Annotated in this window: 54 protein-coding genes and 2 pseudogenes (1 of these 56 running past the window's edge); 51 read left to right on the plus strand and 5 right to left on the minus strand. The window is 49.1% G+C overall.

Annotated elements, in window-relative coordinates; translation table 11 throughout:
* Positions 1-402 precede the first annotated feature (402 nt).
* The 3 genes from AC50X8_RS23595 to AC50X8_RS23605 all read left to right on the plus strand — a co-directional run bounded on the left by AC50X8_RS23595 (position 403) and on the right by AC50X8_RS23605 (position 4184).
* A complete protein-coding gene (locus AC50X8_RS23595) occupies positions 403-651 on the plus strand; it encodes a hypothetical protein (RefSeq protein WP_494881862.1) in 249 nt (82 codons plus the stop codon).
* A 39-nt stretch (positions 652-690) separates the two neighbouring features.
* Positions 691-2100: an MDR family MFS transporter gene (locus tag AC50X8_RS23600; RefSeq protein ID WP_056037954.1), complete on the plus strand. Its 1410-nt coding sequence runs from the start codon at positions 691-693 to the stop codon at positions 2098-2100.
* A gap of 110 nt (positions 2101-2210) precedes the next feature.
* Complete coding sequence (locus tag AC50X8_RS23605; RefSeq protein ID WP_494881864.1) at positions 2211-4184, plus strand: copper amine oxidase N-terminal domain-containing protein; 1974 nt, start codon at positions 2211-2213, stop codon at positions 4182-4184.
* A 196-nt stretch (positions 4185-4380) separates the two neighbouring features.
* On the opposite strand, the gene AC50X8_RS23610 is transcribed toward AC50X8_RS23605, so the two are convergent.
* Positions 4381-5445: an NAD(P)/FAD-dependent oxidoreductase gene (locus AC50X8_RS23610; protein WP_494881866.1), complete on the minus strand. Its 1065-nt coding sequence runs from the start codon at positions 5443-5445 to the stop codon at positions 4381-4383.
* A gap of 380 nt (positions 5446-5825) precedes the next feature.
* Between AC50X8_RS23610 and AC50X8_RS23615 the strand changes: the two genes are divergently transcribed.
* From AC50X8_RS23615 to AC50X8_RS23710, 20 genes are all read left to right on the plus strand, one after another.
* Positions 5826-7151 (plus strand): 5'-deoxyadenosine deaminase, encoded by a 1326-nt coding sequence (locus AC50X8_RS23615; protein WP_494881868.1) that lies wholly within the window; start codon positions 5826-5828, stop codon positions 7149-7151.
* A gap of 71 nt (positions 7152-7222) precedes the next feature.
* A complete protein-coding gene (locus tag AC50X8_RS23620; RefSeq protein WP_494882014.1) occupies positions 7223-8344 on the plus strand; it encodes an XdhC family protein in 1122 nt (373 codons plus the stop codon).
* Positions 8265-8879, plus strand: a complete 615-nt coding sequence (locus AC50X8_RS23625) for a nucleotidyltransferase family protein (protein WP_494882016.1) — start codon at positions 8265-8267, stop codon at positions 8877-8879. Before AC50X8_RS23620 ends, AC50X8_RS23625 begins: the two co-directional genes overlap by 80 nt.
* On the plus strand, positions 8866-9783 hold the full coding sequence (locus AC50X8_RS23630; RefSeq protein ID WP_056037940.1) for an FAD binding domain-containing protein: 918 nt from the start codon (positions 8866-8868) through the stop codon (positions 9781-9783). Before AC50X8_RS23625 ends, AC50X8_RS23630 begins: the two co-directional genes overlap by 14 nt.
* A 50-nt stretch (positions 9784-9833) precedes the next feature.
* Positions 9834-12116, plus strand: a complete 2283-nt coding sequence (gene pucD / locus AC50X8_RS23635; protein ID WP_494881870.1) for a xanthine dehydrogenase subunit D — start codon at positions 9834-9836, stop codon at positions 12114-12116.
* Positions 12113-12631: a (2Fe-2S)-binding protein gene (locus AC50X8_RS23640; protein WP_081418917.1), complete on the plus strand. Its 519-nt coding sequence runs from the start codon at positions 12113-12115 to the stop codon at positions 12629-12631. The genes pucD and AC50X8_RS23640 overlap by 4 nt, the downstream gene beginning before the upstream one ends.
* Entirely contained in the window at positions 12628-13122 is a 495-nt protein-coding gene (uraD, locus tag AC50X8_RS23645; protein WP_494881873.1) for a 2-oxo-4-hydroxy-4-carboxy-5-ureidoimidazoline decarboxylase, read from the plus strand. Before AC50X8_RS23640 ends, uraD begins: the two co-directional genes overlap by 4 nt.
* Positions 13123-13173: 51 nt before the next feature.
* Positions 13174-14142 (plus strand): factor-independent urate hydroxylase, encoded by a 969-nt coding sequence (pucL, locus tag AC50X8_RS23650; protein ID WP_056037932.1) that lies wholly within the window; start codon positions 13174-13176, stop codon positions 14140-14142.
* The gene (gene uraH, locus AC50X8_RS23655) at positions 14139-14510 is read left to right on the plus strand and encodes a hydroxyisourate hydrolase (RefSeq protein WP_056037929.1); all 372 of its coding nucleotides are present in this window, start codon (positions 14139-14141) and stop codon (positions 14508-14510) included. Before pucL ends, uraH begins: the two co-directional genes overlap by 4 nt.
* 30 nt (positions 14511-14540) lie before the next feature.
* Complete coding sequence (locus tag AC50X8_RS23660) at positions 14541-15980, plus strand: allantoinase (RefSeq protein ID WP_494881875.1); 1440 nt, start codon at positions 14541-14543, stop codon at positions 15978-15980.
* Between the two features lies 1 nt (position 15981).
* Complete coding sequence (gene allC, locus AC50X8_RS23665) at positions 15982-17232, plus strand: allantoate deiminase (protein WP_494881877.1); 1251 nt, start codon at positions 15982-15984, stop codon at positions 17230-17232.
* 2 nt (positions 17233-17234) lie between these two features.
* Entirely contained in the window at positions 17235-18464 is a 1230-nt protein-coding gene (locus AC50X8_RS23670; RefSeq protein ID WP_494881879.1) for a pyridoxal-phosphate-dependent aminotransferase family protein, read from the plus strand.
* Between the two features lie 202 nt (positions 18465-18666).
* Positions 18667-19719: an adenosine deaminase gene (add, locus tag AC50X8_RS23675; protein ID WP_494881881.1), complete on the plus strand. Its 1053-nt coding sequence runs from the start codon at positions 18667-18669 to the stop codon at positions 19717-19719.
* 39 nt (positions 19720-19758) lie between these two features.
* Complete coding sequence (locus AC50X8_RS23680) at positions 19759-20433, plus strand: ThuA domain-containing protein (protein WP_494863899.1); 675 nt, start codon at positions 19759-19761, stop codon at positions 20431-20433.
* Between the two features lie 145 nt (positions 20434-20578).
* Positions 20579-20944 (plus strand): ArsR/SmtB family transcription factor, encoded by a 366-nt coding sequence (locus AC50X8_RS23685; protein ID WP_056037911.1) that lies wholly within the window; start codon positions 20579-20581, stop codon positions 20942-20944.
* Between the two features lie 33 nt (positions 20945-20977).
* Positions 20978-21487, plus strand: a complete 510-nt coding sequence (locus AC50X8_RS23690; RefSeq protein ID WP_056037910.1) for a GNAT family N-acetyltransferase — start codon at positions 20978-20980, stop codon at positions 21485-21487.
* 183 nt (positions 21488-21670) lie between these two features.
* A complete protein-coding gene (locus AC50X8_RS23695) occupies positions 21671-23893 on the plus strand; it encodes a heavy metal translocating P-type ATPase (protein ID WP_494881883.1) in 2223 nt (740 codons plus the stop codon).
* A gap of 86 nt (positions 23894-23979) precedes the next feature.
* A complete protein-coding gene (locus AC50X8_RS23700) occupies positions 23980-24402 on the plus strand; it encodes a VOC family protein (protein WP_494863897.1) in 423 nt (140 codons plus the stop codon).
* 251 nt (positions 24403-24653) lie between these two features.
* Entirely contained in the window at positions 24654-25424 is a 771-nt protein-coding gene (locus AC50X8_RS23705) for a metallophosphoesterase (RefSeq protein ID WP_494881885.1), read from the plus strand.
* A gap of 28 nt (positions 25425-25452) precedes the next feature.
* Positions 25453-25995, plus strand: coding sequence for a histidine phosphatase family protein (locus tag AC50X8_RS23710; RefSeq protein ID WP_494881887.1), 543 nt, complete (start codon positions 25453-25455; stop codon positions 25993-25995).
* A gap of 140 nt (positions 25996-26135) precedes the next feature.
* Here AC50X8_RS23710 and AC50X8_RS23715 read toward each other — a convergent pair whose 3' ends face one another.
* Both AC50X8_RS23715 and AC50X8_RS23720 read right to left on the minus strand, forming a co-directional pair.
* Complete coding sequence (locus AC50X8_RS23715) at positions 26136-26675, minus strand: GNAT family N-acetyltransferase (RefSeq protein WP_494863894.1); 540 nt, start codon at positions 26673-26675, stop codon at positions 26136-26138.
* 72 nt (positions 26676-26747) lie between these two features.
* Entirely contained in the window at positions 26748-27395 is a 648-nt protein-coding gene (locus AC50X8_RS23720) for a metal-dependent hydrolase (RefSeq protein WP_056037893.1), read from the minus strand.
* Positions 27396-27749: 354 nt separating this feature from the next.
* Here AC50X8_RS23720 and AC50X8_RS23725 point away from each other — a divergent pair.
* Positions 27750-27845: pseudogene (locus tag AC50X8_RS23725) on the plus strand (IS30 family transposase); the annotation flags it as partial.
* The gene (locus AC50X8_RS23730; protein WP_235533215.1) at positions 27812-28096 is read left to right on the plus strand and encodes a metal-sensing transcriptional repressor; all 285 of its coding nucleotides are present in this window, start codon (positions 27812-27814) and stop codon (positions 28094-28096) included. The pseudogene AC50X8_RS23725 and the gene AC50X8_RS23730, both read left to right, overlap by 34 nt.
* A 287-nt stretch (positions 28097-28383) precedes the next feature.
* Here the strand turns inward: AC50X8_RS23730 and AC50X8_RS23735 are convergent, their stop codons facing one another.
* A complete protein-coding gene (locus AC50X8_RS23735; protein ID WP_494881890.1) occupies positions 28384-29112 on the minus strand; it encodes an alpha/beta fold hydrolase in 729 nt (242 codons plus the stop codon).
* A 281-nt stretch (positions 29113-29393) separates the two neighbouring features.
* On the opposite strand from AC50X8_RS23735, the gene AC50X8_RS23740 reads away from it, so the two are divergent.
* From AC50X8_RS23740 to AC50X8_RS23835, 20 genes and pseudogenes are all read left to right on the plus strand, one after another.
* A complete protein-coding gene (locus tag AC50X8_RS23740; protein ID WP_056037887.1) occupies positions 29394-30173 on the plus strand; it encodes an IclR family transcriptional regulator in 780 nt (259 codons plus the stop codon).
* A gap of 170 nt (positions 30174-30343) precedes the next feature.
* On the plus strand, positions 30344-31333 hold the full coding sequence (locus AC50X8_RS23745) for a carbon-nitrogen hydrolase family protein (RefSeq protein WP_056037884.1): 990 nt from the start codon (positions 30344-30346) through the stop codon (positions 31331-31333).
* A gap of 31 nt (positions 31334-31364) precedes the next feature.
* Positions 31365-31691 carry a hypothetical protein gene (locus AC50X8_RS23750; protein ID WP_494863893.1) on the plus strand — a complete coding sequence of 109 codons (327 nt, stop codon included), beginning with the start codon at positions 31365-31367 and terminating at the stop codon, positions 31689-31691.
* Complete coding sequence (locus AC50X8_RS23755) at positions 31691-32050, plus strand: hypothetical protein (RefSeq protein WP_056037878.1); 360 nt, start codon at positions 31691-31693, stop codon at positions 32048-32050. Before AC50X8_RS23750 ends, AC50X8_RS23755 begins: the two co-directional genes overlap by 1 nt.
* 73 nt (positions 32051-32123) lie before the next feature.
* Complete coding sequence (locus AC50X8_RS23760; RefSeq protein WP_494881892.1) at positions 32124-32330, plus strand: hypothetical protein; 207 nt, start codon at positions 32124-32126, stop codon at positions 32328-32330.
* Between the two features lie 214 nt (positions 32331-32544).
* Positions 32545-32949: a RidA family protein gene (locus tag AC50X8_RS23765; RefSeq protein ID WP_056037876.1), complete on the plus strand. Its 405-nt coding sequence runs from the start codon at positions 32545-32547 to the stop codon at positions 32947-32949.
* 17 nt (positions 32950-32966) lie between these two features.
* Positions 32967-34466 carry a monooxygenase gene (locus AC50X8_RS23770; protein ID WP_056037873.1) on the plus strand — a complete coding sequence of 500 codons (1500 nt, stop codon included), beginning with the start codon at positions 32967-32969 and terminating at the stop codon, positions 34464-34466.
* Between the two features lie 101 nt (positions 34467-34567).
* Positions 34568-35482, plus strand: a complete 915-nt coding sequence (locus AC50X8_RS23775; RefSeq protein ID WP_056037869.1) for a DMT family transporter — start codon at positions 34568-34570, stop codon at positions 35480-35482.
* Positions 35483-35518: 36 nt separating this feature from the next.
* On the plus strand, positions 35519-36004 hold the full coding sequence (locus AC50X8_RS23780) for a MarR family transcriptional regulator (RefSeq protein WP_494881894.1): 486 nt from the start codon (positions 35519-35521) through the stop codon (positions 36002-36004).
* Between the two features lie 134 nt (positions 36005-36138).
* Positions 36139-36294 (plus strand): annotated as a pseudogene (locus AC50X8_RS23785) (IS110 family RNA-guided transposase); the annotation flags it as partial.
* A 36-nt stretch (positions 36295-36330) separates the two neighbouring features.
* Positions 36331-36735 carry a YdeI/OmpD-associated family protein gene (locus AC50X8_RS23790; protein ID WP_494882018.1) on the plus strand — a complete coding sequence of 135 codons (405 nt, stop codon included), beginning with the start codon at positions 36331-36333 and terminating at the stop codon, positions 36733-36735.
* Entirely contained in the window at positions 36632-37138 is a 507-nt protein-coding gene (locus AC50X8_RS23795; RefSeq protein WP_056037863.1) for a hypothetical protein, read from the plus strand. The genes AC50X8_RS23790 and AC50X8_RS23795 overlap by 104 nt, the downstream gene beginning before the upstream one ends.
* Positions 37139-37534: 396 nt before the next feature.
* On the plus strand, positions 37535-39136 hold the full coding sequence (nikA, locus tag AC50X8_RS23800; RefSeq protein WP_494863892.1) for a nickel ABC transporter substrate-binding protein: 1602 nt from the start codon (positions 37535-37537) through the stop codon (positions 39134-39136).
* Complete coding sequence (nikB, locus tag AC50X8_RS23805; RefSeq protein ID WP_494881898.1) at positions 39126-40082, plus strand: nickel ABC transporter permease; 957 nt, start codon at positions 39126-39128, stop codon at positions 40080-40082. Before nikA ends, nikB begins: the two co-directional genes overlap by 11 nt.
* Positions 40079-40948: a nickel transporter permease gene (nikC, locus tag AC50X8_RS23810; protein ID WP_056037855.1), complete on the plus strand. Its 870-nt coding sequence runs from the start codon at positions 40079-40081 to the stop codon at positions 40946-40948. Before nikB ends, nikC begins: the two co-directional genes overlap by 4 nt.
* A 54-nt stretch (positions 40949-41002) precedes the next feature.
* A complete protein-coding gene (locus tag AC50X8_RS23815) occupies positions 41003-41797 on the plus strand; it encodes an ATP-binding cassette domain-containing protein (RefSeq protein ID WP_494881902.1) in 795 nt (264 codons plus the stop codon).
* A gap of 38 nt (positions 41798-41835) precedes the next feature.
* Positions 41836-42615 (plus strand): ABC transporter ATP-binding protein, encoded by a 780-nt coding sequence (locus tag AC50X8_RS23820; protein WP_494863891.1) that lies wholly within the window; start codon positions 41836-41838, stop codon positions 42613-42615.
* 807 nt (positions 42616-43422) lie between these two features.
* Positions 43423-45153: a biosynthetic-type acetolactate synthase large subunit gene (gene ilvB, locus AC50X8_RS23825; RefSeq protein ID WP_056037849.1), complete on the plus strand. Its 1731-nt coding sequence runs from the start codon at positions 43423-43425 to the stop codon at positions 45151-45153.
* Between the two features lie 146 nt (positions 45154-45299).
* Entirely contained in the window at positions 45300-46280 is a 981-nt protein-coding gene (locus tag AC50X8_RS23830) for a nucleoside hydrolase (RefSeq protein WP_494881906.1), read from the plus strand.
* Positions 46281-46335: 55 nt separating this feature from the next.
* Entirely contained in the window at positions 46336-46848 is a 513-nt protein-coding gene (locus AC50X8_RS23835) for an acyl-CoA thioesterase (RefSeq protein ID WP_046233197.1), read from the plus strand.
* Between the two features lie 426 nt (positions 46849-47274).
* Here the strand turns inward: AC50X8_RS23835 and clpP are convergent, their stop codons facing one another.
* The gene (gene clpP / locus AC50X8_RS23840; protein WP_056037843.1) at positions 47275-47859 is read right to left on the minus strand and encodes an ATP-dependent Clp endopeptidase proteolytic subunit ClpP; all 585 of its coding nucleotides are present in this window, start codon (positions 47857-47859) and stop codon (positions 47275-47277) included.
* Positions 47860-48050: 191 nt separating this feature from the next.
* Between clpP and AC50X8_RS23845 the strand changes: the two genes are divergently transcribed.
* From AC50X8_RS23845 to AC50X8_RS23870, 6 genes are all read left to right on the plus strand, one after another.
* The gene (locus tag AC50X8_RS23845; protein ID WP_056037841.1) at positions 48051-48797 is read left to right on the plus strand and encodes an RNA polymerase sigma factor; all 747 of its coding nucleotides are present in this window, start codon (positions 48051-48053) and stop codon (positions 48795-48797) included.
* Positions 48798-48831: 34 nt separating this feature from the next.
* Positions 48832-49281 (plus strand): GNAT family N-acetyltransferase, encoded by a 450-nt coding sequence (locus AC50X8_RS23850; RefSeq protein ID WP_063892601.1) that lies wholly within the window; start codon positions 48832-48834, stop codon positions 49279-49281.
* Positions 49282-49418: 137 nt separating this feature from the next.
* Positions 49419-50666, plus strand: coding sequence for an MFS transporter (locus AC50X8_RS23855; RefSeq protein ID WP_056037838.1), 1248 nt, complete (start codon positions 49419-49421; stop codon positions 50664-50666).
* 273 nt (positions 50667-50939) lie between these two features.
* A complete protein-coding gene (locus tag AC50X8_RS23860) occupies positions 50940-51908 on the plus strand; it encodes an EamA family transporter (RefSeq protein WP_494881908.1) in 969 nt (322 codons plus the stop codon).
* Positions 51909-52026: 118 nt separating this feature from the next.
* Positions 52027-52611, plus strand: a complete 585-nt coding sequence (locus tag AC50X8_RS23865; protein WP_494881910.1) for a hypothetical protein — start codon at positions 52027-52029, stop codon at positions 52609-52611.
* A gap of 681 nt (positions 52612-53292) precedes the next feature.
* Positions 53293-57671 carry the 5' end (the start) of a non-ribosomal peptide synthase/polyketide synthase gene (locus AC50X8_RS23870; RefSeq protein WP_494881912.1) on the plus strand. The gene runs 37036 nt beyond the window's last position, so the window shows 4379 of its 41415 coding nt (coding positions 1-4379); its start codon is at positions 53293-53295; the stop codon falls past the right edge of the window.

Consider the following 57671-nt stretch of genomic DNA (forward strand, 5'->3'; position numbering starts at 1 on the left):
GCCGTTTACGCTTAAATATAGGAAAGCATATGATTTCCCGATCCTTTCTCTATATTTCTACGCGAAACGGAAGCTTTGCCTCCAGAGGACGGCGACAGCCGTTTACGCTTGAAATATAGGAAAGCATATGATTTTCCGATCCTTTCTCTATATTTCTACGCGAAACGGAAGCTTTGCCGCCAGAGGACGGTGACAGCCGTTTACGCTTAAATATAGGAAAGCATATGATTTCCCGATCCTTTCTCTATATTTCTACGCGAAACGGAAGCTTTGCCTCCAGAGGACGGCGACAGCCGTTTACGCTTGGCCATTTTAAACATTTCGTAACTTTTAAACGTATTGTTTCCGCTATCATAGTAACGATGAGTGACCTAAACATATGACCGGGGGATTCCAATTACTATGATGGATTTTCAATATAAAATAAATCGTTTAAGACAATGCGAGTCTATATGCTACACGATATGCCTAAAGCTATTACAGGACGAACAGCAGGCGGCGAAAGCGACGGAATGGCTGCTCATGCGCCTGTTTGCAGACGAGCAGTTTTGGAAAACGTCTGATTCAGCCAGGGATCGGTATATTTTTCGGATCGCAAGCAATGCTTATTTAAATCAATCACAGATGCGCTCCTTTATGAAAACTTCATAAGGGGCGTGTTTGTTGTTAAGGGAAGGAAGCAGAGCGACTATGATCAAAACAGGCAATACACGCAGCATTACTATCGCGCTGTTCGTTGCGACCTTTCTGGCAGCGATCGAAGGGACGATCGTCAGTACGGCTATGCCGAGCATAACGCGAGAGCTGCAAGGAACCCAGCAGTATAGCTGGGTTATTTCGATTTATTTGCTAGCTACGGTCGTCACGACGCCGATTTACGGCAAGCTGTCAGACTTATTCGGCCGCAAAAATATGTTTATGATCGGGGCTGCAATTTTTTTATGCGGCTCAATGCTGTCGGGCCTTGCGCAGACGATGACGCAGCTTATTATTTTTCGCGCGATTCAAGGGCTGGGGGCTGGTGCGCTCACGACGATTCCTTATACGATCATCGGTGATTTATATGCTTATGAGCAGCGAGCGAAGGTGCAGGGCTGGATGTCGAGCATTTGGGGAATAGCTGGTATATCGGGTCCTTTGCTGGGCGGGCTGCTAGTCGATTTTGTCTCGTGGCGGGCGATATTTTATATGAATTTGCCATTTGGCATTGTGGCGATGTTTCTGCTGGGCTCTACTTTGAAGGAAGCCTATGAGAAGCGGAAGCGATCGATTGATTATGGCGGAATTGGCACGTTTGCGGTAGGGATGTTCTGTTTTCTCTATGCCTTGACACTGCTGCGTTCAGAGACGGGCGAGCAGGGTGCCAGCTATACGGAGATCGGGCTGCTTTTTGCAGGGGCTGCGGTGCTGATGACGCTATTCTTCTACATTGAGAAGCGTGTGCAGGAGCCGCTGATACCGCTTGTTTTGTTCAAAAACCGCACCATCAGCATGGTGAATTTGCTCAGCTTTTTGCTGTGCGTCGTCAATGTCGTTATTATTTTTTATTTGCCGCTCTGGCTGCAAGGCGTATATGGAAAAAGCGCTACCTATTCCGGTTTGGCGATGATTCCGCTTTCGGTCAGCTGGCCGCTCGGCTCGATTCTCGCAGGCACATGGATTTCGCGAATTGGGCTTAGAAACATAACGCTAATCAGCGCATTTTCCCTCTTATTGGGAAGTTTGGGCTTTATGTTCCTGAATGCCACGACGCCGATTGCTTGGTTTATGCTGTATATGTTTTTAACGGGCTTAAGCTTTGGGCTTGCGCTAACCAGTTGTACGATATCCGTGTCATCCGCTGTAGAGCGGCAAATGCGCGGTGCCTCGGTTGCAACGAATAACTTTATACGCACGCTCGGCCAGACAATCGGAATCGCTTTATTCGGCCTGCTGCTGCACACTGGCAGCACGAATATTATTGATCCGCTATTGCTGGAGGAAAGCTTGCACCAGATCTTTACGATTGTGGTCGTTTTGTCCCTCGTCGTCGGTGCAGTATCGCTAGCATTACCACGTATTTCTTCTGCAGAACGACAGGAAACGAAGCACGCTTCTTAAAATATTTGTCATAAATAATAGGCGGAGTGCAACTTTTCAGATTATATTGCGTCCAAACTTTTGGCGGATATGTAGAGAAATCGCAATTTATTTTGGAAAAGGAGATTCACATGCTTAAAAAAGTCAGCTTATTTGCACTCGTATTCCTTTTTGTCTTTACCTTGGCTGTGCCGATTCAGGCGGAAGCAGCGCAAAATGTCCTAGGTCAAGAGCAGCTCGTTCTGCTTCAAAAGTCGAATAAAATGTATCACAATGGCACGCTGTATACAGCTACGCAGCCGGTAACCGAGCTGAAAGGCACGACGTACGTTTCGGCGCGCTCGCTCGCAGAGCGGCTCGGCGGCAAAATCGTATACGACAAGGTAGCCAAGGAGTATGTGCTGACGACAGAAAAAAACGTGCTTCGTTATGCCATTGGCAAATCCTCCTACAATGTGAATGGAGCGGTACAGCCGTTTACTGGAGCTCCTTATAACTTGAAGGGAACGCTGATGATTCCGCTTCGTACGCTGCTGCAGCCGCAGGGCATCACGATGAAGGTGAACAAGGCGGAGAAAAAAATTACGCTGGCTTGGACGTTCAAGATTGCGCCAGTCGCAACATTTACAGTAAGTCCTAAAGTCATTTATGCAAATGAAACACAGGTGATTTATACGAACCAGGCGAGCAGCAGCACTCCCATTGTGGACGAGCGCTGGGAAGGCAATTTGTCGATGTTTGACCAGCCGGGCATGTATACGGTAACTCATTGGGTTCAAGATTCGGATGGCGTCTGGAGTGAACCATATTCGGTAACGCTTGAAGTGCTTCAACCGAATTTGCCTCCAGTAGCGAAGTTCGTCACTAACAAAACGAGCTACTTGATGGGCGAGCCAATTGAATATACCGACCTCAGCAGCGACGAAGAAAATGCGATTACGAGCACCAGCTGGACGAATAAGGAGCAAGGCTTTTTCGAGCCGGGCCCGCAGACCATTTCCTTGAAAGTAACGGACAAGCATGGGGCAAGCAATGAATATTCGCTCTCCATTATGATTGAAGATCAGGAGCTATATTCCAAGCAGGATTTTGGCATGTTATTTACGCCGCCGGGAGAGCGCTTCTCGATTAATGGATCTTCCGTTCTGAATTATGATGTCATTCCTTATTCATTGACAGAGTATGGACAGCAGACTCTGCTTCGCAGCAACAGTCCAGAGCGAATTGTCAATGAAGGCGTGTATTATACGGATTCGGCTTCAGGCAACGTTCGCTTGATGTCACATAATGTAAACAACCGTTTAAACAATGTGCGCATGTACATCGTTGCTACGAACGAGACCAATCAGGAAGCGACGGTTCAGACACAGCGCGTCGGTATTGGCGGTCCTGCGCTGTATGTATCGGCAACAGGCAAATCTTCCATTAGCAAATATTTGACCTCGCGCATGAATCCGGTCATGAACGATATTACAACGATTCCAGCGGGCGAGAGCCGTCTTATTTTGAAGCAGCTCAGCGATTTGAAAATTTCGCCGGACCGCGTATTGACGATGATGGCGGATGTTTCGACCTCAGGTCCAATCAAATTCAGCTACGTCATTATTGATGACGGCAAGGATGTTCTGTCCGAGCTTCCACTGCTGCCATACTTGGAACCGGATGGCATTCACATTCGCGGCACATTCGAAAAGGCTGATCGTACGATCAACCTGACCCAGCCAGTAGGCGCACAGCCAGGCCGTATGGTATTTGGCGATAAAGTAGTGGATACACGCCTTACAACGATCGATAAGCTTACAGGTGCAACGATTTACAATGAAGGAAATTATGGCGTCGTATACGTCGTGAAGCTGTTCAATGTTCAGCCTAATACGCTCATTGCCTTGAACCCGCGTGGCGGACATTACGGCGGTGCCTTCCTCGTTAACAACAATGTTGTTCTGACGACGAATAATTCCTTCCTAGCGAACAATGGTGAGGCGGGTGTTCTGTACCGGACGGGCAGCTCATCAGAAGCGGTAACGATTGTATTCTCGCCGGCATCCGGCAGCAACTTGCCAATCAATTTGCTGTTTATGCCAATGCCAGAGAAGAAAAGCTAGCGAATGCAGCAAGCAAATTCAAGCAAAAGCATCTTTGTGTTCACAAATGTGAACACAAAGATGCTTTTTTTATTGCGATTAGGAATTTCCGAACATTAGGCAGCATCTGAACATTTATGATAGCTCGTCGATTTTGGGTAATGAGTCTTGATGTTGAATTCATAAATGAATATAAGTTGGCAATTTTACAACCCTACTACTTAAATCGGGAAATACGACAAGACTCTAGTTCGCATCTTGATTCTCGATTGATTATTTCAGTTGCAGCTAGACGCGCAATTAGCGGAGCCAGAGTAATGGCAGAATGCATCACCGTCACATAAAGTCCCTTCATCTGATTATGAAAGCCTACAATCGGATAGCCGTCCTCTGGCATTGGTCTCAACCCAACTTTGATGCTTTCCAGCTCCAATTGCTCCCCACCCTTCAGGCTGCGACGCAGCGTCTCGAAGGCACGTTTGCCCACGGCCTCGGGCCCATTTTCCTCCGAATCATCGATATAATCTTCCGCAGCTAGCAATGAATGATCGGTTAGCTGACGCGCTTCAAACTGCGCATTCGAGATTAGTGTGTGTATTAATCTACTCGAGGTCTTCATCCGAATCAGAATGGAAGGTGACGGCGTTACTGGTATGGGGAAACCTAACGGATTGCAAAGTTCGGATACGCCTGTACCCGCGGCCAATACCACAATATCAGACTCCATAAACCCCTTGGATGTATGTACGCCTATTAAGCGTGAATTTTCTTGCTGCAGTTGTGTAACGTTGGTATCAAACTGTACCTTTGCTCCGTATTCCTGTGCTTTTCTTAACAATAGTTCCGTTAATCCGATCGGATCTACTGCTCCTTCATCATTGGCAAACATCGCATCGTTCGGATACTCCTTCAGATTCGGTTCCAATGCCTCAATCTGCTCTCGGTTTAATTTTTGAAGGTGGATTTGTTCATTTAGGCTCGAATCGCCCCACGTTAATGCTCCATGCCATTGAATTTGTAATTCGGATAGCTCTTGCTGTAATGCAAGGTATTCTTCTGAAGCACTGTCATACAAATGTCTGTACTGCGGAGCCACCCTATGTGTTGTATGTATCCAGGCAAATGATTTTTCTGTAACTTCACGAGCTGCGGTAGTGTGTCGTTCAATAACGGTTACATCCTGATTTCGTTTTGCTAGTTGATAGGCCATACAGGCTCCGACTATTCCTGCTCCTATAATTACTACTTTTTGTTTTTCCAGCAGTGACGCTCCCTTTTTCATCCTATTTTAACATAAGCATTGTATTTCAGTTAATTATAGTAGACATAAAGAATCGAGAGAACTATGCGGCAGAACGTTACATAATAGGGGATCAATCTGTTTATTTCAATAGGCTCGCATGGAAGGCGATGGAGTGGCGATTGCTGATTATACTTGAAAAGGCGAACGATAGCGCGTGTTTTTCAGTTAATTGTAAGGGGAATTTGGAACGATAGAAGCTTGCTCATGTCACATTTTACTTTGAAAGCGGTGTATTTAGTGTATTTCAGGCATTCACCCACGACAACATGTTAAGTTTAATAACATATACTATTGATAAATCGAGTTCGGTGCTTTATTATGTTATAAAACATGACTCAAACTTGAAAGAGGGCAATTCAATGACAACTATACTTATTCGCAACGCAACGATAATGACGATGAATGAACGTGGCGATATTTTTACGGGTGATTTGCTCATTCGCGGCAAGCGTATTGCTCAGATTGGCGGGGAGATCGCGGCGGATGGAGTAGATCGGATCATTGAGGCTGATGGCAAAGTTGTGCTGCCGGGCTTCGTACAAACACATATACATCTATGCCAGACGTTATTTCGCGGGCGTGCAGATGATTTGGCTTTAATTGAATGGCTGCGTGAGCGGATTTGGCCGCTAGAGGCAGCTCACAGCCCCGATTCGGTTTATTATTCCGCGATGCTGGGCATAGGCGAGCTGATCCGCAGCGGGACGACGACGATTTTGGATATGGAGACGGTGCATCATACCGAGTCGGCTTTCCAGGCGATATTAGAGAGCGGCATTCGCGCCATTTCTGGCAAGGTGATGATGGACCATGGCACGGAAGTGCCGCTGGCGCTTCAGGAAAATACAGAGCAATCGCTGCAGCAAAGCGTCGACTTGCTTGAGAAATGGAATGGCGCTGGCGACGGCCGCATCCAATATGCTTTTTGCCCAAGGTTCGTTGTGTCTTGTACAGAGGAGCTGCTCATTGGGGTACGCGATTTATCCGAGCAATATAAGGTCAAGGTGCATACCCATGCTTCCGAAAATACGGGAGAAATCGCGATTGTAGAAGCGGAACGCGGCAAGCGCAACGTCGTTTATTTGGATCATATCGGGCTGGCAAGTCCGAATTTGATTTTGGCCCACAGTATTTGGCTCGATGAGGAAGAGAAGCGGATTATTAAGGAGCGAGGCGTTAAAGTTACCCATTGCCCCGGCTCCAACATGAAGCTGGCATCGGGCATTGCGGAAATTCCCGAGCTGCTGCGCGAAGGCATCGATATTGGCATCGGGGCAGATGGCGCAGCATGCAACAACAATTTGGATATGTATCAGGAAATGCGGCTGACCGCTTTTATTCAGAAGGTGAAGCATGGCCCAACGGTCATGGATGCGCGCACGGTGCTGCGGATGGCTACGATGGGCGGGGCAAAGGTGCTTGGCATGGAAGAGGATATTGGCAGCTTAGAGGAAGGCAAGCTAGCGGATTTGCAAATGCTTGATTTGGAAGACTTTCATGTGTATCCGTCCTATGATGCAGACTGGTTCTCGCGTGTTGTTTATGCGGCAACCCGCGGCGACGTGGATACCGTCATTATTGACGGACAAATCGTCATGGAGAAACGCATAATGAAGACGATTGACAAGCCGCTTGTGCTGCGGGAAGCAGACCGTTCGCTTAAGGGACTGCTGGCAAGGCTGTAGCATTTAGGCTGTAGGCCAGAACTTCATTTCATCATAACGTTTTAAAAAAGAGGCGGTGGCTGCTTGTGGATATGCACGAAGTGCTGGATTCAATTGTGAAGCTTGAGCAGCCGGCCGCGCTTGCAACGATTATACGAGTAGAGGGCCATGCTTACCGCAAGGAAGGGGCAGCCATGCTGCTGAGGCTGGATAGAACGAAGACGGGCAGTATCAGCCCAGGCTGCCTGGAGGCAGATCTACAGGAGCGGGTTAGCCGCGTGTGCTCTGCCGAAGCTTTTGAAATCATTATCTATAATATGCAGCCGGAAGAGGACATCACGTGGGGCGATACGATCGGATGTGGCGGCATTATCCATGTGCTGCTGGAGCCTGTAACGACAGCACTCAGAGATCAGCTGCTTCAAGCAAGAGAGAGGCTTCGGGCAGGAGAAGCGGTTGTTGTGAATAGAAGCTGGCCGAAGGCTGGCAATGGCAATTGCACGGGCATCGTTTATAGATTAGGGCCTGCCTCAGCGGCAAGCGAATCTCGCAATAGCTGGCAAGCTGGAGCTGATCTTATAGAAGAGGCGGGGACATTTTCGACGAAGCTGGAGCCGCGACCACGGGCGATTGTGTTTGGGGCAGGACCAGATGCGAAGGCGCTTTGCACGATGCTTCCAGGCTGCGGATTTCATGTGGTTGTGGCGGATTGGCGTACACAGATAAGCCCGGAAAGTGAGGATAATAGCTGGTTTAGCGTGGCGAGAGTAACTGGAAAGCCTGAGGAGCTTGCCTCCAAGCTGCAATTTAATAGAAATGACTTTTTCATCGTATGCAGCCATCAGCTCCACTACGATTATCAACTGATTCAGCTGGCATTGGAAGCACAGCCGATATACATCGGCGTTATGGGCTCGCGTAAGCGGATCAAGCAGTTATTTGGCGAAGGGACGCTTCCTGAAAATGTTTATGCACCGATCGGACTTTCGATACAGGCAGAGGGACCATACGAAATTGCCTTAAGCATCGTTTCCGAGCTTATACAGGTACGGGCAGCGTATCGTGCGAAAAGTAGGGAGGCGATTCGCGATGAAGGTGTCAGGCATTTATTTGGCGGCTGGCCTCAGCAGCCGGATGAAGCAGCCGAAGCTGAGGCTCCCTTTATCGCCGGGAGCAATGCTTGGCAGCCAGGCGCTTCATGCTCTATTAAATAGTGCCATTAAAAGCTGGATCGTCGTTCACCGAAGCAACGACGAACTGGAATGGCTGGACACTCCTGAACTGGAGCGGGCTTGCCGCGCAGCACAGCTGCACAAGCAAGAATGCCCGCTTTCGGCGCAGGGAATGTCCCGCTCGCTGCGCAGTGGTCTTGAAGCGCTGCTTACTCTATATCCACATACGGATGCCGTCCTGATTGCGTTAGCTGACCAGCCTTTTGTGACGGCAAGGATGGCAGTGCGCTTGGTTGAGGCGCTGGAGCACAATTCCACGCTTGATTATGCGGCATACAGCGATGGATCGGCAACGATGCCTCCGGCGCTGCTGCGAGCAACGATGTTTTCCGCTCTGGAGGAGCTTGAGGGTGACCAAGGCGCAAGACGGCTGTTTGCCTCCACAGGCAAGTATAAAGGGGCAGTACTAGATTTAAACGGGGAACAAGATTTTGCGCTTCATGATATAGATGATGAGGACAGCTTGCAGGCTGCTATTGGTTTTTGGAACAGGAGGGAGAGCGATGGCCATGGATAAACAAACGAAGCCGGAGTCTCCCGTCGTATGGCAGCCAAGTAATGCTGCGGAAGCTTGCACGCTTAAACAGCAGCTTGGCGCGGAAGGCGTTTTCGTTGCTGGCGGTACGCTGCTTCGTACGTGGTGGGAAGCGGGAACTGCCCGTATGCCTGGTCATTTGATCGATATTAGCGGTATTTCCAGCATGCAAAAGCCGATTACGCTTGCTTCCAGCAGTCATGATCGGCAAATTTGTCAGATCGGAGCGGCGGCGCTGCTGTCAGAGGTCAGAAATGACTCTCATATACGCACTCATTATTCACTGCTGGCAACTGCGATGAAAAATATCGCTGCCCCATCGATTCGGAACCTGGCTACGCTAGGCGGCAATGTGCTGTCCCGCGTAGGCGACGCACTTCCAGCGTTAATCGTATATGAGGCCATGCTCCTCTGGCACGATGGGCAAGGAGCGTTTGAGCAGCCGCTTGCAGAATGGCTGTTGGAAGCGCAGGCCAATCACGCATGGAAAAATCGTTTGCTGCTCGCCATTATTTTGCCGCCAGTCGATCTATCGGAACAGGAGGGGCAATACAGGCTGGATGTTTATCACAAGGTTGGCCGCCGCGAAGTATTCACGCCATCGATAGCAACTGTTGCGATAAGCGCCGTTGTAAGTGCCGAGCGACATATCGTTGATTTGCGCCTTGCGGTTGGGGGCGGGCAGACGATGCCAAAGCGGCTTGAGCATACAGAGCGATTGCTGAAGGGCGGCAAGCTTGACCATTCGCTGCTCCAGACTTGTTATACGTCGGTCTTGGAACATTTTCATCCGGTAGGCGATGTGTTCGCTTCGGCAAGCTATCGCCAGAAAACCGCTGCCAATCTGATTGTGTCAGAGCTGTGGAAAGCCATGCAGTTCAAATGATAATTAAATAAGCAAGCAAGCTTATCGTTCATAGGGGAGTGGTGATAGCGATGCTGTTGAACCGCGAGACAAGTGGCAATCGGTGGCGAATCAGGCCGGATGGGCTGGGGAAAGTAACAGGCCGCCTTGCGTATTTGACGGATATGTCGGCAGCGGGCATGCTCTATGGCCGGGTTCTGCGAAGTCCCCACCCTCATGCCCTTATCCTCAGCATTTGTACCGAGAAGGCGTTGCAGCTGGAAGGTGTCCATGCCGTGCTGACGCATCTCGATGTGCCCGGTTTGAATCGCTATGGCATTGCCCATCAGGATCAGCCTGTCTTTTGTGAAAATAAAGTTCGTTATGTCGGTGACGCGGTGGCAGCTGTAGCTGCAGAGACGGCTGAACTAGCCGAATATGCTCTTTCTCTTATTGAGGTCGATTATGAGCTGCTGCCGATTGTTGACGATGCCGAGCAGGCGCTTTTGCAGGATGCGCCGCTGCTTCATCCGCAGGGCAATGTGCTTCACCGCAGTCAGTTTAATAGAGGGCAGCTAGGCAGCGGGTTCGCCGCCTGTGCCCATATTGTAGAGGAAACTTATTTCACGCCGAGACAGATGCACACCTATATGGAAACCGAAGGCGGCTTGTTCGTGCCCGAGGAGGATGGGCGGTTGACGGTATATTCGCCTACTCAGCATGGATTTATGGATCGTCTGCAATTGTCGCGGATTGCCGCGATGAAGCAGGAGCGAATCCGCATCGTCTCAAGCCCGATTGGCGGCTCCTTCGGCGGCAAGGACGAATTGAATGTGCAGCCTTATGGCGCGCTGCTGGCGCTAAAAACAAACCGCCCCGTCAAGCTACATCATTCTAGATGGGAATCAGTCCGCGCCGGTCTGAAACGTCATCCGATGAAAATTTCGATGAAAACCGGTACAGACGCCAGTGGCCGCCTGCTTGCCCATCAAGTGCGGATCATCGCCGACACTGGCGCATACGCCACGCTGGGAGCAGAGGTGCTTAACTTTGCCGTTGAGCATGTACTTGGACCATACCGCTACGATCATGTGGAAGTAGACGGTTATTCCGTCTATACGAACAACGGAATGTCCGGTGAATTCCGCGGCTTTGGCGGAAATCAGGCGATTTTCGCACTGGAAGGGCAGCTTGATCGGCTGGCAGAAAAGCTTGGCATGGACCCTTGGAAGCTGCGGCGGATCAATATGCGTATGCCTGATGATCCAGGCCCGTTCGGCCAGCCGATCGTCGTAACCGAAGGCGCCATGCAGGTGTGGAATGCAGCTGAAGCGAGCGGCTTGTGGCAGGAAAGAGGGATGCCGGATAGGGCTGAGGAGCGCGAGCCGTGGATAAAGGTGGGCATTGGTTCAGCCTTTACCATGCACGGCGGCGGGCTTGGTGTAGGTATTCCTGATCCGGCAGGCGGCAGGCTCTCGCTGGCGGCCGATGGCCGAATTGAAGCCATATTCGGCTACGAGGAATTTGGGCAAGGCTTGCTTGCTACGCTGGAGCTGATGCTAATTGAACAGTTCGGCTTGGCTGAATCCGATATCCGAATGATTATCGGGGATACCGATCTTGTGCCCGACAGCGGCTCTACAACAGCTTCAAGAGCAACCAGCATGATGTGGAAGACGCTGCAAAATCTGAAAGCGCCGTTTACATCGCAAATGCTGGAGCGGGCGGCGAAGCTGCTGGGAAAAACAGCCGATGTGCTCGTTATGGGAGCAGGAGGCATTTATGAGGCAGAAGGCGTTTCCATGCTGCTGACGTATAAGGAACTGGCGGAGGCGGAAGGGGAGCCGATCAGCTGTTCGACTGCCTTTCAGTTCCCTACATCAGATACCCCGCGAACAGGAGCCCATTTTTTATATACGTATGCGGCCGTTGTTGTGAAGGTTGAGATCAATCAACTGACAGGACGAGTGAAGGTGCTTGACCAGTACCATGCGGTAGCGGCAGGGCCTGTCATGAATCCTCAGGGCTTTCTTGGGCAGATCGAAGGCGGCAGCAGCATGGCGCTTGGTTTTGCAGTAACGGAAGATGCGGTCATGCAGCAGGGGCAATATATGACGAAAAATTTAGATACTTATCTGGTGCCAACGATTGCAGAGCATCGCGGTACGGTCACCGTTGAGCCGATTGAGCATTTGCCGCAAGGAGATAGCTATGGTCCGCGCGGCATTGGCGAAGTAGGCTCGGTTACGCTGGCTCCGGCTATTGCAGCTGCCATTCATCAGGCGGTGGGTATCCGCGTGACGAAGCTGCCAATTGAGCCAGAGCTGCTTCAAATGGCTTTCGCTTTTGCAGGAGAGGCGGTGAGCGAAAGATGAGCAAGCATGAAATGCTGGGAGTGACGCGGGGCACTGGGCAGTCGGAGCTGGCCTGTACCATTAATGGCGAAGAAATGAAGCTTGAAGTTGCGGGCTCCAAACGGCTGCTGAATATGCTGCGCGACGACTTGGCCCTTACAGGGACGAAGCGGTCTTGTGAAATTGGCCGCTGCGGCGCCTGCATGGTGCTGGTGGATGGCAAGCCAATTAACGCTTGCTTGACGATGGCCTACCAATGCGCGGGCAAACAGATTACGACAATTGAAGGTATAGGGGCGGCTGATGGTGGAATTGACCCTGTGCAGCGCGCTTTTCTAGAAGAGGGAGGCTTTCAGTGTGGTTATTGCACGCCTGGCATGATTATTTCGGTCAAGGCGCTGCTGGATCGAAATGCTGACCCGAGTGAGGATGAAATTGAAGAAGCACTATCCGGCAATATTTGCCGCTGCACCGGCTACGGAGGCATTAAACGGGCTGTAGAGCGGGCGATAGAGTGGAGGAGGAACGCGCCATGAAATTGGACTTATTGAATACGATGAGCCGTGAGGCATTTACGGAAGCGCTTGGCGCTATTTTTGAACATTCGCCCTGGGTGGCGGAGCTGGCATGGGAGAATAAACCCTTCCGCTCAGTTGAGCAGCTGCATGAGAGCATGGTGAACACAGCTTTTACAGCGGGAGAAGAACGGGTGCTGGTGCTTATTCGCGAACATCCCGATCTGGCAACTCGAATCAGCATTGGCGAATATTCCACAAAAGAGCAGCAGGGCGCGGGACTAAGCCAATTGACGCCTGAGGAATTTGAGCAGTTTGCAGCGATGAACCGCCAGTATACGGAGAAGTTTGGTTTTCCATTTATTTTAGCGGTTCGTGGCAAAAGCAAAGCCGATATCAAGGAAGCGATGGCAGCGCGAATCGGCAACAGCCTTCAGGAGGAGCTGGAGGAGGCAAAATGGCAAATCGCCCGCATCACCTTTTTGCGCCTGAACGATTTAATAGAAGAGTGAGACTAAAAAAATCATACCAAATTTGATATAGAGCAAAGGGAGAGGGTATACATGTTGAAACTTGGCAGCGGACGTACACTTTATTATGGCAAAGGGGATGTATTGACTTATCGGACCTATGCAGCGCCACTGGCGGTGAAGTCCATCCCAGAATCGGCTTTTACCGGCGATACGAACGTTATTTTTGCCCATAACATTACATTTGCCGTAAGCGGCGAGACGCTGCTCACCTCCTTCACTAAAGGAGACAATACGCAGGTTGTGGCGACAGATTCGATGAAAAATTTTATTTTGCGGCAAACGGCCGACTTTGAGGGGAGCACGACAGAAGGGCTGCTTGCGTTCATCAGCAAGCAATTCCTTAGCCGCTATCCGCATATTGAAGCTATCGAGCTGAGTGCGGACCGCATCCCGTTCCATACGCTTGAAGTGGCAGATGGCAGCGATGGGCTGGTGGATAGCCCTCTTGTGTACCGCCGTTCCCATAATGATCATGCGAGCGCTTCGATGAAGCTTGTCCGCGACGGCGAAGAGGGCGCTCCGGTTATCGTCGAGCATGAGTGCGCTATTACTGATTTGCAGTTGATTAAAGTAAGCGGCAGCTCCTTCTATGGATTTGTCCGTGATGAATATACGACGCTGCCGGAAAGCTATGATCGGCCGCTCTTTATTTTTCTAAATATTTATTGGAGCTATGCAGACGTTGAACATGCGGTAGATACGGGCTTCGGACAATACGTTGCGGCTGAGCATATCCGGGATATTACCCATAATGTGTTCCACGAATATAAAACGCCATCGATTCAATATTTAATTTATCAAGTCGGCTTGCGTATTTTGACCCGTTTCCCGCAATTGGCGGAGGTGCGGTTTGAATCGAATAACCGGACATGGGAAACGGTGGTTGACCATACGGAAGAGGATGCAGCCGCTGTCTACACCGAGCCGCGTCCGCCATTCGGCTTCCAAGGCTTCACGCTTACCCGCGAGGATTTGGAAAACGAGGAAGCTTCGTCATGAGCGGCAAAATAACGACGCATGTGCTCGACATTTCTACGGGGAAGGCTGCGGCGGGGATGGGGCTAGAGCTGTGGCAGTTGAGCGAGGAGACTGGGGAACGGCGGCTGCTTCAGGCCGCTTCCACCAATGCGGATGGACGGCTCGATGCGCCCATGCTTGCTGGCGAGAATATGCAACCAGGCGTCTATGAGCTTGTGTTTAATGCCGGAAGCTTTTTGTCACGCGATAATGACGCTGCGCGGGAGTCGTCTATTGAATTTATTTTTCAGCAAATACCGATTCGATTTCGCGTTAAGGATGCACAGGCGCATTATCATATTCCGCTGCTGGTTGCGCCGGGGGGCTATAGCACTTATCGCGGTACTTAGAAGATCAGAGTAAACACGCAGGCTTATGTTATGGGGAAAAAGGGGTGGATGCGCATGGCTTCCTACTATGATTGTATCGTGATGAATGGTTTTGTTGTGCTGCCTGACCAAGTGAAAAAGCTGGATATTGGCATTCGCGATGGCCGCATTGCCGCCTTGGAGCCGTCTCTCGCAGGTGCCGAGGCTGGCTCTCGAATCGATGCGGAGGGGCAGTATGTGCTGCCCGGCATGGTCGATATTCACGTACATTTCAATGAGCCGAATTTGGGGCATTGGGAAGGGTTTGCGAGCGGCTCTGCCGCACTAGCTGCCGGAGGTGCAACCTGCTACGCTGATATGCCGCTCAATGGCAATCCGCCGACTGTTACGACCGAGGCGCTTGCGTTGAAAGCAGGCCAGGCAGAAGGCCATTCAGCTGTTGATTATACGTTCTGGGGCGGACTCGTCCCAGGGAAGCTGGATGAGCTTGCCCCTATGTTCGAAGCGGGCGTCGTCGGCTTTAAAGCATTTATGTCCAATCCCGGTGGCGAAGGGGAGGGGCGATTTCGCGAGGTTGATGACTGGACGCTGTATGAGGGGATGAAAAAAATCGCCGCGCTTGGCGGATTTGTCGCCCTTCATGCCGAGAGTGACGCCATTACGTCCCAACTGGCTGATGCGGCTCTAGCAGTCGGCTGCCATGATGCAGAGGCATTCGCAGCCTCGCGTCCGATTATTGCCGAGCTGGAGGCGGTGAATAAGGCGCTGTTGTTTGCGGAGCAGACGGGCTGCCAAGTTCATTTTGTCCATATAAGCAGCTTTGACGCGGTGGAGCTGATTGATCGGGCGAAGCGGCGCGGTTTGCCGGTGACGGTGGAAACCTGTCCGCATTATTTGCTGCTGACGCAGAAGGATATGACGGCGCTTGGAGCAGTTGCCAAATGCGCGCCTCCTCTGCGCAGCGAGGTGCAGCGGGAGGGGTTGTGGCGAATGATTGGCGAAGGCAAGATGGATGTCATCGCTTCCGATCATTCGCCATGTCCGACTTCGATGAAGGAGGATGCTTCCAAAACGTTTTTCGAGGCATGGGGAGGCATATCCGGGGCACAGAGCAGTATGGAGCTGGTGCTAGGTGAAGGATGGATCAAGCGTGGGCTGCCGCTGCCATTGTTATCCGCTTTGCTGTCTGCAGGACCTGCGCAGCGCTTCGGGCTGTATCCGCGCAAGGGAGCTATCGCAATCGGCTCTGACGCGGACCTGGCTATTATAGACGTTAATGCGGCCTATGAGCTGCGGGAGGAACATTTGTTTTATCGGCACAAGCATAGCCCTTATGTGGGGAAAGAAATGGCCTGCCGAGTCGTGGCGACACTCGTTCGAGGAACCGTTGTATATACAGTTGACGGCGGCCTTGCACAGCCAGCTTCGGGCAAGTTGCTGCTACCGTTTGAGGCGGGCTCGGAAAAGGGTATGATGAAGGGGTGTGTTTGATATGACAATGGCAAGCAAATCGCAGCTCGCCTCCTTCGTCCCTAAGCTGCTGGAGGAATTATCCCAGTTCGGCGCTGATCCGCGCGGTGGTGTGACTAGGCTGCTTTATACGGCAGAGTGGCTGGAGGCGCAGCAATATTTAGCCGAGCAGATGCAAGAGCTGGGCATGGACGTTTATTTTGACCGAGTAGGCAATTTATTCGGCAGGCTGCAAGGCAGTTCGGGAGAAGGTCCGGTTATTATGACGGGCTCCCATATCGATACGGTGCAATCGGGCGGCATTTATGACGGGGCTTATGGTGTCGCTGCCGGAATTGCCGCTTTGGCGCATTTGAAGGAAACGTATGGGCAGCCTGTAAAAACGCTTGAGGTAGTCTCGCTCTGCGAAGAGGAAGGCAGCCGTTTTCCGCTTACGTATTGGGGCTCGGGCAATATGGCCGGGCTATATGATTTAGAGCAAGGTGCGGAGCGCTATGATGCAGCCGGAACTAGCCTGCAAGAGGCGATGCTTCATTGCGGTTTCGGCAAAGCGGAGCAGCATGCTGCCCGCCGATCAGATATTGCAGCGTTTGTGGAGCTGCATATTGAGCAAGGGCCTGTTCTGGAACGGCAGCAGCTCAGCGTTGGCATTGTCGAGGCCATCGTCGGGCAGCATCGTTATACGGTAACGGTGGGCGGAACAGCCAATCATGCCGGGACGACGCCGATGCCGCTGCGCCGTGATGCACTGGCTGGAGCGGCTGCAATGATTGTGCAGCTGGAGACGGAAGCTATTTTATCGGGCTCGCCGCTCGTTGCTACGGTTGGGAAACTGACGGCAACGCCTAATACGCCGAATGTTATTGCCGGTTCCGTTAGCTTTACGGTCGATGTACGCCATATTGATGAGCCGGCCATTCGTGAATTTTGCCAAACGGTATTTCAGCAGTTTCAAGAAATCGCCGGCGAACGGGAGCTGCATGTGACGATTGAGCAATGGATGGAGGCCGCGCCTGCCCCGATGGACGGACAATTGCGTGTCCGGCTGGAACGTATTGCGAAGCAATTGTCATTGCCTTATACGGTCATGCCGAGCGGGGCGGGACATGACGCCCAGCTGCTGTCAGGCATATGTCCTACAGCGATGTTATTCGTCCCGAGCCGCGGCGGCATCAGCCATTCCCCAGAGGAATATACGTCGCCGGACCAATTGGCAGCAGGGGCGGAGATGTTGTCCGCTTTGTTATATGAACTTGCTTACGAGGAGAAATGATGATGAAGAGCTACCGAGAACTGTCGCCTTCCCCCCGCACGATTATGACACCTGGCCCCGTTGAGGTTGACCCGCGTGTGCTTCGTGCGTTATCTTATCCTATACTGGGTCAGTTTGACCCCGAGTTTACGGCACTTATGAATGATACGATGGAAATGCTGCGCAGCTTGTTCCAAACGGACAATCGCTGGGCTTATCCAATAGATGGAACGTCGCGTTCAGGCATTGAAGCGGTACTTAACAGCTTAATTGAGCCGGGTGACAAAGTGCTGGTTCCGATTTATGGCCGTTTCGGCAATCTGCTTTATGAAATTGCCGAGCGCTGCGGTGCGCAGGTTGTGGCGCTGGAGAAGGAATGGGGCGAAGTTTTTGAGCCGGATGAAGTCATCGCCGCTATTTCGCATGAGCGTCCGGCGCTTGTGCTAATGGTTCACGGGGAAACGTCCACAGGCCGGATTCAGCCTTTGGATGCGATTGGCAAAGCGTGCAGGGAGCAAGACATTCTGTTTGTCGTTGATGCGGTTGCGACCATCGGCGGCGTTCCCGTTGAGACGGACGCCTGGTGTATCGATGCGGTCATTGGCGGCACGCAAAAATGTTTATCCGTTCCTTCGGGCATGGCCCCTATTACGTACAACGACAGGGCAGAGCGGAAAATTGCCGCCCGCAAAAAGGTCGAACGGGGCTTGCTCGTTCCCGGCGATGCCGCAAGCAGCAACCGGCGTCCAGCAATCCAGAGCAACTATTTGGATTTGAGCCAGCTTCAGGATTATTGGGGGCCAGCAAGGCTCAATCATCATACGGAGATGACCTCGATGCTGTATGGCTTGCGCGAAGGTCTGCGTATTTTGCTCGCTGAAGGACTTGAGGAGCGATTCGCGAGACATCGCAGACATGAAGCGGCGCTAATGGCAGGACTTGCAGCGATGGGATTAACCTTGTATGGCAATCCGGCTTGCAAGCTTCCGGTTGTCACCTGCGTGACGATTCCTGAAGGCGTGGATGGAGAAGCTGTTCGCAGCATGCTGCTAAACAGCTTTGGCATCGAAATCGCCAGTTCGTTCGGTGTGCTAAAAGGGAAAATTTGGCGCATCGGCACGATGGGCTACAGCTGCAGTCAGAAAAATGTGCTGCATGTGCTTGGTGCGCTTGAAGCCGTACTGATTCGGCATGGCGCAATTGTGCCAGCTGGAAAAGGCTTGCAGGCGGCACTGGCTGTGTATGAGAACTAAGGCCGTTTAACTAATGCTATTTTATACCGCCGCCCGGGTTTTTCCTGGAAATATAGGAAAGTATACGATTTCGCCATCCTTTCTCTATATTTCTCGGACTGAAACGCGCCACGCCGCCAGAGGACGGCTTTCGGCCGTTTAACCTGGTTCGGCGGTTTGCTATAGCTTTTGCTTTTATTTTAAATTTAAAGGAGTGCTTACGATGAAAGATATAGTGGTGCGGGAGCAATTGAAAAAGCTTCCCAAAATCGATTTGCACTTGCATTTGGATGGCAGCGTCTTGCCAAATACGCTTCGCGAGCTGGCGAAGGAGCAAGGCAAGGAGCTGCCCGTTGAGGAAGGCAGCGACCTTACCCCGTGGATGCTTGCAGATGAGAGCTGCACTAGCCTAAAAGAATATTTGAGCAAGTTTGCGTTTGTGGAGCCCTATTTGCAAACGCCAGAGGCGCTGGATCGCGTAGCTTATGAAGTGGTTGAGCAATCGGCGGCACAAGGCTGCCGTTATATCGAGGTGCGATTTGCGCCGCTGCTGCATATTAAAGGAGGTTTGTCGCTGGAGGAGGCGATGCGCCATACCATTCGTGGCTTGCGGCGTGGAGAACGGGATTTCGGCGTGAAAGCGCGTGGTATCGCCATCTGCCTGCGCCATGATGCCTATGAGCGCAATGAACAGGTCATACTGGCCGCTGCCAAGCTGCATGGCGATGGAATCGCAGCGGTAGATTTGGCTGGTGATGAAGCTTCCTTCCCGCCAGAGCTGCATCGTTCCTTATTTAACCTCGCTGCTAGCAAGGGGCTGCCGATTACGATTCATGCTGGAGAAGCAGGCGGTGCGGAAAATGTGCAGGAGGCGATTGAAAGCCTGGGCGCCACACGTATCGGCCATGGCGTGCGCATTACGGAAAATCCTGCTATTATGGAAATGGTACGCCGTACAGGCACGCCTTTGGAGCTATGCCCGCTGAGCAACATCCAGACGAAGGCCGTTAGCGGCTGGGAGGCTTATCCGATTAAAGCCTTTCTGGCAGCAGGCATTCGGGCGACCATTAACACGGATAACCTGACGGTTTCAGGTACGACGATTGGTTTGGAATATGAGCTGTTGATGGAAAAATGCGGCGTAACGCTGGAGGAAATCGGCAGGCTGATTTTGAACAGCGCCCATGCGGCCTTTTTGGAGCAGGAAGAAAAACGGCAGCTGATTGCCGATATTGAACAGGGGCTCGCAGCTGCGGGAGTGAAGCCTGCCGTATAAGGAGAGTCCCTGATTCGGAAACAATGGAGGAAGTGACGTATGCGAACCATTTTAGCCGTAATTGGGGATTATTATCATCCTGCGGAGGCGATTGCCGAAGGCTTGCAGCAAAGCTTGGCGCCATTAATGGCGTCAGGGGACATCGAGCTCAGCTATACGACAGTCAAATATTTGGCCGAGGAACTGGCGGCGAAGCCGGATGCCGTCATTTTGTACAAAGATAATAATATCAATCCCGCTGATGAACAAGTGCAGCAATGGCTTGGCGACGAGACGGAGCAGGCGATTTTGCGGTATGTAAGGGCGGGCGGAGGCTGGCTCGCCTGGCATTCCGGGCTTGCTTCGTATCCAGCAGAAGGTGGCTATGTACAGATGACGCGGGGTTATTTTCAGCATCATCCGGAGCAGAAGCTCGTGCGTTCCATAACGGTTGAGCCTGCTGGGCGTTCAGGCGAGGAGCATGTGAATATAGCGGCAGACCAAGCATTCGAAACGGTAGATGAGCATTATTTTGTCGATTGTGATGAAGCGTCAACAACGGTATTTATGCGGACGTATTCCGAGGATGGGCAGTCGATTGGCGGATGGTCCCATGCTTATGGGGAAGGCCGCGTATGTTGTTTGACGCCTGCGCATAATCGCGAAAGCCTGCTGCATCCGGTGCTGGGCGAGCTGGTAAATGCCTGTGTGCAGTGGTGCGCCCGCATGGCGTAGCATTGGTATTTTTTATAAACGATCATTTAAGATTTAAGGCCTTATAACGCTTGAAACGCGCGGTTCCTGCAAATAATAGAGGAACTGCGCTTTTGTCTGCTATAATAAGATCATAAGCATTACGATTAGAGGGTGGTGTAGCCGAATGGACAAAGTAATAGATGAGCAATGTGACGACACATGTATGGGAACGAAGCAGGAGGGTGCAGATCTGCTGACCGCAAAGGTCGAGGAGCAGACGGCCATTGATCTGGCTGAAATGTTCAAGGCGCTAGGCGACCCGACGCGGGTTAAAATGATTTATGCGCTGCTGTCGCAAGAGCTGTGCGTGCATGATTTATGCGTCGTGCTGGATATGGCGCAGTCGGCTATTTCGCATCAATTGCGTTACTTGCGCAATGTGCGAATTGTTAAGCGCCGCAAGGTCGGGAAAACCGTCTATTATTCATTGGACGATGATCATGTAAAGGAAATTTTCATCCAGACGCTTCAGCATTTGCATCACAGCTAGGTGTTGCGTCCATATTAAGGAGAGGATCTAGAAGTGACAGTAGTGTCGCCAGTGATTATACAGGCTCGCGAGGAGCATATTGCGGATGCTGTCGCTTTTGCAGCTCAAGTGCGTGAAGAGGTTATGCCGATGTTTGCGGTAAATGGATTGTCGCCGGATCTCGTGAATTTCTCCGAGCATTATTTGCACCAGGAGGGAGCTGGTTTTTTCCTGGCACTTTCGGAGCGTGGAGAAATATGGGGGTGCATCGGTGTGCAGCCCTATGATAACCGAATTGAGACGGCTAAGTATGAAGCGAACCGGCCAGCCGCAGAAATAGTGAAATGTTATGTAGCTGCAAGCAGCCGCAGAAGCGGTGTAGGCTCGCTGCTTACAGCAGAGGCCAAACGTTTTATTGCAGAGCAGGGCTATAGCGTAGCGTATTTGCATACGCATCGTTTTCTTAAGGGAGCCGTCGATTTTTGGCAGCGGCAGGGCTTTGCTATTACGGCTGAAGATCAGGATGAATGGCAAACGGTACATATGGATGCGAGCGTTACATAAGCGTACTTATCGTATTATACGAACTTTAAATTGCAATTTGTAACCAGACCGATTCAGGCGCGCAGCGCTTGGGTCGTTTTTTTTGGCATAGATTGGGTCAACCCTTGACATACCCCCACGGGGTATTATATGATGAAAACAACAAGAGATACCCCCATAGGGTATGAAAAGGTGGTAGCTACAATGGAGAACAGGCAGACTACACTGGAAATTTCGGGTATGACATGTGCGGCATGCGCGAATCGTATAGAGAAAGGCTTAAATAAGCTGGAAGGCGTATCGCAAGCGACGGTCAACTTTACGATGGAGACGAGCCATGTCGAATATCGTGCGGATACGATCGATTTGGCTGCGGTCATCAAGCGGATAGAGCAGCTTGGCTTTACAGCTGAGGAGAAGGTAGAGCAGAAGCAAGGTGGGGATCGCCGGCGTGACGAGATCCGCAAGCAGCAGCTTAAGTTCATCTTATCGGCGATACTGTCGCTGCCGCTTCTGTGGGCAATGGCGGCACATTTTTCATTTACGTCGTTTATATGGGTGCCGGATTTATTGCTCAATCCGTGGTTTCAATTAGCGCTGGCAACTCCTGTGCAATTCATAATCGGCTGGCCCTTTTATAAAGGGGCATTTAATGCGCTGCGGAGTGGGGGCGCGAATATGGATGTCTTGGTAGCGCTTGGAACATCGGCCGCCTACTTTTACAGCCTGTATTTGACGTTGAAGCCTGAAGAGCATGTAGGGATGGCTAATATGCCCGTTATGCAGGAGCTGTATTATGAGACAAGCGCCTTGCTCATTACGTTGATTTTACTTGGAAAATGGTTCGAAGCGCTCGCTAAAGGGCGTTCATCGGAAGCGATTCGCTCGCTCATGGGACTGCAAGCGAAAACAGCGCTTGTCGTGCGTGACGGCTCCGAAATGAGCATCCCGGTCGAACAGGTGGTCATTGGCGATCAGCTTATTGTGAAGCCGGGCGGCAAAATTCCGGTCGACGGTATTGTCCTGGACGGCAGCTCGGCGATCGACGAATCGATGCTGACTGGAGAAAGCCTGCCTGTTGACAAGCAGTCAGGTGATCAAGTATTTGGAGCGACGATTAATAAAAATGGCGTCTTGCGCATTCAGGCTACGAAGGTTGGCAAAAATACGACGCTTGCGCAAATTATTCACATTGTCGAGCAGGCGCAGGGCTCCAAAGCGCCGATTCAGCGAATAGCAGACCGTATTTCCGGCATATTCGTTCCCATCGTTGTAGGAATTGCCCTACTCGCTTTTGCTTTGTGGTACTTCTGGCTCGAGCCAGGCATGTTTGCTGAAGGGCTGGAGAAAGCTATCGCAGTGCTCGTTATCGCTTGCCCATGCGCGCTAGGACTTGCGACACCGACCTCTATTATGGCGGGATCGGGCCGGGCGGCAGAAGTCGGCGTTTTGTTCAAGGGCGGAGAGCATTTAGAATCAACCCATCGCGTTACAGCGGTGCTGCTCGATAAAACAGGAACGGTGACGGAAGGTAAACCTTCACTGACCGATGTTATTGTCGAAGGGAATATACCGGAGCAGGAACTGCTGGCCCTCGTTGGCGGAGCCGAGAAACGCTCGGAGCATCCGCTCGCCGAAGCTATTGTAGCCGCAATTGAAGCGCGGAACATTGCACTTCCCGAAGCGACTGAATTTTCAGCTATTCCGGGCTTTGGCATTCGGGCAACTGTAGCGGGCCGCGATGTTGTTGTCGGAACCCGTGCTTTAATGGAGCGTTACGATGTTGCACACAACAGCGAAGCGCCAATGGCTAAGCTGGAGGAAGTTGGGAAGACGGTTATGCTGACGGCTGTTGATGGCCAATATACAGGCATGATTGCGGTTGCCGATACGATTAAACCTTCATCCAAGCAAGCGATTGACCGGCTCAAGGAGCTTGGCATTAAGGTCATGATGATTACAGGAGATAATCCGCGTACAGCGGCGGCTATTGCGAGCGAAGCGGGTATCGAGCATGTCATTGCTGGCGTGCTGCCGGAAGGAAAAGCCGAGGAGGTTAAGAAGCTTCAGGCGGCTGGCATGAAAGTAGCAATGGCTGGTGATGGCATTAATGATGCTCCGGCGCTGGCGGCAGCAGACATCGGCATGGCGATGGGGACAGGAACGGATGTTGCCATGGAGACGGCAGATGTCACACTTATGCGCGGCGATCTTAACAGCATTGTCGATGCCATAACGATGAGCAAAAAAACGATGCGCAACATTAAGCAAAACCTGTTCTGGGCGCTGGCCTACAACGTCATCGGCATTCCGATAGCGGCAGCGGGCCTGCTTGCTCCTTGGCTGGCGGGGGCGGCGATGGCGCTTAGCTCCGTATCGGTCGTACTCAATGCGCTGCGCTTGCAGCGGATGAAAATCAAAGGCTGATGCTAATGGCAGGGTTGCCCGTCCGCCTATGAATCGGGTATTCTAAAAGGGTACTTCATTTCGTTTCTGGGAGAGGACAGCATCCAATGAATAAAAATGCAAAAATTGGCGGCGGCGGCCTTCATCATATTGCGCTGCGCGCATTTGACTTTGAAGCAACCGTGAAATTTTATACAGAAGGACTCGGCTTTACGCCAAGACATAGCTGGGGTGAAGGAGATGGCCGCGTTATTATGCTCGATAGCGGCGATGGCAACTATCTCGAAGTATTCGCTGGCGGCAAAGCGCTGGTGGCGGACGAAGGCTCCTATTTCCATTTAGCTTACCGCTCCGAAAATATAGAGCTGGCGGTTCAGTCAGCAGTAGCAGCTGGCGCAGTAGTAACGGTAGAGACGAAGGAAGTTGTACTCGGCGACAATCCGCCAACTCCAGTGAAAATCGCTTTCGTTAAAGGCTTGAACGGCGAAATCATTGAGTTTTTCCAAAGCACAGGTGAAAATCAGCTGTAAGCAATCGGCAGGCTATAAGCAAGAATCATCATCTTATGTCAAAAATGCTGCGACGGCCGAAGGCGATGCCTTCGGTTGTTCCGGCTTATGGCCTCCCATTATGAAGGCGGGCCGCTATTTTTAAAATATAGGAAAGGATATGATGTCGCCATCCTTTCTCTACATTTCTCGGACTGAAACGCGCTGCGCCGCTAATGGACGTAGTCAGCCGTTTCACCTTGTTAGCGGTTTTAGTAGTAAGGAGGGGTTGCATGGTCGTTGTTATTGGCATTGCAGCGCTTGCGCTGCTGTTTTATTTATTTTTGATATTGCCTACGCAGTGGTTTAAAGTGGAGCGTTTCCATTATCAAGCGGGACTAGGGCTGAAGGTGCTGCAAATTAGTGATCTGCATGTTGAAAATATTCGCATCAGCCCAAGGCGAATCCAGAAGCTGATTGCAAGGGAGCAGCCGGCATACATATTTCTCACCGGAGACTTTACCCAGAAGCTGCGTTATTTACCGAAGGTCAGGCAGTATGTGAAGGCGATTTGCGCGGGCGGCATTCCGGTTTATGCGGTGTATGGCAATCACGACCATCGAATAAAGCCTTCCGGAGTGCGCGAGCTGAAGAAGCTTCTGGAGCGGGAAGGCGTTACCGTTCTCATTAATGAGAGCATCGATTTAGGCGCATTTCAACTGGTTGGCATTGACGATTGGAGCAGCAAAAAGAGCAAGCCGGGACGAGCTTTTCTCCACGTTGACCCGTCAAAGCCTATTATTGTGCTCGCACACGATCCGAATACGGTGCTGCATATTAAGCATTCCTATGATTATCTCATGGCGGGCCATTTTCATGGCATGCAGTTTAATGTTCCGTTCCTGTTCCGGTTTATTAACAAGGGCAAGCTTGCTGCTTCCGGCATTTATAAAGGCCAGCATAAATGGAGCAACGGCACCTTCTATATTTCCAAAGGCATTAGCCAGACCGAGCCCAATGCGAGATTCCTCATTCGCAGTGAAGTGACGGTGCATCAGTTGTAGGCGGCTATAACAAAGGGGGAGCTTACCGATGATTTATGTAGTGAGACATGGGCAAACCGATTTTAACAAGGAACAAAGAATGCAAGGAAGGTCGGGACTGCCATTAAATGTGCAGGGGATAAAACTAGCGGAGCAGCTAAGAGAGAGACTGCGGGATGTCACCTTCCATTTTGTATTTTCCTCACCACAGGAAAGGGCTGTACAAACAGCTGAAATAGCAACCGGCGCTACTGCCATTATTGATGCAAGGCTCGATGCTTTCGATTTAGGGGAAGCGGATAAATTAAAAGCAAGCGAAGTGAAAATGAAAGGTTTTACTCCTGATTCAAGCGTCTATAAAGGAGTGGAAGAAACCGATCATTTTGCCGAGCGAATTTTTAGTTTTATGAGTGAGCTCGAAGCGAAGAATGAAGGCAAAGAGGTTAATATTTTAATATCCGGACATGCTTGTACAACAGGCTGTATCGGTGCTTACTTCAATGGCATACCGGATGATGGAAATATTACGAGGTACTCATCAACTAATGGGGACTACAAGACATTTGAATTCAAAACATTGATGGCCGATTAGCAAAATAAAAGATACCGTAAGCAGCTTATCCTTATGAGGAAAATGAGCTGCTTTTTTCTATTGCAAAAAACGCATCGTCTACTCGCTAAAAGAAGCTGAGTATGCGATGCGTCTCGCTTGGCTGAGAATGGTCATGACTTTCAGGACTTATATTCCTCAGCAGTCAAGGCGAAGAGGAGGTGATCCTCCCAAACCCCATTAATTTGTAAATAGCGAAGGGCTAGGCCCTCGCGGCGAAAGCCGGCATGCTCCAGAACACGAATGGAAGGGGTGTTTCTCGGCATTACCCCGGCTTGCAAGCGATGCAGACCGAGCTGCTCGAAAGCATAAGCGGTGACCAAGCGAACAGCCTCCGATACATAACCGTTGCCTTGATGAGCGCGATCGAGAAAATAACCGACATTCGCATTTTGCAGTGGTCCCCTTATTACATTAGACAACTCAATTCGGCCAATTAATTGCTGCTCCAGCATAATGCCGAAAGGATAAGAAGCAGCTTCAGCCTGTTTCTGTATGCCAAGACTAATATGCTCCTGCTGGCCTTCCAAGGTGAGGAAGTTATCGGGGCGAACGGGATCTACAGGCTGGAGAAAGGCTTGGTTGCTTAATCTAAGTACAAGCATGGCCTCAGCATCAGCAAGCTCGAGGGGCTTCAAATAAATACTCTGCTTTATTGTCATCTATCGGTACTCCTTTCTAAAATAGCCGCACCTGAAATCGAAGGTGCGGCCAACGGGGATAGAGGCGGGCAATTAAAAAATGCTAAGCTTAAAAGGCTTCTTGTATAGCGGATAAAGCCATTTGACCCCGCTCGGCGTCAACGTATCTGCGAATAAATGGGATAAGTATCCGATAATGGCAACTCGCATAATGCCTTCAAGATGAAGCTGCTGCTCCAGTCCCCAGGCGATTGCGCCCCATGCCGCGGTAGCCCATACCGTGTGGGTCATGCCGCGATGCTTGAGCCAAGGCGCCACAGCCACGAATGCACCTAGCCCGATAAGCCAGTTCATGCCGAACCAGAAGCCCCCGTACACAAAGGCTCCGCCGATAGCGCTGACAAGTGCATTGCGGATGACGCCGCGTTTCGCAACGAGCCCCAGCAGCACGACGCCAACGGAAGCAACAAGCAGCTTCCAGCCAACGGTATGATTGACCACATACAAATAGCTGACAATCGCAATCATAATAACGCCGCCCCAAATGAGCAAATCATGAATGAGCTTGGACACTTTGCCGAGCTTGCTGCTCAAAATACTGGGGCCATCCAGATCCGCGCTTAAGGCGGAGATCGCGGCAACGGCTACATAAGCAGCCGCATTCGCAGGGGTAAAGGAATAATAAGCTGCTGCACCGGCTCCAATAGCCATGCCAATCGTAAGATGTGTCGTGCCTTTCATTGTTCCTCCTAATGCCTGGCTATTATCCAGTTGTGTATTCAAACGTATGTTCGCTATGTTATTATACTAGAAACAGCCGAAGGGAACAAGAGTACGCATCTGTGTGACGTCATAATTTTTGAGAAAAGTTTCAGAAAATATGAGAATAATCTTTCATAATTGCTGAAAAATGAATATTTATACAACTGTATACGTAAAATAAGGCTCATCCTTATGAAATGATCCGTCAGATGATAAAAAGGGAGAATATAGGTTAGCTTGACTGGACTAGCGTACAGAATCAATCCTCTTGCCATTGCCAAGTAAATGGGTTTGAATTAAAAATAACTGTGATATTTTACAGGAGAATCCAACATGAGCTACTCCCATCTCAGCATAATTGAACGTGGGCAACTAGAGACGCTGCATCGACTGGGGTGGTTGACGAGAGTCATTGCGAATTACGCGGGGTCCTTCAATTAATGGAGGAAGGCAAGAACTGCAAAGACGTGGTGAGACAGCTTTTGGCAGTACGCAACGCTGCGGATAAAGCCATTGCGCAGATCGTGGCGGAAAACCGAGAGCGATGTATTCTGGAAGAACAGGCATCAGGAAGAGATACTAGTAAAGTCGTGAAGGAAGCAATCGAGCTACTTGTAAGGAGTCGTTCATATAGTCGGAACAATACGGAGCCTCGAAAACGGGGCTCTTATTGTTGTTAGTTAACTTGGGCCAATTAGTGAGAATGAATCAGGGGGAATTATATTACATCCTCACCCGGGGTAACAGTTTAATACATTCATTAGGATATGCGCGCTGCGCGGTTTTTTCATTTTAACGATGCAAGATCTTGTCCTGTAATTAGGACAAGATCTTGCATCGTTATCCGATTGAGGACAACAACTTGCATAGTTTACTGTGGTCCTCGATTGACGACAATGTCCTCTTGACAAGCGTCAGACGTAAAGCTAAACGTGCTTTATGTGATTCTTATCCAAGGAAATTAATGTTATGGTTGGATTGAAGCAATGATTAAATCAGCAATTTGTTTCGGATGAGTAATTGGAGCCAGATGACCTGCGCTAATTTCAAAACTGCGCCAACCTTGTTTGGCTGCCTCAGAAGCCGTTTGATGAAACATGGGGAATTCCATGCAACAAATATAAGAACGGGACATTTGTGCTTGTTTTTCCAAGGAGTAGTTGAGTTTCTCCATATGTGTCGATAGCGGCATTCTGGTTAAAAAGGGAGTAATGGCTGCAGAGATTTTGGTATCGTTTAATCCAAATGTCTCTACAGGCGGCGGTTCGACTAAGGAGGGGTTCGATGACAAGAAATGCTGCATGAGGGAATATACTTCTGGATAATGGTCCACGACAGACTCGCCTGATTCGGTAATAAAACCGTCTACAATTACGATATCGCAACTGACTCGACCGAACAAACGATCTGCGGCTCCCGCAGCAACCATTGCTCCATAGCTGTGACCGACCAGCACAACGTTCGTCATGTTCTCGAACAATATAAGATTTACAATATCCTCGATATGCACGGATAAATTAATGTCCTCAGTCAGCAGATGTTTGCGTTCGCCAAGCCCAGTTAAAGTCGGAGCCAGAACACGATACCCTTTGGCAGCCAGTTGATTGGCGACTTCTCTCCAACTCCATCCCCCTAACCAAGAACCATGAATGAGGACAACTGATGGATTCTCTGAAATCTCTGCATCGTAAAACATAGTACGCTCACCCTCCCATTATTGTTCACTATTAGTGTATATGTTCACTATGTGTGAATGTTTTAAACATCATTATAACGATGTTTATCAATTTTGCAACTATTTTCAGAACAGATGTCAACTTAATTTACAAAGAAAGGAGAGGGGGTGAAAAACATACCGCGCGTGGCCTAGATAAACATCCTTGTCCCTTCCTTGCGAAAAAATATCAAATCTATTACTATTTAGATAACATCAACAAATGTATGGGCTAGAACACTACTTTAAGGCAGGGTGAATGCATGAAAGAGATGGAAGCTCCAACTCGATTAATTTCCTCCTCTCAGGGAATCCAATCTCTAGAGATCGCTTTTTCCATACTGAAATGTTTTAAAGAGGCGAAAGCTCCCTTGTCCGTATCGGAACTGTCCAAAAGAATGGATATGCCGAAGAATAAAATTCATAAATACCTGGTTAGTTTTACAAGAGTCGGCGCTCTTATTCAGAATAAAAAAGACTCGTCTTACGCCATGGGGCCATCCCTAATCGAGTTAGGCTTGGTCGCGCTCCAACAATTCGATGTTGCTAAAATCGCCAAACCTCATATCCGCGAATTCAGCAAACAAATCAATCACTCCGTAGCGCTTGCCATCTGGAGCGAGGAAGGGCCGATAATTGCTGAATACGAACGAAGCGACAAACCGATACAGGTCGAAATTCAAGCCGGCTATCGCTTTCCACTGTTGATGACGGCCCTTGGTAAGTGTTTTGCCGCTTTTCTTCCGTTCTCCCAGGTTCAACCATTAATACAACGGGAGATCGACAACTATCAACTTGACGAGCAGATGGTGAAGCAGGAATTGCAGACGATTCGAGAGGAACGAGTTTCCTTTCGAAATACGCTGTTTGGCGGAATACCCGGGAGCATGTCAGTAGCAAGTCCGATTTTTGACTATACGGGAAACATGGTTGCCGCACTTTGTCTCATCGGATTTACAGGCGAAATCGACACTAGTCCATCCTCAATAGATGTACTCAAGCTCAAGGAGAAAGCTAATCAAATAACCAATCAACTGACATAGGGAAAAAAGACACTGCGCTCATCGACATCGACCGCAGTGTCTTTTTTTTTATGTAACTTTTCCTTGCATAAGAAACAAAGTTAAATTATAATGGGCTAAAATCACTAATGGTGTACACTGTACACTAATAGTGAACTAATTAAAAACTAAAGAATAGGAGTTGTTCAAAAGTGAATCAAACTTTCAAAGCAGCTGCCGTTCAAGCTGCAGCCGTCTATTTGGATCTGGATGCAACAATCGACAAAACGTGCAGGCTCGTGGATGAGGCCGCAGCTAACGGTGCTAAGGTTATTGCTTTTCCGGAAGCATTCGTACCGGGATACCCTTGGTGGATATGGCTTGGCAATGCCGACTATGGAATGAAGCACTACATTAGGCTGTTCGAGAACTCCGTTGAAATCCCAAGCAAATCCATTCGGAAGTTATCTGAAGCCGCCAAACGCAACAAGGTTTATTTCTGCGTATCGGTCACCGAGAAAGATCGCGGTTCCTTATATCTGACGCAGTTATGGTTTAATCCTAAAGGCGACTTAATCGGCAAACACCGTAAATTAAAAGCAACGAATGCGGAGAAGATGATCTGGGGCGACGGCGATGGAAGCATGATGTCCGTGTTCGAGACGGAGTATGGCAATCTCGGCGGGTTGCAATGTTGGGAGCACCTCATCCCACTAAATCTCTCGGCAATGGCATCCATGAATGAACAATTGCATGTTGCCTCCTGGCCAACAGGATTGCCATATGATGGTCATTTGTTCAGCATCGAGGTGTGCGAAATTGCAACGAAGTACTACGCGATATCTAATCAAACCTTCTGTCTGTTGGCTTCCCAGATTTGGACAGAAGAAATGAGAGATATGCTCGGAGAAACCGAGTACCAAAGAAATTATATGAAGATTGGATACGGCTTCGCGAAGATCATCGCGCCGAACGGTCATGTGATCAGCAATACGCTAGAGCATGATGAGGAAGGTATCGTGTATGCGGACATCGACCTCAAACAAATCATTCCCGGTAAATTCCTGATCGATCATGCGGGACATTATTCCACTCCCGGCTTCTTAAGCTTAACTTTCGATAAATCCGTTCATGAGCCCGTAAAGGTGATCGGCGAATCGAAGCCAAATGTTATCGGTTACGAAGCTATTCAAAATAGCTAACAACAATTGTCGGAGAGGACTAATTAAAACCATGAATAGCAGTCTTGAACGGAAAATTACCGAACTCGCATGGAGAGACCCTTTGTTTGCTGAAATGATTGAAACGGATCCGCATCGAGCGCTGGCGCAAATAGGGGTAGAAGTGCCCGAAAATGTTAATCTTGACATTCGGAGGCAAAGGAGAGACACCCTATACTACGTTATTCCGCCTTATTCAGAGGAACCGGAAAAGGCCGATACGGTCATTAATCAAATGGATCTGTGGCAGAGTGCCGAGTTGTTCGTCTGGATCATGCCTCAGAAGCTGAAAGTACAACTCTTGGCGATGCGACAAAGTTACAGGAGGAATAACCCCTAATGGATCAACATGATATTTTTACCGGTCATTACCGATTGCTTCAACGAGATCAAGCTGCCCGCCAGCGCTTAATGACCGGTCCAAAAGCAGGATTGGATGAGTATTTTGGATCAGGCACGGTACCTGAAGGGGAATTTCGAATTGAAATTATCTCCCAAGAACCGGATACCATTACGATTCTCCTTCCATCGCCGGTAGAGGAAGATACGAGCAATGAGGCATTGGATGCTGCTTGCCGCCGTATCTATGACATCTTGTTTACAGACGGAGTGGGGGGATACCTGATCCCCGATAATTCCTTAACCTGGGTGCTTCGAGATATGCGCTCTAAAGTACTCGATCGCTCTCTGGGAGAATAAATGATAAACAAGAATGTTACGGATAGGATGAAGGATTATTTTACTGCGAGCATTCAACTCGACGTACGAATGTTTGAAAGAACAGAAGTTGTCACTTCCCGGTCTGAATAAAATCGAATTATTAGGCATATCCGAATATGGAGACATTTGTTCGCTCTTATATCGGATGGTTAAGGGAGAGGAGCAAGCCATTCATCATTACGTCTGGCAACAGATGGATAATCAGTATTTTATGGTTAGGCAGTTTACGGTGGAACAGGATTTAACTTATTTGCTATAACGATAAATTGGAGATTTGAACTTTGGATAGACAAAAGGATTGAAAATAACGATGAGTTTCATTCCTTTCAGAGAAATATTATTTTGTAATAAACTATTATTATAATTGTTATTGCAATGTATAGGACGTGTTGTTCATATTTAATTGTTTCCCACGAAACTAAATTTCATGAAAAAAATTTTGTTTTGCACAAAATAAAATTGGAGGATTTCATATGAAGAAAATAAATCCCGACACCCTTACGAGTATAGTGACGAGTCTGATATCTCAAATCGTCGTTGCTCCCGTTTCTCAGCTAGCCTTTATTTCCGGGCAAGTCGCGTTAAATGAAAAGGGAGAGCTTATCGGAGAGGGGGACTACGGGCTGCAGGCAAAGCAAGTGTTTACTAACGTAAAGCTCGCATTGGAAGCAATTGCGACCGGGCCGGAGAATATCGTACAAATGAAAATTCATGTCGTGAACCATAAGCCCGAGTTGGTTGATTCGATCTTTAGAGCAGGCTTTGAAGTATTCGGCGACCAGTGGCCGCTTACGGCAAGCACCTTTATAGGCGTTCAGGCGCTTGGCTTTGAGGAATGGTTAGTTGAAGTCGATGCTATCGTAGCCATTTCACACTAAGAGAGGAGCAAATAAGAATGAATTATGACGTTATTGTAATTGGTGGAGGACCTGTTGGAATGATGTTGGCTGAGGAACTGGCATTGGCTGATGTTAAGGTTTGCGTATTGGAAAAATTAGAAGCCACTACGCCTTACTCGCGGGCTCTTAGCATCCATCCCCGTACATTAGAGATGTTGGACTTGCGGGGATTGAAATCGGAATTGTTGAAGATTGGAAAACCTCTCCCTACTGGCCATTTTGCAGGCTTGGAAACTCGGTTGGACTTTACAGTCATCGACTCTTCCTCTAATTATTCCATGTTTATCGCCCAGTCGGAAACGGAAAAGGTGCTAGAACAAAGAGCGAAGGAACTTGGCGCTGATATTCGCCGCGGAATGGAAGTATTATCGGTAACTCAGAGCTCTGATTCTGTCGAGGTTATTGCTTCCGGAGCTAGCGGTCAAATTACATTAACGGCAGCTTATGCGGTTGGCGCCGACGGAGCAGGCAGTATTGTACGAAAGCAGGCCAAGATTGCCTTTAACGGAACGGATGCAACACTTACTGCGGTTCAAGGAGATGTCGTTTTTAAAAATCCGCCGAAAACGAGCGTCGTTTCCAGCTTTAATGAAAATGGAATGATCATGATTGTACCCGTCTCGAAGGAGTTGCACCGTGTCGTCTTTATCGATCCGGAAAGAAAATCAATACCTAAGGACGAGCCCGTTACTTTGGAAGAACTGCGCTCGGGTATGATCCGCATGTTAGGGGATGACTACGGGATTTCTGATCCTTACTGGATGACTCGTTTCGGCAATGCAACCCGTCAAGCGGAGCGCTATAGGGAAGGAAGACTGTTCCTTGCGGGGGACGCCGCACATATTCATTTCCCAGCCGGCGGACAAGGAATGAATGTGGGTTTGCAAGAAGCCATGAATCTTGGATGGAAACTAGCTGCCGAAGTGAAGGGATGGGCTCCCGAGGTGTTGCTGGACAGTTACCATGCGGAACGGTTCCCCGTTAATACGGCATTACTTTGGAATACAAAAGTACAAACCCTATTGTTCGGCACCGATTTTTCACCTACAACGATTCACCTTCGCAGAATGATTTCGGATTTGTTACAAAGTCCGGATGCAAACTATCGCTTAGCCTGTCAAATTGCGGCCATGGATGTTCATTACAACGAACAAGAGAATGTATCGTCACATCTTCTAAATGGCAGCCGACTTGCAGAGATTAAATTACTTTCACAGAATGGCGATGTCTTCAGCAGTTATGAGCTGTTCCGTGATGGTAAATATATATTATTGAATCTAGCTTCGGATAAAATTACAGAAGACATCGTTAGTAATCTGCAGCACCAACATTTCAAATTCGTAAGTGCAACTTTGGCTGAACAAGCCAAAGGCTGGGAAAATGTGCACACTGCATTGATTCGACCGGACGGATATATTGCATGGGCAATCTCTGCAGCCGAAGCCGATTTAATTAACCGAATGGAGCTAGGAATTAAGCAAATCAGCAGAGGTTAAACCTTTCTTTGCCTATATTGTTTTTGGAAAAACAATATTCTGCCCGGAAGCATTTTAACCAAAGCTTTCCGGGCAGAAGCTTTTTATTTGGGGGAGTCCTTATGAAGAAAGTTCCAGTTGTTTACATTACGCTCACATTATCGGCCATTTTTTGGGGAGCAAACTTTAACGCCGGAAAGATTGCTGTAGAAGTGATGAGTCCGACACAAGTGGCAGCTTGGCGATTTATTATAGCTGGTGTGGTCATTCTTGCTTTGTACTGGGTAAAGGAGCGACCCACCTGGTCATTGATCAAACCCTATGCTCTGATTTATCTCCTAATGGGGATCGTCGGGATCTTTTTAATGAATATTTTCTTGTTTAAAGGATTAGAGGTTACAAGCCCCATCAACACATCATTAATAACGGCTACCAATCCGATGCTTACGATTTGCCTGTCTGTTTTCTTATTAAAGGAGAAAATTAACTTTCGCCAAATTGGAGGAATCGTGATCTCTTTCTTGGGAGTGTTATTAGTTCTTACGAATGGTTTGCTGACTGAACTGGGATTGATCTCGAAAGGTGACTTATACGTATTGCTTGCCACTACACTCTGGTCTTTGTATGGAATCCTCGGCAAAAAATATGTCGGCAACGGCTCGCCTCTTGCAACAACCGCCATAACAATGGCAGTAGGTGCATTGTTCTTTCTGCCTTACTCTTCTATTACTACGGGGGAAGCGACTTCAGCTAAGGTCATGGAAGCATGGCTAGCCGTGATCTTTATGGCTTTATTCTGTTCTGTACTAGCTTATTTATGGTGGAATCAAGGTATATCACGTATCGGCGCTAATAAAACGTCGTTGTTCTTTAATATCGTTCCCATCTCAACGATGGCCATATCTGCCTTATCGGGCGAAAGAATAGGTACGGCTCAGCTAATTGGCGCCCTTGTCACCATTTGCGGGATTATCTTGTCGACGAGGACTCCGAAATCAAGCCGCCCCGAATGTTTTACGCAAAACAATCATGTATAATGGAGAGGAGAGTCATGCATAGAGGAGACGAAACGGATGCAGCCAACGGATCTATCTAAACAGTGGATATTCAAAAACTTTATAAATCTTGTTAGCCAACAGGAGATGAGGGATAGCAAGTTCGCAGTCCGAATGCGCGAAGAATTGCAAAATTTCGAAAAGAAATTTGGCGAAAAGAGCAATCTGACTCTGTCGGATATTCACCTAATCGCATGTATCGGAGATTTCTCCCCGATCAATGTAACCTCCATTTCCGAAAAAACCGGATTAACGAAAGGCTCCATCACAAGAATTAGTAAAAAGCTATTGAAGCTTGAACTGGTAAAAAGACAGCAGATTAACGATAATAAAAAAGAAGTTTATTATAGATTGACTCCAAAAGGCAAAAAAGTTCATCTTATTCACAATCGAATCCATCATGAAATTGAAGAGCGCTTTATGAAGCTTTTGGATAAATACACAGATGAACAGCTCAATTTTGCGAGAAACCTAATGCAAGACTTGACGGAATGGGATTATTAAGCAATTTGTACGGTGTAGGAACAAAAACGGCAGCTTAAAACAAGATGCCGTTTTTTTGTCTGAGGACAATAAGTAAGCGTCAAGTCCTCCCCATCTTCGTCCCCTTCACTGCCTATAAGATAATCCTCCTCAGAATGAATACCGAGGGGGATTTACAAAAACAACGAATTGAACGAATTAGCACATCTCATCTTGTTGTAGGTATCGATATGGCTAAAGAAACTCATGTGGTGCAAGCTACGAATTTTCGGGAAATCGTGCTCTCGAATCGACATCTCTCATTTAGTAACGTATATGCGTATGAGCAGTAGCCGGAGCATATTGTACTGGCACCAGAGGAGGAAGCGGCTTTCAGGGAGCAGGAAGCGGCATGGAGCTATTTTCAGGAGCAGCGTGCAACGTATCAGAAAACGGCCCTATGGTGGGTGATCAGCGCCAAGAAGGAGGAGACGCGCAGCAAGCGGCTTCGCACCTTGATTGAAGACTCCGCCAGCGGACGTACCCTACAGCAATTTACGCCAATCGTCAAAAAAGAAAAAATTAATTTTGTTTCTTTTTTGCAACACTTTTCGCCGCATCTGCGTTGTATAGTTATAAGCATAGAAACGAGTAAGGGAGCGGTACAAAATGAAAAAAGCAATTCTCAGCGCAGCACTCGCCATCGCTTGTTTATTAACACTTGGTTTGGCCGTAGACAATGGCAAAGGCAATGCATCCACCAGCCCGATTAATCAGACAACCGTCTATATGGATCATATAATCAAACAAAATAATGCCTTCGTTGTTACATATGATGAAATTCAGTGGTACGAAGGAGAGGCGGCTAGCGTCCAGTTCCGCCAGCATGAACAAGATGCTGAAATGACGGATGCCCCAGACGGCTACTACATTGTTAATGACGATCCTCAGCTTCACGACTTGCCGATTGCAGCAGATGCTGAAGTATTCATGCAAATTTACAATCGCACGGGCAACGCAGCAGAAGCGGACATTCAATGGAATGAGCCAATCACTGTAGACAAATTTGTCTCGATTATGAATTCCGATGATCCTTTTCAATTGAAAAATTTCCCTTATCACGTTACGATTAAAGACGGGGAAATTGTGAAAATTGTTCAGCAATATATCCCGTAAACCAGAGTGTGAATCCAGGGCTTTCGAGCCAAGGAACACATAACCCTAACTCTGGACTTGATGAATAGCTGCAAGCGAAGCTGTTATGCAATTATGCATAGCAGCTTTTTTAAATATAAGCATTTATAAGCTACCCCCTATAATCGGCTTATCCTTCAACCTCGAAACGGAAGCTTTGCCGCCAGAGGATGGAGACAGCCGTTTACGCTTGTTTTTCAGCAAAAAAGTTAATTGCAATCGATTGACACATTAATGAAGGCCATGGTATCATTCCTGATAGTAAATATTACGAATAGATAACGAGCTACAGTGCTCGTTTTTTCTTTGGATGCTAATCGTAATGATTACATATATTTATAGCGAAAGACATGCCCGAAAGGGAGAGGGAGCTTGGTTATGCTGTTATGGAAAGAGAATAAAAGGAATAAACGATTTTTTATGACCATCCTGCTGCTCATTCTGTCCATGGTCATTGCAGGCTGCGGAAAAGCTGCAAATCCATCTTCGGAGACTGGAAATGCTGGTCAAAACACTGCTACTGCGGAAAATAAAGCGGGAAAAAAGCTGACGCTGCTCTACCATTTTAAGAGCGGAAGTTTGGATCCGCATAATGATTATATTGTTTTGAAAGCGGGCGTTGTTGAAACGCTTGTACGCATGGATGATAAGCTGGAGCTTCAGCCGTGGCTAGCATCCAAATGGGAGTCGATAGATGCCTCAACGTGGCGTTTTACAATCCGTGAAGGTGTTACCTTTCATAATGGCGCCAAGCTTGATGCGGCCGCTGTTAAAGCTTCGCTTGAACGCGGCATAGGCGTGAACAAGGCGCTGGACACGACACTTAAGATCGCTTCTATGAAGGCGGAAGGCCAAGAGCTTACCGTTACGACTACGGAGCCTCTGCCAGCTTTTCCATCCGAGCTTGTAAATCCATATAGCGGAATTATCGATGTGGCGGCTGAGCAAGCAATGGGCACCGAAGCGTTCAATAAAGCGCCAGTCGGTACAGGCCCTTTTCAAGTAAAAGGCTTCACGCCGAATATGGAAATAAATCTGGCCCGTTATGACAGCTATTGGGATGGTGCCGCACAGCTTGAAGAAATTACGTTCAAATTTAATGAGGACGGCAATGTACGGGCTCTGGCGCTTCAGGCGAAGGAGGCCGATCTGGCTTTTCAGCTTCCAGCCGAAATGGTCGACGTCATTAAGCAGAATCAGGAGTTGAAAATAGAGTCGCTTGCTGGCTTGCGTGCGCATTTCCTGCTTTTCAATCAACAGCAGCCTGCTTTAAAAGACGTACTGGTCAGACAGGCGCTGGACTTGCTCATTGACCGTGAAAGCATGGCGAAGGACGTCATGCTGGGCAATGCTTCTCCTGCCAATGGTCCATTTAACGCGAGTTTGCCTTTTGGCAGCAAGGAGGCGGTCCAACCGCTCGATACGGAAAAGGCGAAGCAACTACTCGAACAAGCTGGCTATGCACCAGGCAGCAGCGGCAAGCTGGAAAAGGATGGGAACCCACTGACCCTTGAGCTCGTTACTTATAAAGGCCGGCCTGAGCTTCCGCTCATTGCTCAGCTCCTGCAATCCGATGCCGCTAAAATTGGCGTAACGTTAACGATAAAGAACGTTGAAAATGTAGATACGTATTTGCGCGAAAATAACGATTGGGATTTGGCCACCTACAGCAATTTGACAGCACCGCGCGGGGACGGAGGCTTTTTCCTAAACTCGGCGTTTATAGTGGGCGGTTCGCTTAATCCGGCTAATATTAACAGCGACGAACTGAGCGCAATCATTGCACAGCTGAATGCAACGGGTGAGGCAGCGCAGCGCGTAAAGCTTACCCAAGCTGCCGTACAGGTAATTAAAGCGCAGGCTCTGCATTCCTATGCGGTCTATCCAAACGTAATTGTAGGCATGAACAAGAAGGTGACGGGTTGGACGGCAGGACCTGAAGAATATTACTTAGTTACAAACAAGATGGATGTGTCTTAACGTGCTGCAGCTCATAAAAAAACGTTTGATTCAACTGGTATTTGTACTCTTTATTTTATCCTTAGTTATTTTTATTCTGATGAAGCTCGCTCCTGGCGACCCGGTGCTTACATTGCTGCATGCCGATGAAATGTCGATTATACAGTCCGATGAAGCTGCGCTCCGCGAGGAGCTTGGCTTCGACCAGCCCGTGCTTGTGCAATACGGAAAATGGATGCTCGGGCTAATCCAGCTTGATCTTGGCACTTCATATTTAAAAGGCCGTCCGGTGCTGGATGAACTGCTGGATAAGCTGCCGGCGACGATTCAGCTGACAGCTAGCGGCCTTGCAGTCATGGTAGCCATAGCACTCCCGCTCGGCCTAATCGCTTCGCGCTATCCTAACCGCTGGCCGGATCACGTGTCCCGCATACTCGCACTTGTTGGTGCGTCGATTCCGAGCTTTTGGATGGGACTGCTGCTCATTTACTTATTTTCCTTAAAGCTAGGTTGGCTGCCGACAAGCGGCAAGGGCAGCTTCGCACATATGATTTTGCCATCCATTACGCTCGGCTTTGCAATGGCTGCTGTCTATGCAAGGCTGCTGCGCTCTGGGCTGTTGGAAAGCCTGTCCCAGGATTATATTAAAGCAGCAAGGGCACGTGGGCTAGCTGAACGGCGCATATTGATGGGACATGCGCTGCGTGCCGCGCTGCTTCCGGTTATTACGGTGTTCGGCGTCAGCTTCGGAAATTTGCTCGCAGGTTCTGTCGTCATTGAAACGCTATTTGCTTGGCCAGGCCTTGGCAGCTTGGCGCTTGAAGCGATTTTTGAACGGGATTATCCGATTATTCAAGGGTATGTGCTGGCGACGGGGCTATTCGTTGTCATCGTCAATCTGCTAGTTGATCTTAGCTACAGCTTGCTTGATCCGCGAATTCGCTTAGGGAAGGGAGCCGCCTCATGAATGGGAAAATAACCGCTGAGCTTTCACTGCCGCTAAGACGGAGCCAAACAGGCCGGCAAATGCTGCATAACCGTACGATGATGCTGGGCATGGGCTTGCTTGGAATTATCGTGCTGCTTGCGCTGTTCGGACCGATTATTGTGCCGAATGATCCTTTAACTGTGCAAATGGGAGAACGGCTGCTCTCCCCAAGCTGGCAATACCCGCTCGGAACGGATCATCTCGGAAGATGCATCTTCACAAGGCTTGTTATAGGTGCGCAGCTCACATTAGGCATCTCAGCCATTGTCATTGTCACGGTAATCGCGCTTGGTGTACCGCTGGGGCTTATTTCGGGCTATATCGGCGGACGCTTCGATTCGATTATTATGCGGCTTGTAGATGGCATGGGGGCGCTGCCGGAATTTATTTTTGCTATCGCGTTTGCCGGCTTTCTCGGGCCAAGCTTGCCTAATTTGATTTTTGCCATTGTGCTGGTGAAATGGATCGGCTACGCCAGGGTTGTGCGCAGCGTCGCCTTATCTGAGCGCGAGAAGGAATATGTGCTGGCGGCAAAGGTTGCGGGCTGCAGCACGTGGACGATTTTGCGCCGCCACTTGCTGCCGCAAATAATCTCTCCTGTTATCGTGTTGGCGGCACTGGATATTGGGAAAATCATTATGATCATCTCGATGCTCTCCTATCTGGGACTTGGCGCACAGCCGCCAACGCCGGAATGGGGCGCCATGCTCAATGATGGCCGACCTTATTTTCAATCTGCGCCGCAGCTCATGATTTATCCGGGACTTGCCATTATGGCGATCGTCATTGCCTGCAATCTGCTCGGTGAAGGGCTGCGCGAAGCGCTGGATGTCCGCAGTCGCTAATATTGATTCAACGATAGCTAGGGAAAGGAGGCGTATGACCTGATACCGCAATTAATGGAAAAGGAAATGCCAGTGCTGGAGGTTTCACAGCTGCAAATTTTCACACGCCAGGGGAAGCAGCAGCGCCCGCTCGTTCATGGTGTTAGCTTCGTCATCCCTAGAGGCGAGACACTTGCACTCGTAGGGGAAAGCGGCAGCGGCAAAAGTGTAACCGCAAGCGCTGTACTTGGCTTGATGTCTAGCTCACTTGGCATAAGCAGTGGGGAAATTCGGTTTCGCGGCGACAATGTTCTAGAGTGGGCGGATAAGAAGCGGCGAGGTTTGCGTGGACGCGAAATTGGATTTATTTTTCAAAATTATCAGGAGAGCTTTACGCCATTTATTACGGTTGGCAAGCAGATGAATGAAACGCTGCGTTCTCATGAGAAGCTGACAAGGCGGCAGGCGAAGGTGCATGCGCTGGAATGGTTGGAGCAGGTAGGGCTGCCCGCGGAGCGTGTCTACAGCAGCTATCCGTTCCAACTGAGCGGCGGGCAGCTTCAACGGGCTGCCATCGCTGCGGCGATGATGCTTCAGCCTTCGCTGCTTATAGCAGATGAGCCGACAACGGCGCTGGATGTGCTTTCGGGCGAAAAGGTGCTGGATGTGCTGGCCAGTCTTCAGAAGCGGACGGGCTGCGCGGTACTGCTCATTTCACATGATCTGCGGCATGTGGTGAAGCGAGCTTCGACGATAGCCGTCATGAAGGACGGGCATATTGTTGAGCTGGATACAGCAGAGCATATTTTGTATCACTGCCACCACGAGTATACGCAGCAGCTATTGAATGCAAGGCCTTATATAACATAAATGACTTAACGTACGGGAAATCAGGAGGTGAACAGCAGGTGCAGCCTTTGTTGCGTGTAGAGCGTTTATGTAAAACCTTTATGAAATCGAAGGAGCAGGTTTATGCGCTGAAAGAAATTTCGCTGCAAATTGCCAGGGGAGAATGTCTTGGCGTTGTTGGCGAAAGCGGCAGCGGAAAAAGCACATTAGGCAAAGTGATTTTGGCGCTGGAGCGACCGGATAGCGGTGAAGTATGGCTGGATGATGTACCCCTGCTTCAGCTAAAGGGGGCAGCGCTTAGAGAGCAGCGGCAGCATGTGCAGGTCGTATTTCAGGACCCGAACGCCGCGCTTAACAGCAAAATGCCCATTTGGCGTTCGATCATGGAGCCGCTTGATAATTTTCCAAAGGTAATGCCGCCTTTTCTGACGGGAGATCGCTCAGATAGGCTCGGTTTGGCGGCGCAGCTGTTAGAGCTGGTCGGCCTGCCTATGGATCATTTGGCCCGTTATCCGCATGAGCTCAGCGGCGGGCAGCGGCAGCGGGTTGCCATTGCGCGGGGGATCAGCTTGAACCCGAAGCTGCTCGTCTGTGACGAACCAACCTCAAGCCTCGACGTATCCGTTCAGGCGCAAATTTTGCAGCTGCTCAAAAGCTTGAAGCAAACGCTGGGTATGTCCTATTTGTTTATTTCCCATGACATAGCTTCTGTCCAATATATGAGCGATAGAATGATTGTCATGAAGGATGGAGAAATGATTGACGAGTTTGCGAGCTCCGAGTTGACACACCAAGAGCGGCATCTCTACACCAAGCTGTTGGTGGAGGCGGCGAGCTAGCCGTCTTGTCTGAAACAGCATAGAAAACGGGGTAGAGCTACGGAACAAAAATAGGCTTTTTTGCTGGTTATCAAATTTGTCAGAAAATTATAATTTGAAACATTTTAGAAACTGTGCTATTATCAAAACCATCTTAAAAAGCTAGGAAGAGAAAACATACGAAAGCGATTATGTTCAGAGAGCAGAGGGAGTGCTGAGACCTTTGCCGTAATCCTTGTATGCCGTCGTCTCGGAGCTTTTGATGGAAAGCGGAGCTTGTGTTCACAAGGGCTACCGTGAGTAGACTCAAACGGAATGGCACTCGTTATCGTGCTGCAGGTAAGGCATTGCCTTATCTCATGAGGCTGAAATCGCAAGATTCCAGTGAATCAGGGTGGCACCACGAAAACTTTCCCCTTTCGTCCCTAAGCATGGCAGAAGTTTGCTATCGCTTGCGGATGAGAGGGGTTTTTCTATTTCCGAAAATAGGAAAAGCGAGGAAGAGAAAACATGCATTAGCGATTATGTTCAGAGAGCAGGGGGAGTGCTGAGACCTTTGCCATAATTCTTGTATGTCGTCATCTCGGAGCTTTTGATGGAAAGCGGAGCCTGTGTGCGCTGGGCCCCGTAAGTAGACTCAAACGGAATGGCACACGTTACTGTGCGGCAGGTAGGGCATGGCCCTATCTCATGAGACTGAAATCGCAGGATTTCAGTGAATCAGGGTGGTACCACGAAATGATTGCCCCTTTCGTCCCTTAAGCATGGCAGAAGTTTGCCGTCGCTTGCGGATGAGAGGGGCTATTTATATTTTAAGGAGGCAGTCACATGGTTAAATCAACTATACTTACGAGCGAATTACAGCAGCAGGATCAGAGATGGGTAACCGGATCGGAAATGCTATTAAGCGGCTTGCTGATGGAAGGGGTAGATTGTGTATTTGGCTACCCGGGCGGAAATGTCCTGTATATTTATGATGCAATGGTTCATAATCGGGCTTTCAAGCATATTTTGACCCGGCACGAGCAAGGGGCTATTCATGCGGCTGACGGCTATGCGAGGTCAACTGGGAAAGTGGGCGTTTGCATCGCAACCTCTGGTCCAGGCGCGACGAATCTAGTGACCGGCATTGCGACTGCTTATTATGATTCTGTGCCATTAGTTATTATTACGGGCAATGTCTCAACAGCGGTTATGGGTACGGACGCCTTTCAGGAAGCCGATATCGTTAGCATGACGATGTCAATAACGAAGCATAGTTATCTGGTTCGTGACGCACAGGAGCTTCCGCGCATTATCCATGAAGCGTTTCATATCGCAAGCACGGGGCGGAAAGGTCCGGTTTTAATCGACATCCCAAAAGATGTATCAAATCAGAAAATGCCGGCTAAGCCTGCTAGCCCTATTCATATACGCGGTTATCACGGCAATCCGATTCCGAATCATGCGGAGATAGATCGATTAATCGAGGCGATTGCCCAAGCTCAAAAACCCGTTATTATAGCGGGTGGTGGCGTCGTTTATTCAAATGCTTCCGATGAGCTTATCGCATTTGCGAACAAAACCAATATTCCAGTTGCCACGACCTTGCTTGGTTTGGGGGGGTTCCCAAGTGCACATGATTTATGGCTGGGTATGCCAGGCCATCATGGCGCGTATGCGGCGAATATGGCTATCCAAAACGCTGACCTCATCCTTTCAATAGGTTCACGATTTGATGACCGGGTGACGATGAAGCTCGATGGCTTCGCTCCGCAAGCAAAATGGATTGCCCATATCGATATCGATCCAGCTGAAATTGGCAAAAATATTAAAACGGATATTGCATGCATCGGAGATATAAAGGCTGTGCTGCAATATGCCAATTCGCTCGCGGTAAGCTCGCAATCGAGCAGTTGGATTGCTGAAGTGCAGCAAAATAAAAGGCTGTATCCATTGAGGTACAAGGATTCCGATACGGAGCTTAAACCACAATTTGTTATTGAAATGATTCATGAGACGACCCAAGGAAATGCGATTATTACGACGGACGTGGGGCAGCATCAAATGTGGTCCGCGCAATTTTATAAATTCAAGCATCCCCGCTCGCTCATTACCTCCGGAGGCCTAGGTACAATGGGCTTTGGCTTCCCCGCTGCTATCGGTGCTCAAATCGGAAACCCAGACCGACTGGTTGTCTCCATAAACGGTGACGGGGGCATGCAAATGTGTGCGCAAGAGATGGCGATATGTGCGATCAACCAGATTCCCGTTAAAATCGTCGTTATTAACAATCAAGTGCTTGGCATGGTTAAGCAGCAGCAGGAGCTCATGTACGAAAGGCGCTATAGCCAGATCGATCTTGCCGGCAGCCCTGATTTCGTTAAGCTTGCTGCAGCGTATGGCATTAAGGGGCTAAGAGCAAGCACTAAAGAAGAGGCCATTCGCGTCTGGGAGGAGGCACTGCACACACCAGGACCTGTGCTTGTTGAGTTTGTCGTGCCGACCGAAGAGAATGTATATCCGATGGTTTTAGCCGGAACGACATTGGATCAGATGATTATGGGAGATTTTGAATAATAAAGCGGCTGAGCAGCCATTTATTTTATGTGGTTAAATAAATACTGTCGTTTTGTGCAGATAGGCTTTGTCAGTGTCAGCTTTCATCGTTTACAATGAGGAGGAATGAAGCGGGTGCCGAGCCTGAGCATGGCTGCTTCGACACAATGAGTAAGGGGAGACTTGCGATGAGCGACAGAAAAAGAATTTTACTCGATGTAGACACTGGGGTCGATGATGCCATCGCGATCTTATACGCGCTGCTTTCTCCTGAAATTAAGGTGGAGGGCATTACGACAGGGTACGGAAATACGACGGTGGAGCAAGCTACAGATAATACGCTAAGAGTCGTGCAGCTTGCCAATTGCGGCTACGAGGTGCCAGTTGCAGCAGGGGCGGTAGCGCCTACCGTAAGGCCTTCGCGTGGTACGGATGCGCATATTCATGGGCATAATGGTATTGGGGATGCTGTACTGCCGCCTTCCTCCCAACAGCCGCTGAAGGAAAATGCGGTCGATTTCATCATTCGCAAAGCTGCGGAAAATCCAGGAGAGCTCACTCTGGTGACGACGGGCAGGATGACGAATTTGGCGCTTGCGCTGGAAAAAGCGCCCGAGCTTGCGGGGCAGCTGAAACAGGTGGTGACGATGGGCGGGACGCTGTTTGCACCCGGCAATGTCACGCCAGTTGCAGAAGCTAACATCTATGCCGATCCTGAAGCGGCAGCGGCTGTTTTTGCATCGAATGTTCCACTCACGATTGTCGGGCTGGATGTAACTGTTCCCACAAGGCTTACTGGAGCTGATCTGGAGAAGCTTGTCCGCTACGCGCCGGAACATAAGCAAGCTATCATCCGCTTTTTGAATGAATCGCTGGGCGTTTATTTTGAGTTTTACCGGAAGGTGAACTATTTCATTGAGGAATGTCCAATGCATGATGCGCTTGCTGTTCTTGTAGCGCTTAATCCGTCGCTCGTTACGACACAAAAATTTAATGCCGTCGTTGATTGCAGCAGCGGGCTGACAGCGGGTATGATTGTAACAGACAGAAGACCACGTCCATCTGTGGGCAGAAGTGTGGAATTTTGCGTTGAGGTGGATTCGGCCAGAGCGATTCGCCAAATGATGTCGGTATTCTGGAGCGAATAAAGCAAGAGAATGAAAGATAAGTTAAGTGTACGTAATTAAGGGAGGATTTTGGCAGATGGAGCAGCGTTTTTCGCGGGAATCTAGATGTTATAAAACAGCAAGGGTGTTTCCAACCGATGTGAACAATCATAATACGCTGTTTGGCGGAAAACTGATGGCCTATATCGATGATATTGCCTCCATTGCGGCAACGAAGCATTGCCGCCGTTCCGTCGTTACCGCTTCGACGGATTCGGTCGATTTTCTATACCCCATCCGCCCAACGGATTCCGTATGTCTAGAAGCGTTCGTTACTTGGACGGGCCGTTCTTCCATCGAAGTGTTCGTTAAAGTGGTGAAAGAGGATTTGCTGCGCGGAGAGCGAGAAGTGGCGGCGACGTCCTTTCTGACGTTCGTTGCCCTTGATTCGGACAGGCGTCCGGTAGCTGTGCCAGCGGTCGTTCCCGAAACGGAAGAGGAGCTTAAGCTGTTTGAGACAGCAGAGCAGCGGGCGGAAATGCGCCGTACCCGCCGCGAGCAGAGTAAACGCTTTGCTGAATTTTTGACGGTTAAGCATCCTTGGGACTGAGTGTGAATGATAGCTGTCAGAGTGTAATAGATCGTGCTTGCGGTGGTTCGTATTGCTGCTGCGATTAAGGTCGTAAGGACAGGACGTACTGAATGCATGTGTATACAAACAAGGCGAGGCCTGTACATATGCCTAAAACGATATAAACTGCTTTTTTGCCGCTCACATGGACACCAACTTTCATCAATTCTTTCTATATTATAAAGCAGATGAGAGTGAATGTCATGGCGACGCAATGGCAGAACCGTTAAATAGAATCAGAATAGCAGCAACGCCCCTTCGAGCCGATAAGCCGAAAGGGGCGTTGCTGTCTATTGCCGTTTACGCTTGACGTATAGGGTAAGAATATGAATGTTCTCATCCTTTCTCTATACGTTTCGCCAAAACGATGGCGTCTCATAGAAAGGACGCCGTCAGGCGTTTTTCTTATAAGGTCGTAATGACGCGATCCACGATGCCGTATTGAACAGCCTCCTCTGCGGAGAGGAAATAATCGCGGTCCATGTCCAGCTGGATTTTCTCCAGCGGCTGGCCGGTTCGCGTGGCGGCGATCTGGTTGAGATGCTCCCTAATGCGAATAATCCGATTGGCAGAAATCGCAATATCGCTTGCTTGGCCTTGGACGCCGCCATGCGGCTGGTGGATCATTACCTCGCTGTTGGGCAGGGCAAAGCGCTTGCCTTCAGCACCCGCAAGCAGTAAAATAGCGGCGAAGGATGCTGCAAGCCCTACACATATCGTACTGACATCCGGCTTAATATATTGGATCGTGTCATAGATGGCGAAGCCCGCTGAAGTAGAGCCACCCGGACTATTAATATAGATGCTGATGTCTTTCGACGGGTCTTCCTCCGCGAGAAACAGCAGCTGGGCAACGATGCTGTTCGCGAGTTGGTCGTCAATGGCTGAGCCGAGAAAGATGATGCGATCTTTCAGCAGTCGTGAATAAATATCATAGGATCTTTCGCCGCGCGCGCTTTGCTCCACTACGTAAGGCACATAATTGGTCATAGGTTTACCTCCATTTATTCCGTTTGATGTTTGCTTTCACTTAGTAAACGATTATCGGGGGCCAAAAGGATATGCAGCGCTGCAAGCTTTTTTTTGCTCATCCGCGTATCTTATTAGGGGCTTCATTCGTTTATAAAATAAACGGTTCTGCCGCGTCTTCGCCCGGAATCTGGTAAAGAGGAGCGTGTCCCATGCATTTGAAAAATAAAGCCGCCTTACCGAACGAATATACCGGTCAGCAGCTGGTATCGCTGCGCAAGTACAGCATCTCGCTGACAGGCTCAAGCTGGGATGCCGATGATTTGGCGCAGGAATCGTGGCTGAAAGCGAGCCCCGTTGTAGATGCCGCCAGCCATCAGAATCCCGAAGCGCTGCTGCGGCGCATTGCCAAAAATAGCTGGATTGACCAAAGCCGCAGAAAAGCGGTCTGGCAAAAAATAAGCGGAGAAATGCTGCATTTGCATCAGCAGGGAAACGCAATAAATAATCAAGATGCTAGCGAGCTTGAGATTGTTTTTCATGTGCTGGTGAAGCATATGACAGCTGCGCAAAGGGCTGTTTTTATGCTGCGGGACGTATACGGATGCTCAAGCATCGAAGCTGCGGAAATATTGGGGATGACGGATGGGGCGGTAAAAGCGGCGCTTCACCGTGCCAGGCAAGCGCTTATAGCTGTGCGCCAGCAGCTGCTTCAGGATGGGCTGCCCCAGCCGCAGGAGGAGCATATGAAAACCTATGTACGGGCGCTGGCCTCCGCCTATTTGTTAGGCAATATGAAGACAGTTGCCGCTTTAATGCAGCTTAGCGAAAATGATCCAGAGCTGGCCATCCATATGGCCCAGCATGAGCTGGGGCGCCTTTCATCACGGCGCCAGACGGTTCCAGCAGAAGCGAGGAATATGGAGCTGGAATATGCTTTTATACACAATGCAGCCTAATCGTTTATGGGATAGCAGAGGAGGAAAATCAACTATGTTCATACGTTCATATGAGCAGCAGGATGTGGAGGCAGTTATCGAGCTCATGGCCGATCTGGGCTACCCAACGAATAAAGAAGCGCTCAGCGCCCGTATGGAAAAAATAGCTTCCATTCCGTCTTATTATACGTTTGTTGCGGTGCGAGATGGGCAAGCGGTCGGGATGATTGGCTGCCGTGACATTTTCTATTATGAGGAGGATGGCATGGTCGTCCAAATCAGCCTGCTTGTAACAAAGCAATCGGAGCAAGGGAGCGGAATCGGCACTGCGCTCGTTGCATATACAGAGCAATGGGCGAGGGAAAGGGGCGCAAGTGCGCTCTATTTAACGAGCGGAATTAAAGAATCGCGCAAGAAGGCTCATGCTTTTTATGAAGCCCGTGGCTTTGATATTACGGGCTATCGGTTTGTGAAAAAGCTAACTATGCATGAATTAGGTAATTAATTACTGATAATTAGCGAGTGCAGTCCAGTGTCTAACAAGCGATCCAAGTCATGCCACTTTCATTGACAGTAATAGTTGTCTGAAATATAATTGTTTAAGACAACTATATTGCTTTTGCATCAATGAGGGGGAACGGCATGCTGTCTCAAGAACAACGCCCGCGCTTATGGACTACTGCATTTATTACGCTTACCGTGTGCTCTTTTTTAGTTTTCTTTAATTTGCAGCTTCTTCTATCTCCGCTTACGGCTTATACGAAAAGCACTTTTATGGCAAGCGACGTATCGGTCAGCCTCGTGACGAGCGTGTTTGCTGTTTCTGCGATTTTGACGCGCTTTATGACGGCATTTGTGATGAAAAGAATGCCGCGATCGGCCATTTTGTACACAGGCATTGTGCTTGCGGCCCTATTTACCGCCCTATATATCGCGGCAGATTCCGTAGGCTCCTTGCTTATCATGCGTGTATTTTATGGCATTGGCTTTGGCATAGCCAGTACGATTATACCAACGCTCGTATCGCAAATTATTCCCGCTGGAAGAATCGGCGAAGGAATTGGCTATTTTGGCTTATCCACCAGCATTGCGATGTCCATTGGTCCAATGATAGGACTTAATATTTTGAAGCAATTCGGATTCGAGGCGTTAAGCATAACGGGAACGGCAGCTATACTGCTGATTATCCCGATTCTTTTGGTTTTTCGTCCGCTTCCGCCAGAGCCTCCGCGCCTTAATCAGGAAGAGCGGAAACGGGCTGCCGCGAGCAAGCCGCCTTTTAATTTCCAGCTCGTGTTTCCAGCGCTATTAAATATACTGCTGTCGATTACATACAGCGGAATATTAAGCTTTATCGCCTTGTACGGAGAAAAGCTTGCGATCAATCAAATCGGTTTGTTTTTCTTGTTTAATGCGGTGACGATTATTATTGTTCGTCCGATTTCTGGCAAACTGTTTGACAGCAAAGGGCATGCCGCGGTACTTATTCCTGGTGCATTATGTGTCATTGCAAGCTTGACGGTGCTATCGTTTACAACTTCCATTTCGCTGCTGATCGTATCGGCCCTGCTGTATGGTCTAGGATTCGGTGCTGTCCAGCCAACGATTCAAGCTTGGATGCTGCGCAGCTCAAGTCCGGAGCAGCATGGAGCTGTGAACAGCATGTTCTACAATGCAACCGATCTTGGCGTAGCTACAGGTGCTATTTTGTTAGGCGCTATTGCCTCAGCAACGAGCTATGAAACGATGTATCGCTGCGCTGCTGGCGTCATGATTATCTTTTTGCTCGTATACATGATCATTAGCATGACGGCGGCTGCAAAAAATAAAAAGCGGGGCTGGAGCAAGCCGGAAGCGGTCTCCCAAAACATTTCAATGAAAAACAATTGACACGACCTTACTTGTCATGTAACATGTAAAATGAATTACGATCTAACATCAGATGACAGCAGGGCATCAAACCATATATTTTTTCGTATAACCTCGTAAGCCGTATTCAGCTGCAGCTGGATATAAGAACAGGTCGGGGGTATCTACAGGAAGCCTTTACTTCCTAACTACGATAACAAGGATCAAGCTGTATTGGTCGTTGCTATGTGGTTAGGATTTTTTGTGTTGTCTGGGCACGTTTAGAGAGACAATCAAGGAGGTTTAAAGGCACAAATGAAGTATTTATTAACGGTTTTATTCGGTGCGATTAGTTACGGTGTGTTATCTACAATCGTAGTCCTGGCATATGGTCAAGGCTACCAATTAGGTGAAGTAGTTGGAACGCAGCTGCTGACGGGATTTATTTTGGCCTGGATGCTGGCTTTTTATACAAAATGGCGGGAACAGCGCAAAGCCCGTACAGCCCCAAACACAGTTTCTTCAATTACTCGAGCGGCAGAGGCTGCCAAAACGCTTGCCTCTAAGCTGACGTGGAAAAGCAGAGTGTTGCTGATGCTTTCGGGTATGCCCACAGCTATAACAGGCTTGTTGTATTATCATTCGCTTCGTTATATTCCAGCCTCGCTGGCGATTATATTATTATTTCAATTCACATGGATCAGCGTATTGATTCAAGCTTTCAGCAAGCGCCAACGTCCTAAAGGCATTATGATGCTGGCATTGATCGTATTATTCGGAGGCACGCTTCTCGCTGCCGGCATTATGGAGGATGGCGCAGCCCAGTTCAACTGGATCGGCATTATTTTCGGCTTATTGTCCGCCGTGAGCTATTCCTTGTTTATTTTGTTTAGCGGCAAAGCGGTGCCAGCCGTGCACCCGGCTTACCGCAGTGCGTGGATGATTACTGGCGGATTGCTGCTCGTGTTTATTTTATTCCCGCCAATGTTCCTGTTTAATGGTTTGATATGGGGACAGCTGCTCGTATTCGGTTTCCTGCTAGGGCTGTTCGGGGCGTTTATCCCGCCTGTCCTGTTCGCAATCGGAGTGCCGCATATTGGTGAAGGCATGGCTGGCGTATTAGGCGCAGCCGAGCTTCCTGTAGCTGTCACGATGTCGGCAATTATATTGAATGAGCATGTGAGCATGCTGCAATGGCTGGGCGTCGCCGTCGTGCTGGCGGGCATTTTGCTGCCGGAGCTGAAACGCTTTAAAGGGCGTTCACAGCGCACAATGGCTGCTTAACTAGCGCTTGCTTTCTTGTTAAAAAGATGCAGCTTTTCACAGGGCATAACTTCTTTATCATCAACCTTTGAAACATTTAGTTGAATTTTCCGTCTGTAGTATAAAGGCGGTGTAAGCTTTGAAAAAATGGCTCATTTTGTCGCTGCTGCTATTGTGGCTGCTCCCATCACAGGTGTCCGCGCTATCTTGCGCACAAATGAGAACACCAGCTGAGGCTTATGAGTGGTATGACGGCATTGTGATTGCGAAAGTAAATGAACAGTCTAAGTCTATATTCTCCGATGACAACCAAATTGTTCTAACCGTAAGCAAGAGTTATAAGGGAATTGAAGCGCGCACCATTTCGGCGTCGGAAAACCCGACCTGGGGAGCTTTAAATGGTCCGAGTGAAGAGGGCGTGGAGTATCTCTTTTTTCTAAAAGAGAAGGACGGGAAGTGGGAGCATCCGCTATGCGCGCCTTCCGTGACAACGCCAGTCAGCAAGGAAATGGCGGCTTTTCTGAAGGACAAGGAATTAGATCTTAAAGCTCAAGAATCGGCAGCTAAACAGCTGACTTCGCCTATATCCGAGAGGAATGTGGAGAGTAGTCAGAATCTAGAAAGCAGCTCATCAAGCAGGATTGGGATGGGTATCGCATTATTGGTGCTGGTTATTTTGGTAGGAGTGATCGTTTATCGTCGCTACGGCAGGCGGAACAAGTAATTGATCGCAATGCGATACTGCCATAATGAAGGAGAGAGCCTGAGCAATCAGGCTTTTTCTGTTTTTTAGAATTTTCTACTACTGCATTGTGCAGTAAAGTTTTTGGCTAGCAAGTGTAGTCGACATTTGCTAGCCAAAACGCTGCATTTTTCACTTGCGAAAATCATGCGGCTGCGCTCCTAAGGCCAAGGAGGAACGCTATTAAGTCCCTTTACTTGATCAGAATTCCCGATACATCAGTATTTATCTATAAATGAACACTCTGACTTTAATTGAAAAATAAGTAACGAAAAGCCGGGGATGAAGATCCCCGGCTTTTCGTTGTAGTCTTTTTAGTACATGCAGTTTGGTGAGGGCAGGCTGGGCTAAGTTATCGAGTTGGTACTGTAAGGGATTCCCTTCTGGAATCGGAGAACAGGCATTTTGTAGAGATATCAAAATAATCCTTATTTACAATTTATTTTTATTTAAATAAAATTTTACATTTTGATAAAGAGGAGTTTGGCTTTCGGTATAGAAAAGGTAATATAATCCAGCGATTCGAGTTTCTTCTCCATGATGTGCATTTTTTGTCGGGTACCTTTGTAGAGTCCTCCGCACTTATGTCTGAAACAATGCAGGAAATTTTTCGCAAGCCAATAGAGATTGAATAAATATGTCAAAGGAAAGAAGGGTTATTCCATGTCAATGAGTGAAACCAATTTGCAACTTCAAGAAAATGAAGGCGCTGTTTACGTGCTTACAGAAGCACAGCGAAGAATATGGTATATGGAGCTGCTGAATCCCCATACCACGGTAGCCACACTTAACAGCTTGCTTACCATCAAGGGGACGATACAAGAGAATTTGATTCTGGAAGTGCTGCAAACTCTTGCAATTCGTCATGAAGCTTTGCGCATGCAATTGCAGTATAGGGAGGGGGAGGAGCCTCTCAGCTATGTTGTGCTTTATAAACCATTTGACATTAATGTTGTGGATTTAAGAGAAAGTGAAGCTGAAGCATGGCGGGAAAACGTCGATTTTCTGTCGCGTCAGCCGTTCTCTCTTTTTGATTCCCCGTTATTTAAGTTCACCTTGCTTCGGACTGGAGAACAGGAAGCCAGATTGTTTTTGAGCATTCATCATATTATTGCCGACGGCTATTCGCTCAATTTGATAGGGAATGAAATCATTAGCGGCTATAAGGCCTTGCTTTGTCATGAGGAGCTTCCTATGGAACCGGCGCCTGCTTGTACGGGGCTGCTGCAAAGTGAGGAACAATATTTGCAATCTTCCCGCTTTCTGAAAGATAAAGCCTTCTGGGACGAAGAGTTCAGCACGCTTCCCCCAATTACACGGATTGATACTTCCCAAAGTGCGAGGCAGCTAGCGAGCAGTTCGGCAAGCTGTGTACATTATGAAATAGCTGCATCCGAAGGCGACGTTATCCATGCTTTCTGTGAGGAACAGCAAGTTTCCCCATTTAACTTGTTCGTGGCTGCTCTTTGTCTGTATTTGTCGCGAATTTGCGGAGATGAGGAGATCGTGCTCGGAACGATGTATGCCAATCGGACATCACGAGAACAGAAAGCGATGGTGGCGATGCTGGTCAGCACGACGCCTTTCCGTATGCGGCTGGATACTTCATGGTCGTTCGCGGATTTCCTGAAACAGGTGAAAGGCAAGCAAAGCGAACTGATTCGGCATCAGAAATACCCGTTTAACCGGATTGTACCTGAGCTTCGCAACCAATTTGGCTTTACTGATGCGCTGCTGCCTGTATTTTTCAATTACCATCCGATGGAGTGGGATGCGCTGCCCGCTGACGCACCTTTCCAATATGAGACGAAGCCGCTCGGAAATGATCATCAAGATAACGAATTGACGGTGCACATTCGCGAACATGTAAAAACAGGCGAAATGGCTATTCAAATCGATTATTTAACAGACCTGTTTGCACGCGAAGACATTGACCTTTTGATTCAACGCTTGCTGCATGTGATCAGAGAAGCCATATCTGATCCTTTGCAAGTGATAGGACGTTTTAACATTCTGCCTCCTTGGGAGCTGCAGGACGTACTGAGCTCGTACAGCTTTGGACAGCGAATTAAGCACCAACAAGAGCTTTTATTGCACGAAATGTTCGAGGCGCATGCTGCAAACACACCAGATCGTACCGCTGTTGCGGGATCTGACGGCTCGTCGCTGACCTACCGTCAATTGAATGAGCGAGCTAACAAGTTGGCGAGAACATTGGGTCAACAAGGCATACGCCAAGGGGAACCTGTGGCCATTTTGGGAACACGATCTCCGCTCATCGTGACCGCTGTTCTTGCTGTATTAAAAGCAGGCGGGGCTTTCGTTCCGCTGGATAATTCGCTGCCTGCTGAACGGCTGGCCTATATGGTGTCGGATAGTGAAGCACGTATCCTGCTTACGGCAGATGATGTCATTATGGCTATTCCTGATGACTGCCAAGTCATTGATTTGAGACAAGAGGCAAGCTATGCCGAGGATGGGGCCAATTTACTACATCATTGTTCTGCTGAACAGCTTGCGTATGTCATCTACACGTCTGGAACTACAGGCAGACCGAAGGGGGTTATGGTCGATCAACTCAGTTGGGCTGAAACAGCGAGGTCTTGGGGCCATGAATATAAACTGGAAGTTATGGAGGTAAGGCTCCTGCAATTGGCGAGCTTTTCTTTTGACGTATTTGCTGGCGATTTGGCCAGAGCATGGCTCAGTGGAGGGCTGCTTGTCTTATGTTCGGACGAGGATCGTCTCAGCTTGCCTCGTCTCCATGCCGCTATCGTCGAATACGGCATTACGCTGCTGGAATCAACGCCAGCATTGCTTGTACCGCTGATGGATTATATATATGAGAATGATTTAAGTACGGGGCAACTGCGTTTGTTAATTATGGGCTCTGACCGCTTTCCTGCGAAAGACTTTCAGAGGGTGCACGAGCGTTTCGGCTCTGCCATGCGCATTCTCAACAGTTATGGGGTAACGGAAGCATGTATTGATGCGTCCTATTATGAAGTGGGGATGGGGGGCATGCTGCCTCAGGAAGGAAGTATACCGATTGGTCGGCCGCTTCCTCATGTCAATCTTTACGTGCTAGGTCAGGGTGGTACCTTACAGCCCGTCGGCGTGCCAGGGGAGCTGTGCATTGGCGGAGCCAGCGTAGCTCGGGGCTACCTGAACAGGCCGGAACTGACGGCCGAGCGTTTCGCTCAAGATCCATTCGTTGAAGATGGGCGCATGTATCGCACAGGGGATCAGGCTTGCTGGCTGCCGGACGGAAATTTGCAGTTTCTCGGGCGCTTGGACGACCAGCTCAGTATTCGGGGCTACAGGGTCGAACCGGGCGAGATTGAAGCGCGTCTGCTAGAAATTGAATCCATCCGCGAGGCGGTTGTTGCTGTCATGCCAGATCGCCAGAGAGAGCTGGTGCTTTGCGCATATTACACAGCAGAAGCAGCGCTGGAAACGGCCGAACTGCGAGCATTTTTGTCTTCGATGCTGCCGGACTATATGGTGCCTGCTGCCTTTAAGAAGCTGGAGAAGCTGCCTTTGACAACAAACGGCAAAGTGGATCGCAGAGCTTTGCCTGCACTGGATGAAATAGTTTCCTCCAAATTATACATACGTCCAGTTACAGATGCGCAGCAGCGGATGGCTGTGTTATGGCAGGAGGTGCTGGGTCAAGAACGGATCGGGCTGGAAGACAATTTCTTTGATCTTGGAGGCCATTCGCTGAAAGCCATAACGCTGCTGACGCGCATCCATCAGGAATTTCAGATAGAGCTCGGCTTGCGGGACATTTTTCAGGCCGTTACGCTCAAAGATTTAACCGAGGCGGTCAGCTCAGCCACCGAATATATTTACGAGTCGCTTATGCCTGCGCCACATCAGCCGTATTACCCGCTGTCATCTGCGCAGAAACGGCTATTTATGCTGCAGCAATTGGATGCTTCGGGACTTAGCTACAATATGCCAGCTGTCTTGCATTTGGAAGGGCCGCTGGACAAGCAGCAGATGGAGGCAACATTGGGCGTCCTTATTGCTCGGCACGACGCTTTGCGCACTTCATTTACAGTTGTAGATGGAGAGCCTGTTCAGCATGTGCATCAGCAGGTTGTCTTCTCCCTTCCTTATGAGGAAGCAGAGGAAAAAGAGGCATACGAGCAAATTTCGACTTTCATCCGGCCGTTTGACCTTGGCATGGCTCCGCTGCTGCGGGCAAAGATTGTACGTATTGGGGAGCAACGGCATCTGCTCTTGTTTGATATGCATCATATTATCTCGGATGGTATTTCTGTGCAAATTTTGACCGAAGAGCTAGCTGCATCTTATGCCGGAGAAACGCTGGAGCCGTTACAGCTGCAATATAAAGACTACGCTGTATGGCAGCAAGCCTACAAGTACACACAAGATTACGCCAAGCAGGAAGCCTATTGGCTGGATCAGTTTGCCGGGGACGTGCCTGTGCTTCAGCTGCCGACCGACGATCCTCGCCCGGCAGTACGCAGTTTTAAAGGAAACCGAGTAGACGCCGAGCTTCGGGGCGAGCTTGCAGCAGCGGTCCGGGAGCTGGCTCGCAAGAACGGTGCCACCGTATACATGGTGCTGCTAGCAGCATACAGCGCGCTGTTGTCGCGAATCAGCGGGCAAGAGGAGATCGTTGTCGGAACGCCTGTTGCAGGGCGTCAGCACGCGGATCTGTCAGGCATGTTAGGTATGTTTGTCAACACCTTGGCGCTTCGCATGTACCCGGAAGGCGACAAAACGTTTGCCGCCTATCTGCGAGAAGTGAAGCAGACGGCATTGTCTGCGTTTGAGCATGGGAATTACCCGTTTGAGGAATTGGCCCAGCGCATTGTTCAGCAGCGTGATCTAAGTCGCAATCCGCTCTTTGACGCGATGCTCGTTGTGGAGCATGCGGATCACGAGGAGTTTAAGCTGGCCAATGTCCATGTTACTCCGTACGCATTGGATTATACGGCCGCCAAGTTTGATTTGACGCTCACCGTGACGGAGCGGGAGGAAAGCTTCTCATTGAGTTGGGAGTATGA

The organism is Paenibacillus sp. JT22N15 (assembly GCF_059383755.1).

Excerpts from the sequence above, each read along its gene's own strand:
- AC50X8_RS23850 (WP_063892601.1), top strand. The coding sequence starts at position 48,832 with ATGTTCATACGTTCATATGAGCAGCAGGATGTGGAGGCAGTTATCGAG.
- AC50X8_RS23735 (WP_494881890.1), bottom strand. The coding sequence starts at position 29,112 with ATGTTTTACGATGCAGAGATTTCAGAGAATCCATCAGTTGTCCTCATT.
- AC50X8_RS23845 (WP_056037841.1), top strand. The coding sequence starts at position 48,051 with ATGCATTTGAAAAATAAAGCCGCCTTACCGAACGAATATACCGGTCAG.
- pucL (WP_056037932.1), top strand. The coding sequence starts at position 13,174 with ATGTTGAAACTTGGCAGCGGACGTACACTTTATTATGGCAAAGGGGAT.
- AC50X8_RS23830 (WP_494881906.1), top strand. The coding sequence starts at position 45,300 with ATGAGTAAGGGGAGACTTGCGATGAGCGACAGAAAAAGAATTTTACTC.
- AC50X8_RS23595 (WP_494881862.1), top strand. The coding sequence starts at position 403 with ATGATGGATTTTCAATATAAAATAAATCGTTTAAGACAATGCGAGTCT.
- nikA (WP_494863892.1), top strand. The coding sequence starts at position 37,535 with ATGCTGTTATGGAAAGAGAATAAAAGGAATAAACGATTTTTTATGACC.
- AC50X8_RS23720 (WP_056037893.1), bottom strand. The coding sequence starts at position 27,395 with ATGAAAGGCACGACACATCTTACGATTGGCATGGCTATTGGAGCCGGT.
- AC50X8_RS23715 (WP_494863894.1), bottom strand. The coding sequence starts at position 26,675 with ATGACAATAAAGCAGAGTATTTATTTGAAGCCCCTCGAGCTTGCTGAT.
- allC (WP_494881877.1), top strand. The coding sequence starts at position 15,982 with ATGACAATGGCAAGCAAATCGCAGCTCGCCTCCTTCGTCCCTAAGCTG.
- AC50X8_RS23765 (WP_056037876.1), top strand. The coding sequence starts at position 32,545 with ATGAAGAAAATAAATCCCGACACCCTTACGAGTATAGTGACGAGTCTG.
- AC50X8_RS23710 (WP_494881887.1), top strand. The coding sequence starts at position 25,453 with ATGATTTATGTAGTGAGACATGGGCAAACCGATTTTAACAAGGAACAA.
- AC50X8_RS23755 (WP_056037878.1), top strand. The coding sequence starts at position 31,691 with ATGGATCAACATGATATTTTTACCGGTCATTACCGATTGCTTCAACGA.
- AC50X8_RS23860 (WP_494881908.1), top strand. The coding sequence starts at position 50,940 with ATGAAGTATTTATTAACGGTTTTATTCGGTGCGATTAGTTACGGTGTG.
- uraH (WP_056037929.1), top strand. The coding sequence starts at position 14,139 with ATGAGCGGCAAAATAACGACGCATGTGCTCGACATTTCTACGGGGAAG.
- AC50X8_RS23610 (WP_494881866.1), bottom strand. The coding sequence starts at position 5,445 with ATGAAAAAGGGAGCGTCACTGCTGGAAAAACAAAAAGTAGTAATTATA.
- AC50X8_RS23600 (WP_056037954.1), top strand. The coding sequence starts at position 691 with ATGATCAAAACAGGCAATACACGCAGCATTACTATCGCGCTGTTCGTT.
- AC50X8_RS23705 (WP_494881885.1), top strand. The coding sequence starts at position 24,654 with ATGGTCGTTGTTATTGGCATTGCAGCGCTTGCGCTGCTGTTTTATTTA.
- AC50X8_RS23670 (WP_494881879.1), top strand. The coding sequence starts at position 17,235 with ATGAAGAGCTACCGAGAACTGTCGCCTTCCCCCCGCACGATTATGACA.
- AC50X8_RS23740 (WP_056037887.1), top strand. The coding sequence starts at position 29,394 with ATGAAAGAGATGGAAGCTCCAACTCGATTAATTTCCTCCTCTCAGGGA.
- uraD (WP_494881873.1), top strand. The coding sequence starts at position 12,628 with ATGAAATTGGACTTATTGAATACGATGAGCCGTGAGGCATTTACGGAA.
- AC50X8_RS23620 (WP_494882014.1), top strand. The coding sequence starts at position 7,223 with ATGCACGAAGTGCTGGATTCAATTGTGAAGCTTGAGCAGCCGGCCGCG.
- AC50X8_RS23815 (WP_494881902.1), top strand. The coding sequence starts at position 41,003 with ATGGAAAAGGAAATGCCAGTGCTGGAGGTTTCACAGCTGCAAATTTTC.
- pucD (WP_494881870.1), top strand. The coding sequence starts at position 9,834 with ATGCTGTTGAACCGCGAGACAAGTGGCAATCGGTGGCGAATCAGGCCG.
- ilvB (WP_056037849.1), top strand. The coding sequence starts at position 43,423 with ATGGTTAAATCAACTATACTTACGAGCGAATTACAGCAGCAGGATCAG.
- nikB (WP_494881898.1), top strand. The coding sequence starts at position 39,126 with ATGTGTCTTAACGTGCTGCAGCTCATAAAAAAACGTTTGATTCAACTG.
- AC50X8_RS23780 (WP_494881894.1), top strand. The coding sequence starts at position 35,519 with ATGCAGCCAACGGATCTATCTAAACAGTGGATATTCAAAAACTTTATA.
- AC50X8_RS23855 (WP_056037838.1), top strand. The coding sequence starts at position 49,419 with ATGCTGTCTCAAGAACAACGCCCGCGCTTATGGACTACTGCATTTATT.
- AC50X8_RS23615 (WP_494881868.1), top strand. The coding sequence starts at position 5,826 with ATGACAACTATACTTATTCGCAACGCAACGATAATGACGATGAATGAA.
- AC50X8_RS23835 (WP_046233197.1), top strand. The coding sequence starts at position 46,336 with ATGGAGCAGCGTTTTTCGCGGGAATCTAGATGTTATAAAACAGCAAGG.
- AC50X8_RS23605 (WP_494881864.1), top strand. The coding sequence starts at position 2,211 with ATGCTTAAAAAAGTCAGCTTATTTGCACTCGTATTCCTTTTTGTCTTT.
- AC50X8_RS23680 (WP_494863899.1), top strand. The coding sequence starts at position 19,759 with ATGCGAACCATTTTAGCCGTAATTGGGGATTATTATCATCCTGCGGAG.
- AC50X8_RS23630 (WP_056037940.1), top strand. The coding sequence starts at position 8,866 with ATGGCCATGGATAAACAAACGAAGCCGGAGTCTCCCGTCGTATGGCAG.
- AC50X8_RS23795 (WP_056037863.1), top strand. The coding sequence starts at position 36,632 with ATGAAAAAAGCAATTCTCAGCGCAGCACTCGCCATCGCTTGTTTATTA.
- AC50X8_RS23640 (WP_081418917.1), top strand. The coding sequence starts at position 12,113 with ATGAGCAAGCATGAAATGCTGGGAGTGACGCGGGGCACTGGGCAGTCG.
- AC50X8_RS23700 (WP_494863897.1), top strand. The coding sequence starts at position 23,980 with ATGAATAAAAATGCAAAAATTGGCGGCGGCGGCCTTCATCATATTGCG.
- AC50X8_RS23775 (WP_056037869.1), top strand. The coding sequence starts at position 34,568 with ATGAAGAAAGTTCCAGTTGTTTACATTACGCTCACATTATCGGCCATT.
- AC50X8_RS23750 (WP_494863893.1), top strand. The coding sequence starts at position 31,365 with ATGAATAGCAGTCTTGAACGGAAAATTACCGAACTCGCATGGAGAGAC.
- nikC (WP_056037855.1), top strand. The coding sequence starts at position 40,079 with ATGAATGGGAAAATAACCGCTGAGCTTTCACTGCCGCTAAGACGGAGC.
- clpP (WP_056037843.1), bottom strand. The coding sequence starts at position 47,859 with ATGACCAATTATGTGCCTTACGTAGTGGAGCAAAGCGCGCGCGGCGAA.
- AC50X8_RS23625 (WP_494882016.1), top strand. The coding sequence starts at position 8,265 with ATGAAGCAGCCGAAGCTGAGGCTCCCTTTATCGCCGGGAGCAATGCTT.
- add (WP_494881881.1), top strand. The coding sequence starts at position 18,667 with ATGAAAGATATAGTGGTGCGGGAGCAATTGAAAAAGCTTCCCAAAATC.
- AC50X8_RS23660 (WP_494881875.1), top strand. The coding sequence starts at position 14,541 with ATGGGGAAAAAGGGGTGGATGCGCATGGCTTCCTACTATGATTGTATC.
- AC50X8_RS23695 (WP_494881883.1), top strand. The coding sequence starts at position 21,671 with ATGGAGAACAGGCAGACTACACTGGAAATTTCGGGTATGACATGTGCG.
- AC50X8_RS23685 (WP_056037911.1), top strand. The coding sequence starts at position 20,579 with ATGGACAAAGTAATAGATGAGCAATGTGACGACACATGTATGGGAACG.
- AC50X8_RS23770 (WP_056037873.1), top strand. The coding sequence starts at position 32,967 with ATGAATTATGACGTTATTGTAATTGGTGGAGGACCTGTTGGAATGATG.